Source organism: Collinsella sp. CLA-ER-H6 (assembly GCF_040092305.1).
Classification (GTDB): domain Bacteria; phylum Actinomycetota; class Coriobacteriia; order Coriobacteriales; family Coriobacteriaceae; genus Collinsella.
On the sequence record NZ_JBBNLS010000017.1, the window covers coordinates 1 to 55,647 of the forward strand.

The 55,647-nt window shown below is 64.4% G+C and carries 55 protein-coding genes and 2 pseudogenes (1 of these 57 only partly in view); 31 read left to right on the top strand and 26 right to left on the bottom strand.

Going from position 1 to position 55,647, the window contains the following annotated elements:
* Positions 1-320: 320 nt before the first annotated feature.
* A complete protein-coding gene (locus AAAX77_RS07915; protein WP_349105695.1) occupies positions 321-740 on the top strand; it encodes a YjdF family protein in 420 nt (139 codons plus the stop codon).
* A gap of 208 nt (positions 741-948) precedes the next feature.
* Here the strand turns inward: AAAX77_RS07915 and AAAX77_RS07920 are convergent, their stop codons facing one another.
* Complete coding sequence (locus tag AAAX77_RS07920) at positions 949-1,398, bottom strand: hypothetical protein (protein WP_349105697.1); 450 nt, start codon at positions 1,396-1,398, stop codon at positions 949-951.
* A 625-nt stretch (positions 1,399-2,023) separates the two neighbouring features.
* On the opposite strand from AAAX77_RS07920, the gene AAAX77_RS07925 reads away from it, so the two are divergent.
* The 5 genes from AAAX77_RS07925 to AAAX77_RS07945 all read left to right on the top strand — a co-directional run bounded on the left by AAAX77_RS07925 (position 2,024) and on the right by AAAX77_RS07945 (position 6,633).
* Positions 2,024-2,752 carry a lantibiotic protection ABC transporter ATP-binding protein gene (locus AAAX77_RS07925; RefSeq protein WP_349105698.1) on the top strand — a complete coding sequence of 243 codons (729 nt, stop codon included), beginning with the start codon at positions 2,024-2,026 and terminating at the stop codon, positions 2,750-2,752.
* Positions 2,749-3,519 (top strand): hypothetical protein, encoded by a 771-nt coding sequence (locus AAAX77_RS07930; protein WP_195448539.1) that lies wholly within the window; start codon positions 2,749-2,751, stop codon positions 3,517-3,519. The genes AAAX77_RS07925 and AAAX77_RS07930 overlap by 4 nt, the downstream gene beginning before the upstream one ends.
* 5 nt (positions 3,520-3,524) lie before the next feature.
* Complete coding sequence (locus AAAX77_RS07935) at positions 3,525-4,334, top strand: lantibiotic ABC transporter permease (protein ID WP_349105699.1); 810 nt, start codon at positions 3,525-3,527, stop codon at positions 4,332-4,334.
* A 221-nt stretch (positions 4,335-4,555) separates the two neighbouring features.
* Positions 4,556-5,218, top strand: coding sequence for a response regulator transcription factor (locus AAAX77_RS07940; RefSeq protein ID WP_346979480.1), 663 nt, complete (start codon positions 4,556-4,558; stop codon positions 5,216-5,218).
* Positions 5,219-5,244: 26 nt separating this feature from the next.
* The gene (locus tag AAAX77_RS07945) at positions 5,245-6,633 is read left to right on the top strand and encodes a HAMP domain-containing sensor histidine kinase (protein ID WP_349105701.1); all 1,389 of its coding nucleotides are present in this window, start codon (positions 5,245-5,247) and stop codon (positions 6,631-6,633) included.
* A gap of 87 nt (positions 6,634-6,720) precedes the next feature.
* Here AAAX77_RS07945 and AAAX77_RS07950 read toward each other — a convergent pair whose 3' ends face one another.
* A complete protein-coding gene (locus AAAX77_RS07950) occupies positions 6,721-6,867 on the bottom strand; it encodes a hypothetical protein (protein ID WP_349105703.1) in 147 nt (48 codons plus the stop codon).
* Between the two features lie 347 nt (positions 6,868-7,214).
* Between AAAX77_RS07950 and AAAX77_RS07955 the strand changes: the two genes are divergently transcribed.
* Positions 7,215-7,889, top strand: a complete 675-nt coding sequence (locus AAAX77_RS07955; RefSeq protein ID WP_349105704.1) for a DUF3800 domain-containing protein — start codon at positions 7,215-7,217, stop codon at positions 7,887-7,889.
* Positions 7,890-8,131: 242 nt separating this feature from the next.
* On the opposite strand, the gene AAAX77_RS07960 is transcribed toward AAAX77_RS07955, so the two are convergent.
* From AAAX77_RS07960 to AAAX77_RS08000, 9 genes and pseudogenes are all read right to left on the bottom strand, one after another.
* Entirely contained in the window at positions 8,132-8,716 is a 585-nt protein-coding gene (locus tag AAAX77_RS07960; RefSeq protein ID WP_349105706.1) for a hypothetical protein, read from the bottom strand.
* 28 nt (positions 8,717-8,744) lie between these two features.
* Positions 8,745-9,284 (bottom strand): hypothetical protein, encoded by a 540-nt coding sequence (locus AAAX77_RS07965; protein WP_349105707.1) that lies wholly within the window; start codon positions 9,282-9,284, stop codon positions 8,745-8,747.
* 93 nt (positions 9,285-9,377) lie between these two features.
* The gene (locus tag AAAX77_RS07970; RefSeq protein WP_349105708.1) at positions 9,378-10,595 is read right to left on the bottom strand and encodes an ATP-binding protein; all 1,218 of its coding nucleotides are present in this window, start codon (positions 10,593-10,595) and stop codon (positions 9,378-9,380) included.
* Between the two features lie 249 nt (positions 10,596-10,844).
* Positions 10,845-10,970 (bottom strand): annotated as a pseudogene (locus tag AAAX77_RS07975) (transcriptional regulator); the annotation flags it as partial.
* Positions 10,971-11,671: 701 nt separating this feature from the next.
* Positions 11,672-14,341, bottom strand: a complete 2,670-nt coding sequence (locus AAAX77_RS07980) for a TnsA endonuclease N-terminal domain-containing protein (RefSeq protein WP_349105710.1) — start codon at positions 14,339-14,341, stop codon at positions 11,672-11,674.
* 3 nt (positions 14,342-14,344) lie between these two features.
* Positions 14,345-15,160 (bottom strand): hypothetical protein, encoded by an 816-nt coding sequence (locus AAAX77_RS07985; RefSeq protein ID WP_349105770.1) that lies wholly within the window; start codon positions 15,158-15,160, stop codon positions 14,345-14,347.
* A 3-nt stretch (positions 15,161-15,163) separates the two neighbouring features.
* Positions 15,164-15,841, bottom strand: a pseudogene (locus AAAX77_RS07990) (site-specific DNA-methyltransferase); the annotation flags it as partial.
* Entirely contained in the window at positions 15,826-16,221 is a 396-nt protein-coding gene (locus AAAX77_RS07995) for a hypothetical protein (RefSeq protein ID WP_349105712.1), read from the bottom strand. The gene AAAX77_RS07995 and the pseudogene AAAX77_RS07990, both read right to left, overlap by 16 nt.
* A gap of 9 nt (positions 16,222-16,230) precedes the next feature.
* Positions 16,231-19,098: an ATP-dependent DNA helicase gene (locus AAAX77_RS08000; protein ID WP_349105714.1), complete on the bottom strand. Its 2,868-nt coding sequence runs from the start codon at positions 19,096-19,098 to the stop codon at positions 16,231-16,233.
* Positions 19,099-19,752: 654 nt separating this feature from the next.
* On the opposite strand from AAAX77_RS08000, the gene AAAX77_RS08005 reads away from it, so the two are divergent.
* From AAAX77_RS08005 to AAAX77_RS08090, 18 genes are all read left to right on the top strand, one after another.
* On the top strand, positions 19,753-19,971 hold the full coding sequence (locus AAAX77_RS08005; protein ID WP_349105716.1) for a helix-turn-helix domain-containing protein: 219 nt from the start codon (positions 19,753-19,755) through the stop codon (positions 19,969-19,971).
* Positions 19,972-20,049: 78 nt separating this feature from the next.
* A complete protein-coding gene (locus AAAX77_RS08010) occupies positions 20,050-20,298 on the top strand; it encodes a helix-turn-helix domain-containing protein (RefSeq protein WP_071129839.1) in 249 nt (82 codons plus the stop codon).
* Between the two features lie 5 nt (positions 20,299-20,303).
* Positions 20,304-20,819: a hypothetical protein gene (locus AAAX77_RS08015; protein ID WP_349105718.1), complete on the top strand. Its 516-nt coding sequence runs from the start codon at positions 20,304-20,306 to the stop codon at positions 20,817-20,819.
* 14 nt (positions 20,820-20,833) lie between these two features.
* On the top strand, positions 20,834-21,622 hold the full coding sequence (locus AAAX77_RS08020; RefSeq protein ID WP_349105719.1) for an ATP-binding protein: 789 nt from the start codon (positions 20,834-20,836) through the stop codon (positions 21,620-21,622).
* A gap of 201 nt (positions 21,623-21,823) precedes the next feature.
* A complete protein-coding gene (locus AAAX77_RS08025) occupies positions 21,824-22,357 on the top strand; it encodes a peptide ABC transporter substrate-binding protein (RefSeq protein ID WP_349105721.1) in 534 nt (177 codons plus the stop codon).
* Between the two features lie 57 nt (positions 22,358-22,414).
* A complete protein-coding gene (locus AAAX77_RS08030; RefSeq protein WP_349105723.1) occupies positions 22,415-22,966 on the top strand; it encodes a hypothetical protein in 552 nt (183 codons plus the stop codon).
* Entirely contained in the window at positions 22,963-24,780 is a 1,818-nt protein-coding gene (locus AAAX77_RS08035) for a VirD4-like conjugal transfer protein, CD1115 family (protein ID WP_349105725.1), read from the top strand. The genes AAAX77_RS08030 and AAAX77_RS08035 overlap by 4 nt, the downstream gene beginning before the upstream one ends.
* An 84-nt stretch (positions 24,781-24,864) precedes the next feature.
* A complete protein-coding gene (locus AAAX77_RS08040; RefSeq protein WP_006234636.1) occupies positions 24,865-25,080 on the top strand; it encodes a hypothetical protein in 216 nt (71 codons plus the stop codon).
* 12 nt (positions 25,081-25,092) lie between these two features.
* Positions 25,093-25,518 carry a PrgI family protein gene (locus AAAX77_RS08045; RefSeq protein WP_139913178.1) on the top strand — a complete coding sequence of 142 codons (426 nt, stop codon included), beginning with the start codon at positions 25,093-25,095 and terminating at the stop codon, positions 25,516-25,518.
* Complete coding sequence (locus tag AAAX77_RS08050) at positions 25,487-27,964, top strand: VirB4-like conjugal transfer ATPase, CD1110 family (protein WP_349105726.1); 2,478 nt, start codon at positions 25,487-25,489, stop codon at positions 27,962-27,964. Before AAAX77_RS08045 ends, AAAX77_RS08050 begins: the two co-directional genes overlap by 32 nt.
* Positions 27,965-27,966: 2 nt before the next feature.
* Positions 27,967-29,568 (top strand): NlpC/P60 family protein, encoded by a 1,602-nt coding sequence (locus AAAX77_RS08055; RefSeq protein ID WP_349105728.1) that lies wholly within the window; start codon positions 27,967-27,969, stop codon positions 29,566-29,568.
* Between the two features lie 30 nt (positions 29,569-29,598).
* Positions 29,599-30,297: a hypothetical protein gene (locus AAAX77_RS08060; RefSeq protein WP_349105730.1), complete on the top strand. Its 699-nt coding sequence runs from the start codon at positions 29,599-29,601 to the stop codon at positions 30,295-30,297.
* Between the two features lie 2 nt (positions 30,298-30,299).
* Entirely contained in the window at positions 30,300-31,301 is a 1,002-nt protein-coding gene (locus AAAX77_RS08065) for a conjugal transfer protein TrbL (RefSeq protein ID WP_204244307.1), read from the top strand.
* A 109-nt stretch (positions 31,302-31,410) separates the two neighbouring features.
* Positions 31,411-31,869 carry a DNA gyrase gene (locus tag AAAX77_RS08070; protein ID WP_227110334.1) on the top strand — a complete coding sequence of 153 codons (459 nt, stop codon included), beginning with the start codon at positions 31,411-31,413 and terminating at the stop codon, positions 31,867-31,869.
* 12 nt (positions 31,870-31,881) lie between these two features.
* On the top strand, positions 31,882-34,623 hold the full coding sequence (locus AAAX77_RS08075) for a VaFE repeat-containing surface-anchored protein (RefSeq protein WP_349105732.1): 2,742 nt from the start codon (positions 31,882-31,884) through the stop codon (positions 34,621-34,623).
* Positions 34,624-34,695: 72 nt separating this feature from the next.
* Entirely contained in the window at positions 34,696-35,427 is a 732-nt protein-coding gene (locus tag AAAX77_RS08080; protein ID WP_349105734.1) for a class B sortase, read from the top strand.
* A gap of 238 nt (positions 35,428-35,665) precedes the next feature.
* The gene (locus tag AAAX77_RS08085) at positions 35,666-36,307 is read left to right on the top strand and encodes a hypothetical protein (protein WP_349105736.1); all 642 of its coding nucleotides are present in this window, start codon (positions 35,666-35,668) and stop codon (positions 36,305-36,307) included.
* Positions 36,308-36,318: 11 nt separating this feature from the next.
* A complete protein-coding gene (locus AAAX77_RS08090) occupies positions 36,319-37,473 on the top strand; it encodes a hypothetical protein (protein WP_349105738.1) in 1,155 nt (384 codons plus the stop codon).
* 117 nt (positions 37,474-37,590) lie between these two features.
* On the opposite strand, the gene AAAX77_RS08095 is transcribed toward AAAX77_RS08090, so the two are convergent.
* The 6 genes from AAAX77_RS08095 to AAAX77_RS08120 form a co-directional block, all read right to left on the bottom strand.
* Positions 37,591-38,145 (bottom strand): hypothetical protein, encoded by a 555-nt coding sequence (locus AAAX77_RS08095; protein WP_349105739.1) that lies wholly within the window; start codon positions 38,143-38,145, stop codon positions 37,591-37,593.
* The gene (locus tag AAAX77_RS08100) at positions 38,142-39,413 is read right to left on the bottom strand and encodes a relaxase/mobilization nuclease domain-containing protein (protein WP_349105741.1); all 1,272 of its coding nucleotides are present in this window, start codon (positions 39,411-39,413) and stop codon (positions 38,142-38,144) included. The genes AAAX77_RS08095 and AAAX77_RS08100 overlap by 4 nt, the downstream gene beginning before the upstream one ends.
* On the bottom strand, positions 39,401-39,847 hold the full coding sequence (locus AAAX77_RS08105; RefSeq protein ID WP_349105742.1) for a CopG family transcriptional regulator: 447 nt from the start codon (positions 39,845-39,847) through the stop codon (positions 39,401-39,403). Before AAAX77_RS08105 ends, AAAX77_RS08100 begins: the two co-directional genes overlap by 13 nt.
* A gap of 210 nt (positions 39,848-40,057) precedes the next feature.
* A complete protein-coding gene (locus tag AAAX77_RS08110; protein ID WP_349105743.1) occupies positions 40,058-41,014 on the bottom strand; it encodes a ParB/RepB/Spo0J family partition protein in 957 nt (318 codons plus the stop codon).
* Complete coding sequence (locus AAAX77_RS08115; RefSeq protein ID WP_349105744.1) at positions 41,001-41,765, bottom strand: ParA family protein; 765 nt, start codon at positions 41,763-41,765, stop codon at positions 41,001-41,003. Before AAAX77_RS08115 ends, AAAX77_RS08110 begins: the two co-directional genes overlap by 14 nt.
* 206 nt (positions 41,766-41,971) lie before the next feature.
* On the bottom strand, positions 41,972-42,343 hold the full coding sequence (locus AAAX77_RS08120) for a YraN family protein (RefSeq protein ID WP_349105745.1): 372 nt from the start codon (positions 42,341-42,343) through the stop codon (positions 41,972-41,974).
* Positions 42,344-42,890: 547 nt separating this feature from the next.
* On the opposite strand from AAAX77_RS08120, the gene AAAX77_RS08125 reads away from it, so the two are divergent.
* From AAAX77_RS08125 to AAAX77_RS08135, 3 genes are all read left to right on the top strand, one after another.
* Positions 42,891-43,163 carry a hypothetical protein gene (locus tag AAAX77_RS08125; RefSeq protein WP_349105747.1) on the top strand — a complete coding sequence of 91 codons (273 nt, stop codon included), beginning with the start codon at positions 42,891-42,893 and terminating at the stop codon, positions 43,161-43,163.
* Between the two features lie 135 nt (positions 43,164-43,298).
* Complete coding sequence (locus AAAX77_RS08130; protein WP_349105749.1) at positions 43,299-44,378, top strand: hypothetical protein; 1,080 nt, start codon at positions 43,299-43,301, stop codon at positions 44,376-44,378.
* Between the two features lie 11 nt (positions 44,379-44,389).
* Positions 44,390-44,986, top strand: a complete 597-nt coding sequence (locus tag AAAX77_RS08135; RefSeq protein ID WP_349105751.1) for a class I SAM-dependent methyltransferase — start codon at positions 44,390-44,392, stop codon at positions 44,984-44,986.
* An 86-nt stretch (positions 44,987-45,072) separates the two neighbouring features.
* On the opposite strand, the gene AAAX77_RS08140 is transcribed toward AAAX77_RS08135, so the two are convergent.
* The 5 genes from AAAX77_RS08140 to AAAX77_RS08160 form a co-directional block, all read right to left on the bottom strand.
* The gene (locus AAAX77_RS08140; RefSeq protein WP_349105753.1) at positions 45,073-46,068 is read right to left on the bottom strand and encodes a nucleotidyl transferase AbiEii/AbiGii toxin family protein; all 996 of its coding nucleotides are present in this window, start codon (positions 46,066-46,068) and stop codon (positions 45,073-45,075) included.
* A complete protein-coding gene (locus tag AAAX77_RS08145; protein ID WP_349105755.1) occupies positions 46,052-46,669 on the bottom strand; it encodes a DUF6088 family protein in 618 nt (205 codons plus the stop codon). The genes AAAX77_RS08140 and AAAX77_RS08145 overlap by 17 nt, the downstream gene beginning before the upstream one ends.
* Before the next feature lie 158 nt (positions 46,670-46,827).
* Positions 46,828-47,208, bottom strand: a complete 381-nt coding sequence (locus tag AAAX77_RS08150; protein WP_349105756.1) for a hypothetical protein — start codon at positions 47,206-47,208, stop codon at positions 46,828-46,830.
* Position 47,209: 1 nt separating this feature from the next.
* Entirely contained in the window at positions 47,210-48,283 is a 1,074-nt protein-coding gene (locus AAAX77_RS08155; RefSeq protein ID WP_349105759.1) for a site-specific integrase, read from the bottom strand.
* Entirely contained in the window at positions 48,270-48,485 is a 216-nt protein-coding gene (locus AAAX77_RS08160; RefSeq protein ID WP_075844144.1) for a hypothetical protein, read from the bottom strand. The genes AAAX77_RS08155 and AAAX77_RS08160 overlap by 14 nt, the downstream gene beginning before the upstream one ends.
* A 139-nt stretch (positions 48,486-48,624) precedes the next feature.
* Here AAAX77_RS08160 and AAAX77_RS08165 point away from each other — a divergent pair, with 139 nt between their 5' ends.
* The gene (locus AAAX77_RS08165; RefSeq protein WP_349105760.1) at positions 48,625-49,038 is read left to right on the top strand and encodes a helix-turn-helix transcriptional regulator; all 414 of its coding nucleotides are present in this window, start codon (positions 48,625-48,627) and stop codon (positions 49,036-49,038) included.
* A 557-nt stretch (positions 49,039-49,595) separates the two neighbouring features.
* Here the strand turns inward: AAAX77_RS08165 and guaA are convergent.
* Positions 49,596-51,194, bottom strand: a complete 1,599-nt coding sequence (gene guaA, locus AAAX77_RS08170) for a glutamine-hydrolyzing GMP synthase (protein WP_035136929.1) — start codon at positions 51,192-51,194, stop codon at positions 49,596-49,598.
* Positions 51,195-51,461: 267 nt separating this feature from the next.
* Here guaA and AAAX77_RS08175 point away from each other — a divergent pair, with 267 nt between their 5' ends.
* A complete protein-coding gene (locus AAAX77_RS08175) occupies positions 51,462-52,475 on the top strand; it encodes an asparaginase (RefSeq protein WP_349105763.1) in 1,014 nt (337 codons plus the stop codon).
* Between the two features lie 616 nt (positions 52,476-53,091).
* Positions 53,092-53,481, top strand: coding sequence for a hypothetical protein (locus AAAX77_RS08180; protein WP_349105765.1), 390 nt, complete (start codon positions 53,092-53,094; stop codon positions 53,479-53,481).
* 9 nt (positions 53,482-53,490) lie between these two features.
* On the opposite strand, the gene AAAX77_RS08185 is transcribed toward AAAX77_RS08180, so the two are convergent.
* The 3 genes from AAAX77_RS08185 to AAAX77_RS08195 all read right to left on the bottom strand — a co-directional run.
* Positions 53,491-53,874 carry a DUF1648 domain-containing protein gene (locus tag AAAX77_RS08185; RefSeq protein WP_117640119.1) on the bottom strand — a complete coding sequence of 128 codons (384 nt, stop codon included), beginning with the start codon at positions 53,872-53,874 and terminating at the stop codon, positions 53,491-53,493.
* Positions 53,875-53,885: 11 nt separating this feature from the next.
* A complete protein-coding gene (gene ychF, locus AAAX77_RS08190) occupies positions 53,886-54,962 on the bottom strand; it encodes a redox-regulated ATPase YchF (protein WP_035136922.1) in 1,077 nt (358 codons plus the stop codon).
* Positions 54,963-55,089: 127 nt separating this feature from the next.
* On the bottom strand, positions 55,090-55,647 hold the 3' end of the coding sequence (locus AAAX77_RS08195; protein ID WP_117798057.1) for a 6-phospho-alpha-glucosidase. The gene runs 786 nt beyond the window's last position; only the last 558 of its 1,344 coding nucleotides appear in the window; its start codon lies off the right edge, out of view — the gene reads right to left on this strand; it ends in the stop codon at positions 55,090-55,092.

Sequence of the window (55,647 nt, forward strand, 5' to 3'; positions counted from 1 at the left end):
TCCGGACATGCCGTCCTCCGATCTCCCGGGGCCGGCCGGTCCGGCCCTCAGGGTATCGGGTTCCCACATTCATCCGCACATGTGCGGATGAATGTGGGAGGTGTTCGGATGAAGTTGATAATCAAGGTCAAGGAGCGAATCCCAGTAGCGCCATGTCAGCAGCGATGCCGGGCGCATTCGCACGTGCTACAATCCAACCACCAGAGATGAAAACACAGTCCCCGTCGGGTAGTCGTGGGCGTGCGCTAGTCCGCATCAGTAACCTGCCTCCTTGGTTGTCCCTTCTCTGCATGGTCATCTACATAAAGGAGGAACCAACCATGCAGATCAGCGTGTCGTCCACCCTGACCGTATATCACGACGGTCAATTCTGGGTCGGGCTGGCGGAACATGTCGAGGACGGAAGGTACGGCGTCGCCCGCATCGTCTTCGGCGCGGAGCCGTCCGATGAGGAGATCCTGCGATTCGTTACAAGCGAATGGGAGAAGCTCTCGTTCTTCGGCGACAAGGTCACTGAAACAAGCAAGCCCGCGAAGAACCCCAAACGGCGCGCCCGCGAGGCAGCGAAAGCCCTTAAACGGCCCGCGGTGAGCACCAAGGCACAACAGGCGCTCGCGGCACAGCGGGAAGCGATGAAGCGGGAGTCGGCTCAAGCAAGAAGTCAGCGTCGCGCGGATGAGGCGGAGACGCGCTTCGAGCAGCGAAAGTTGAAGCGCAAGCAGAAACATCGCGGGCATTGATCGCTATTTGCAGCAAGGCAAACCATATACAGCAGCGGCGCCAGTTCCACTTGAAGCCGACGCCGCGTAGACGCTGATGGCAACGGCTATGCACGGGCACGGGCGCGCCACCGCACTTCACAGCTTGTTTCTCAAGTATTTGGGACGCACACGCGGCGTTCAAAAATGCGGAGCGACTCCGCATGGCTCGAGACTGAGCCGAGGTGCCCTACTTCTCGCCCTCCAGCAGCCCCACGATACGGTCGATGTCGACGGCAAAGCGAGGCTTTCCCTCGCGCTCGTAGCGATCGAGGTATGCCTGGCACTCGGAGACAATGCGCTTGGTATTGCCGTCGATGATGTGCTGGAGCGTCTCGTAGTAGGCCGAGCCCTCGGTCCTGAAGCGGCGCTGGTAGGCCTTGGTTATGGGGAACATCTTGATGTAGTGGATGCCGTGGCGGCAGCCGGGGCGCGTCGTGGGGCGGGGTGGCAACGCAAAGTACTGGTCTTTGGGCACGTTAGGGGCAATGTTGGAACGCAGCGGCACGGCGAAGTCCCTGCGCTTCCCGTGGAAACGCAGCCTCACCACCACGATGCAGGGGCGATTGTGCTTAAGCATGAGTTCGCGGTCGCCCTCGACGAGGTCGAAGAAGTCCTGGGAGATGGATACGATCTTCATCGGTTACGCCCCCTTCATACGAAGCGGGGCCCGCATCGCTGCAGGCCCCTACAGGTGGGCGATATTCTACGCCTTGCGGCACCCCGTCGCCCACGGAGGTTAAACGTACACGTAAGCCGTACTCTGAAAGCCGCGGCTTCCGGCAAGTAGTTTATACCACGAAAGGTCGCTTTCAATGCGCATAGCTCGCAAAATAACACTCGCTGGGCCGTTTCGGCGTGCTCAACCTCCGCTCGATCTTACGCATGTTTTTTGGGAGGGCATGAATCGTCGCCCGTCACGGCGGCTTATACAGCCGTTTGCCTTTTTCGATTTAGCGTATTGCTCTTCAGATCATCGTTGTGTGCTCGTAGCTGCGCTCCACGAGGAGCCGCTCGGCAACGTCGAGAATATTCTCGACCGCCTCCTCCGGGTACTTATTGCGTGCCACGGGCACCTCCGTCCTTGTTATCGCGATAAACATACCATGAGTGGCGTACGGGCCGAGAAGGGCTGGCGCCAAAAGAGCCCAACGGCCGTTACAGCTTCGTTAGAAACGCGCCCCACCATGGATGGTGAACCCGAAAGGTAAGGCGCGCGGGCACGGCGACTCGGCCCGCGCGCCCAGAAGAGAAAGGACGAACCCATGGGTTACATGCTCGAGACGCGCGGGCTCACCAAGCGCTTCGGCCGCGGCGACCAGGCGCAGGATGCCGTGGCCGACGTGAGCCTTCATATCCGCGAGGGCGAGGTGTACGGGCTGCTCGGCCCCAACGGCGCCGGCAAGTCGACAACACTCAAGATGATCTGCGGGATGCTGCGGCCGACGGCCGGGGAGATCCTCTTTGCCGGGCACGCCTGGCGCCGCGAGGACCTCTACGCAATCGGCAGCCTCATCGAGGAGGCGCCGCTCTACCCCAACCTCACCGCGCGCGAGAACCTGCGCGTGCGCACCACGCTGCTGGGCCTTCCCGAGAGCCGCATAGATGAGGTGCTCGCCGCCGTGGGCCTCGCGGACACCGGGAAGAAGCGCGCCGGGCGCTTCTCGATGGGCATGCGGCAGCGCCTGGGGCTCGCGCTGGCGCTGATCGCCCGGCCACGCCTGCTCGTGCTCGACGAGCCCACCAACGGCCTCGACCCCATCGGCATCGAGGAGCTGCGCGACCAGATCCGCGGCTTCGCGGCGGCGGGCACGACGGTGATCGTCTCGAGCCACATCCTCTCCGAGGTGCAGCAGATGGCGGACACCATCGGCATCATCTACGGGGGGCGCCTCGCCTACGAGGATGCGCTTCGGCCCGGGCAGGACCTCGAGGAACTCTTCATGAGCGTCTGCCGGGAGGGGCGACGAGCGCGCGGGGAGGTGGCGGCATGACGGGCGAGAAAGGCGGCCTGCTCGCGGGCCTGCGCGCCGAGGCCCTGAAGTCGCGCCACGCGGCACCGGTTCGCCTGGCCGTGCTCATGGCGCTGCCGATGCCGCTGCTCGGCGCGATGCCCTACCGGGGCGTGCAGATCTTCAGCGCGTGGAACTACTGGTATGCGCTCTTCCTGCCCGTGGCTCTCTCGCTCGTGGTGGCTTGCGTCGCGCGGGCGGACGCGCGCACGCGGATGCGGGGGCTTCTGGGCCTGGGCTTCCCGCTCGGGCGCGCCTGGTGGGCCAAGGCGCTCTGGTGCCTCGCGCTCTGCACGCTCTCGAACCTCGTGGTCTTCGGCATCTACCTCGCGGGCTCGGCGTTCTCCTCGCAGGGCCTCACGGCCGCGGGCACGCTCACGATGCTCCTCTGCGCGCTCGCCAACACGGTGACCGCGGCGTGGATGATCCCCGCAGGGCTCTTCCTCACGGCGCGGCTCGGCATGCTCGCGGGCATCTTCTGCCCGCTCGCCGCGCAGCTCGTGGGTGGGTTCGCCTGGTCGCTGATGCCGCTGCCGCAGCTCTTTCCGCCGTCGGCGAGCATGGTCATCCCCACGAGTTTCATCCCCGTGCTGCCGAGCGGCGAGCCACTCGCCGCGGACATGGCGCTCGGCGGGGCGCTCACGGCGGACGGCATGCTCACACTGGCGGGCCTTGCGGTCTGCGCGCTCGCGTTCGCCGCGCTCACGGCGGCGGGCGCGGCCTGGTTCGCGCGCTCCGAGGAGAGGTGATGGCCATGACACGACTCTCCGACCCGACGCCGCGCATGACTCTCCCGCGGGCCCTGCTCTCCGAGGCCCTGCGCCTGGCGCGCTCCCCGCTCACGGCGGTGCACCTCGTCTGCGGCCTGGCAGCCGGTCTTGCCTGCGGCGAGTACTTCTCCGTAACCCGATGGGACCCGGCGCTGGGCGCGGACGCCTACGCCCAGTTCCTCGGCGCCCTCATGCCGCTCATGTCCGCCATCGTCTGCGGGCTCGCCGTGGACGAGGAGCGCGCTGCCGGGCGCCTCGCCAACCTCACGGCGGTCCCCTCGCGCGGGCGCGCCGTCGCGGCGAAGCTGCTCGCCCTTGCGGCGCTCGGCGCGGGCGCGCTGGCCGTGGCGCTCGGCGTGTTCGGGGCCGTGCTCTCCGCCGCCGGGCGCCTGCCGCTCGGGCCCGCTCCGCTTGCGGCCGCCTGGGCGGGCATCGTGCTGGGCAGCCTGCCCCTCTACGCGCTGGGGCTCGGCGTGGCCCTGCGCCTCGGCCGCAACGCCGCCATCGGCGCCGGCGCGGCGGGGATGCTCCTCGCGTTCTTCTCGGTGGGCGGACTTGCGCACGGCCTCATGACCGGCGAGCTCACCGGTGCCCTGGCGACGCCCCTGAGCTGGGTGCCGCTCGCCTGGCCCGCGCGCCTGGGGTCGCTCGGGGTGGAGGCCTTCATCGACGCCGCACGCGCGGCGGGCCCTCTCCTCACGACTGCGCTCGCTGGCCTCGTGCTCACCCTGGCAGCCGCCGCCATCCTTCTCGCCTGGTTCCGCCGCTTCGAGGACGGGAGGGCAGATGCGTAGGAAGCCGCTCGCCGCCGTACTCACCCTCCTCTCCGCAGCGCTCGTCCTGGGCGGGAATGCCCTGCTCGACGCCGGCTGGGGGGTCGGCGCTGCGCTCGCTCGCCGACCGCGTGCTGCCCAACCCCGAGATCGCCATGTGGGCGCCCGCGGCTGCGCGCGGGGCTCTGGACCGCTAAGCGCGGCGCAAGTACAATGCCGACGGGAGTTTCAGGAGGTCGAACATGGCGAGGATACTGGCAGTGGATGACGAGCGGGCGATCCTCGACGCGCTCGCGCGCGTCCTCGGCCGCGACGGCCATGAGGTCGTCAAGGCAACGGACCCGACGGCGGTCCCGGGGATGGACCTCTCGCGCTTCGACCTCGTGCTCTGCGACGTCATGATGCCGGGGCTCGACGGCTTCGAGCTCGTGCGGCAGATCCGCCCGGACTTCGACGGGCCCATCATCTTCCTGACCGCGCGCGTGGCCGAGGAGGACGCCGTGGCCGGCTACGGCCTGGGCGCCGACGACTACGTCCGCAAGCCCTTCGGGGCCGCGGAGCTGCGCGCCAAGGTCGCGGCCCATCTACGCCGTGAGCGCCGGCCGCGCTCGCACGCCCTCTCCTTCGGGGAGGTGCGGATCGACCTCGGGGCGCGCGGCCTCGCCGTGAGCGGCAAGGCCGTGCCGCTCACGCCCACCGAGTACGCCATCTGCGAGTACCTCGCCCGCCACCCCGGGCAGGTCATGAGCCGCGCGCAGATACGCGAGGCAGTGCTCGGCTGGGAGAGCGACGCCGACGACGCGGCCATATCCATGCAGGTCAGCCGCGCCCGGAGGAAACTCTCCGAGGCCGGCGCCGATCCGATCGCGACCGTCTGGGGGATGGGGTACAAGTGGCAGCTCTGAGGACCGGGGCGCGAGGTCGCGGGGGCATGCCGCTCTCCTTCGTCATCGCGCGCTACTTCGCCTACGCGTTCGCGGCGGTCGCCACGGCGTGGCTCGCCTCGTTCATGGCGCTCTCCGCGGCGATCAACGCGGGCTTCGTCTACGAGGCAAGCTGGGGGCCGGCCAATGCGCGCGAGGTCGCGGAGGGCCTGGCACGCGACGGCGTCTGTGGGCAGCAGGACGTGCCGACGGCGTACCGCTACCTCACCCTGAACAAGGACGGACACGTGCTGATGACAGACCTCGAGGGCACGCGGCTCGAGGACGCGACGGAAATGGCCCGTGCGGCACTCGCCGCGGATCCGGGCACAGTGGAGATCGAGGGCGGGGGCTCGGGCCTCACCTACGCCGCGTTCCCGCTCAAGGGCGGCGGGGCCTGCGCACTCGTCAGCGAGTACCTGCCGCAGTGGGTCTCGCGCGACCTCGCCGGCCTGCTTCCCAACCCGCAGAGCCTCATGCTCGTCGGCGCCGCTGCGGGAAGCGCGCTCGCGCTCGCGCTCGTGGCGCGCCGCGCGAGCCGCGTGATCTCGCGCAAGATGGCGCCGCTCGCGGAGGCGGCGGGGCGCGTCGGCGCGGGGGATCTCGACTTCGCGGTCGGCAGCACCAACGTGCGCGAGGTGAACGACGTCCTCGCCGCGATGGACGCCATGCGGGCCTCCCTCGCCGAGTCGCTCGAGGCCCGCTGGGCCGCGGAGCGGGGGCAGCGCGAGCAGGTGGCGTCGCTCGCCCACGACCTCAAGACGCCGCTCACCGTGCTGCGCGCCAACGCCGACTTCGTGGCGGAGGAGCTGGAAGACGAGAAAGACGCCGACCTCGCGGCCGCCGCGCGCGACATAGCCGGCGGTGTTGAAAGGCTCGACGGCTACGTGCGCCTGCTCATCGAGGCCTCGCGCGGGTCCGGCGGGGCGGAGAGGGCCCCCATGCGGCCGGCCGAGCTCTGCGAGCAGGTCCTCGCCGAGGCCGCCCAGATCGCCCGGGCGCGAGGCGTGACGCTCGACGCGGCAACGGGCCCTGCTGTCGCGGGCGCGCCCGAGGCCCCGCTCGACCGAACCGCCCTGGCGCGAGCCGCCGCGAACCTCGTGGCCAACGCCGCCGAGCACGCGCGCTCGCGCGTGGCGGTCTCCTGCGACGTCGAGGGCGGCCACCTCGTCATCGAGGTGTCCGACGACGGACCGGGCTTCTCTCCCGCCGCCCTCGAACGCGGCTGCGAGCGCCTCTTCACAGACGACTCCTCCCGCTCCTCGCGCGACGGAGGCCGCCACTACGGGCTCGGCCTCCACGCCGCCTCCGAGGCCGCGAGCGCCCACGGGGGCTCCGTCTCGCTCGCCAACAGCCCCTCGGGCGGCGCGGTGGCCACCATCGCGGTCCCCCTGTGAGGGCCTGACGACTCAGGCCCTCACACCGGCGTGCCTCGCAATCAAACGCTTCCCGGATAATAATGCCCGTTGCAGGGATCGCCCTGTCTAGTCGCCGCCCATGTGCATGAGCATGTCAGCGATGCGAGTCGCCATCTCGTCCGCCGCTGCACGGATGTTGGCGACCCAGGACGCAAGGCCGGCCTGATCGGATGCCTCCGCTTCAAGCACGTCGCAAATGACGGCGGCGACCACCCCGTGAGCCGCCCGCGGCCGGGCACGCGAAGGAGCCTCGAGACGAAAGGAGCTCAGGCACGCCCTCGTGGATGGTGTCACTGCGCCTCTGAATCAGGTTCATACAGACAAAGGCAAGCTTCGGGTTGTTATCGCAAACCAGCTCCAACGATAAATTCTCGTGTTCCGTAATCTTGAAGAAGCTGCGAATCTATTTCAGGGGCACTATCAACAGCGGTTTCATCCCGTTCCCCTCTTGCACTCACCGCCAGCACACGCTATAAGGTTGTTGGTGGCTCATTAAGCTACCTCCAGGTGCCGGGGGAGTCCCCCGGCTATTTTTTTATCCATTCCATTAGGAGTCCCCATTGGCCAAGGAGCTCAGCATCTTCGTCGACGAGAGCGGCGACCGCGGCGGCAAAGCTCGCTACTACCCGCTCGTACTCGTCTTTCACGACCAGGCAGGCAGCATCGCCGAGGCGGTCACGGGCTATGAGGCCAAGCTTGTCAGGGCCGATCTCCCTAACATTCCGTTTCACTCCGAGCCTCTCATGAACGGGCACAAGGACTATGAGTTTCTTGACATCGAGCAGCGCAAGGTTATGCTCGCCCGTTTCTCCTCGTTCGTCCGCAAACTTCCCATTTCCTATATCACGTTCGTCTACCACCGCAGCCAGTTCGAAGACCCGGCAAGGCTAATGGAACGTATGGGGCGCGATATCTCCTCTGCCACGATTGAACACCTGGGCTTCTTTCAATCCTTCGACGATGTGAAGGTTTACTACGACAACGGTCAGGACATTGTCAAACAGGCGCTTGACCGCTCGGTGGGCAAGGTCCTCTCAAAAGGGGTCGTCCGACGCCGCAAGACCTCGATGACCGATTACCGCCTCGAGCAAGTGGCGGATTACCTCTGCACCATCGAACTTGCCTTGGTCAAGTACGAGGCCAAGGAGAACGGTGAGACGTACAACAAGTTCTTCGGAGGTATAGGTTCTTTCAAGAGGAACTGGTTCAAGCAAGCCCGCAGCAAGCGGATATAGGTGGTTCCGCAGTCTCGCAGGGAGCGGTCGTCTCTCCTCCGGCCAGGGCCCCAAGCGACACGCTTCGAGCAGCGATAGCGAAACGCAAGCAACGGCGTCGCGGGCGCCTCGTGCGCCATAGTGTCCATGTGGTCATCTCCTATCGTCTCAGCGTGGTAGCTGAAGATTCTAGGCGCTGGCCACACCCCTTTTCCGGGGCGCCAACACCAACGTTTAGCACACAAGGAGTTTGACGAGATGGCTCAGCGAGTATTGAATCTATCCGCCCATGCAGCCACGTCGAATAACTCCAGATTGGGGTAACTGACCGTTTCGCCCGTTTCTTTAAGACAGGCCTCCGCGGCGTTGCACAGCGAGCTCGCGAGCGACGCCGCATCAACGCGGAACGTCACGCTCTTAGTCGCACGCATCCCGCTCTTGGGCGACGACCAGGAAGAGCAGAGGGCGTTGCACCCGTGGAGGACAAGCTCGAACTTGTAGTCGTAGTCGAAGCTCTCGTCTTTCTCGGGAGCATCGACCGACACATCGTAGTCGCCTGAATGCAACAGGGAGCACCGGAGCTTCCAGCACATCTTCCCATTAAAGATTTGACCTGGAATCGTTTCACCTTCGTTCGAGGGGTCTCCCGAAAACAGGAAGTCGTTTGCCGCCCAGTCATCAAACCACTTCACATACTGCCGCCCCGCCGCTCTCTTCCCGTTATGAAGGACGAGATTGGGATAAAGAAGCTGCCCCATGGCGTCGGGAATGGTAAGGGAAGACATAAGGGCTGGGATAAGGCAGTCTTTCTCAACCGCATTTCTAATCGATTCGACGAGTAGCTTCATTTCGATGCCTCAAAAAGTCTATGCGGTCTTATGCGAAGAAACGGCCGATCGGCCATGAGCCGAGCGTCGTTCGTGCTTCTTCGTCAAGTGACGCTCTGAGCGCAGAGGCCATGTCCGAGTCTCCGCGCAAGGCTGCTGCGCATGCTTTCGACAGCGCACTATCTGAATTCAGCTGGATTGCCATTAACTCAGATTTCTCCTCGCTAGTAAGATCTCGCTTTCGAGCGGCAATTTGATATCGATTTATCAGGGTTGCCTCTCGATCCGCAAAAGCTTCCAGGGCGTCTACGGTCATCTCGCAGCATTTCAGCAACTCTTCCTTACAGCACGCATCTTGATCGTAGGCTGATAGCATTTCAAGCATCTTGTCGTTGACGTAGGCAGAGCTAACTTCGGTGACTGGATACTGCTTCAACGTAGCGGCAAACACCTCGGCATCGATATTGGCAAGCCTCATATAGTCCTGCATCGTTTGGACGAACAGAGGCGCGACGACTACGGGGGCATCCCCCTCGCCCCGGAAGAACACCGAGACCGTCAGGTCATCCAGTCGAAGCCCATCGACCATTCGGTACATATCTTCAGATACTTGGTAAAACACGAGCTTAATCGGATGGTTCCCCAGATTGGACCTAACTGCCTCGCGATGAATCGCATGGCCCTAGAGGAAAAAGTCCCTCGCGCTCACGATGCGGATGCCGTCGATATCCGTGTCGTAGGAACCCTGCCTCACGACCACGATCTTCTCGTGGTTGTCTCGTATCGACTTCAGAGGGGCGATCTCTCGCTCCCTGGTCTCGCTTGCGAACATCTCGTCAGTCGCCTGCACGTAGAGCACGCGCCCGTCCTTCGTCGCAACGAAGTCGACTTCCTTGCCATAGAGCTTGCCCACATGCACGCTCCATCCTTCGTAGAGCAGCTGGAGATACACGGCGTTCTCGAACAGGCGGCCAGTATCCGTGACCCTATAGCCGGCCATCCAGGTCCTGAAGCCGGTGTCGACGATGTACTCCTTTGGGTTCGTCTTGAGGAGCGCCTTGCCGTGCAAATCGTAACGCGTGGCACGATAGAACAGGAAGGCCTCCTCAAGCGCACCCACATACGAGGAAACGGTCTTGTTCGTGGTCTTCGGCCCCGCAGAAGTTAACGCGCCGGCGATTCGACTCGACGAGCACTCGTTGCCGATGTTGTCCGCCAGGAATTCGGCCACATGGCGCAGCAGGGAAGGGTCAGTCACCGCACTTTTGCCCTTCCCGCGCTCACGGTTGACAATATCACGCACGGCGATGGCTTCGTAGACGCCGGACATGTACGCCGAGTGCTGCGCCTGGGTCGTCGAGAGGGATGCGATGGCTGGCATGCCCCCGTACTCAAGGTAACGAGTAAGCATGTCGTCGAAGAGAACGGGATCCCCCTCGGGAGTGAGAGCCACCGAAGTTCCCGATACGAACTCGATTCCGCAGAAGTCGGCGAACTCGGAGAAGGACAGGGGCAGCATCTTTACCTCTACGTAGCGCCCGGAGAGATAGGTGGCCAGCTCGCTCGAGAGAAGATACGCATTCGAGCCCGTGAGGTAGATGTCGCAATCGAAGTCGACCCTCATTGCGTTGACCGCATCCTGCCAGCCATCGATTCTCTGGGGCTCGTCTATGAAAACGTAGGTGCGACCCTTGTCCGACAGGCGCCCGCGAACGTAATCATAAAGCTGGTCCTCCGTCTTGATGCCCGTACCCTTGCTTTCCAGGTTGACGCTCACAAAGCCGCGGCCAGCGACTCCTTCAGACTCGATGGCCATCCTAATTAGATCGAGAAGGCTCGACTTGCCGCACCTGCGCACGCCCGTGATCACCTTGATGAGGTCGGTGTCACGGAAGAGCATCGCCTCCTCGAGGTATCTATCGCGGTTCCTGAGTCTGCCACCCTTCAAAAGCTGCTCCTAAAACTCGAATCTGGTTACACTTTTAGGAGTATCGTAACTCCACGCCACAAGATGAGCAAAGAGCGCACCTCGAGACGGATCGACCAAGGGGATTACGCACCTGCCGGGAGGCAGGGCAGCTTGCTCGATCGACGCGGACTACCAATTGATAAACCCCAAAAGCCGGACCGCACGGCGGCGCTCGTTTCGCTAAATCGGCTTGATGGGATGGCGAATCACGGTCTTGAGCTTCTCCGGCGCGTACTTGCGCGGGTCGGAGAGGTAAATCTCGTGACAGAGGCGGGATTCGGAGAAGTCGGGCGCATATCCCCGTTCCGCCGCAAATGCACGCATGGCGCCTATGATCGTCAGCTCGTCATCGTAAGGCCCGTATAGCAATGGGCGCGGATTCGGAAGATGCCGCGCCCATTGGCAAACACTATAGCATAGAATCGAACGTCTGTTCTACTCCCACTCTTTCACGCTCGTTTGTCGCCGCACCATTCCAGTTGGTTCTAGTTCGGTCGTCGGCTTCAACCGTCTTGCCGCCGAATCCCTCCGCGTGTCTTTACGTAGGCGTTTGGGACAAATCCTGGGACAAATCCGCGAACTATTTCGAAACCGTGAGCCCGTAGTTTCATTTTTGTCCCGGGGACAAAAACGGGAAGGTTTTGAGGCTCAAAATCGCCCGAAATGGATACAAGAACGGCCGACCTTCCTCTTTGGTGCCTCTTTAGCGAAGTGAATCGTAGCCAGCGGCTTTACCCTCTTACGTTCCCGCAGGTCAGAAGGGATATACAAGAGCGATGACCGTAAGAATCGTAGCAGGCGGCTTTGTTTCGACCTTAAGAACGGCCTTAAGCACCTTATCGTGCGACTTTATCGCCGATGTTCCCGAACCTGTGATCAACCGCATCGAAGTCGCAAGCGATGTACATCCCGGCCGCGGCGATGAGAAGTTGGTTAACGCCTGGTGCGTGAGGGCATAAGATAGCCCGCACTTTGAGTCGTGCAGTTCAAAGTGCGGGCTAGACAGCCTACTCGTCGAACAGAGTAGCGTTTGGTGTTTGTTCGATGCCTCTCGCAAGGGCAATCGACTCTTCCTGAGCTTCTTTGAGGCTCATTGCAGTCACGTCGTTCTCCATGATGAAGTTCCCGCCGATAATGCCGTACGCAATGTTCGACGCGTCGGCGATGTCGCGAGCCGCGGCGGCCTTTGCCAGCACGGTTTCATCGTCGATTTTGTTATCACCCTTGACCTCAATCAATTCAATCGTGCCATCACTCTTTTTGACATAAAAGTCGGGGTAATAACTACGAATTCGGTGCGACTCGGGGTCGACGTACTGAATCGCGAGTTCCGATTGTCCCGAGGTGAACATGCCAGTAAAGAAGACCTCCTCAGTCTTGTCCGAATAAACGAGCTGATTGAACAGCTCCTTCTCGGGTCGCGAGTCGAAGCAGTACGTATCGGCGTGAAAACTCTTCTCAGCGCAGTCATCGTATTCGGATTCCGAGCGCCTGACGACGAGCTCGGGCTTGGCGGAGAATTCGTAATAGGCAGAGTCCTTCGGCGCTTTGAGGAGGCTCACCTCAACAGGCTCCGCCTTCTTATCGACCTTAACCTCGAATAGGTGCTCGAAAATTCTAGGAACGATCACGTCGTAGATTAGCTCGTTATGCTTGTTCACATAAGAAAGCACGCCCTCGACGCCTTCAGCCGAGCCCTCGATTAGCTTTTCGATGGCAAGGCAGGTTACTGTCGGGCCAAGCTGCCTCGCCACTTCCGCAACGAGCGTCATTTCCGAGTAGGCAACCTGCTCGCCGGAGAAATCCGCCTTGACTTCCTTCAAGGAGAGGTCATGGGTTAGGCTTGCCTTCTCGTATACATGTGACTCGTATCGGCTCAGGTCAAGCTTGTCGAGCCCGAAGCAGACGCTCTCTTCGCCAGCGCGCTCCTCGAGCCGATATTCACGCCGAATCTTGGAGAGTTTGACCTTCCGTTCCGGAGGGACCATTCTCACCTGATACACATGCCGGTTGTCGCCGCTGTCCTTGAGGTCGGAAACGGTCATGTTGAAGTTCTTGTTTAGCTCGCTGTCGAGCGTCTCGAAGTTCGCCTCGGAAAGAAATACGGTGGCTCTCTGCTGCCCGACGCCGATCTGCCTCAGGCATCGCATCGTTGCCTGAAGGACAAAGATCTTAGACTTTGGTTCTCGGTCAAGTGCTACGCCGAAAAGCGACCTGCAGTTCCAACCCTCGCGGCCCTTGCCTACGAGAATGATGAACTGCTTGTCGTTTCCGCCCGCGTTCGGATTGTCCAGGTTGTTGAAGATGTGAATGTCCTCGGTTTTGGTAAGCTTAGTGTCTCCCGTGTTCACAAGAATCTTCGAGGTATCGATGCCGAGTTCGGCAAGAATCTTCTCGCAGGTAGGAAGAACCTCGTTCTCAACCTCCTCGATCTGCGTTGCGAAAATCGCCAGCTTGGGAAGAAGGCCCTCCACCTTGTTCTCGCCGTACGTGTTCCAGAACTCGGTGATTACGCTGCGCAGGAACGACTCGCTTCGCACATGCTCATACTTGCGCACACGAGCGGACTTGAGGTAGCCGCGGTTGATCGACTCGGCAAGGCCGTAAGCATAGAGGACGTCAGGGAGCACCTTGTTCTGCACATACGGCGTACCGGTGAAGTTGTAGCACGCGACGACTCCCGACCCCTTGTTGGTCAGGGCCTCGTCAAGCAGGTTGATTGTGCGGCGAAGGCCGTTCTCCGTCTTTTTGTCAGAAAGGGATCTCTCCAACGCCTTGCCGAAGAGGTGGTGCGCCTCATCAACGTATATGCCCATCTGGCCAAGTCGACATAGCTTTGCGAAACGCTGGTTAAGGATGAGGTCGCCCTCGTCCTGAGAGTCAGCATCGGCGTCGTCGCCGTAGACAACGCTCAGAAGCCCCGACGGCATCGTGAAAAGCCGCTCTGCCGCAGACGTCTCGGCATGCTTCCTCTTTGCGATGATCTTCTGGTCGTTGGAGATGACGAGGTTGAAATCCGACCCGTCGAGCGTATGAAGGGTGGTGCCCGTGTCCTCCAGGAAGTGCACCCGAAGGTTTTGGTCGATGACGGAAACGTATTCGGGAGGGACGACGAGCGACTTGTCGAAGGTCGGAATCTCCTTTAGCGACTGAAGCACCGTTTTGTCGGGCGCAAACACGAGGGCGTTGTGACAGAACCTCTCGTCCCGCGGGAACTTGTTAGCAAGCAGGAACTCGTAGAAGATGCAGGTGGCCATCAGGATGGTCTTACCCAATCCCATCGTCAGGGCAAAGATGTAGTTGGGGTAGTTCTCCGAGACGTTCCTCATCTGCTTGAAGAGCGTCGCAGTCTGCTTGTCGCTCGCGGTGTCGAAGAGCGTCTCCTGGCCACGCGAGTAGAACGATGCGTCAGCGAAGACGCCCCGTCTCTTGCGCCAATCGTCGAAGATCTCGTACATCGGCCTGTTCCCGAGAAACTCTTTCACGAAAACGTACATCTCGAACGCCTCGAACTGCGGAGGCCGCAGGAAGGCATCGGGGTTGACTGCCCGGTCGTTGTAGTCGAGGATCTTAAGGGTGATCCGCTTGTAGTTCTTGCGGATGCGTCCCTTGTTGTCCAAGTAGTAATGTCTTAGCTGCTCATAGAAGGCAAACGTCTCATCGTACTGTTTCGCCATGGCCTATCCCACCTCGACCTCAAGCGACTCGGAGAGCACGTCGGTGATCTTCACCTTGATACGGCCAGCATCGGCAGGAACGTCGTAGACGCCAACGACGAGTCCGTTCTTTTCAGGAATATCGATAACTGCCGGCTCGAGCACGGCTCCGTCGTAGTTCCAGTCGACAAACACCGACTCCACGAGCTCACGCCAATCGCTGACTGATTCCTTCTGCAGGCTCAACTTCTGGAGCAGGTTCATTGGGTAGAACGACTTAATCGTGAGCTTGCCGTCCTCAACGATGACGCTCGCCTCAGCCTCGCGCTTGAACTCGAGTTCCTTCTTGTCGCGTAGAATGTCGACGATCTCGACATCGACCACGTATTCACTCAGCTCGTTCTCAAGTGCAGCCTTAAGGTCAGGCTCGTGCCCCATGCAAACAAGCGTGATGTGGTCTACGGCTGCGGACGGATTCTCCTCCTTATGCGCGTCGTAAACGGCGTAAGGCAGGTTGGCGACAAGCCCCTCGAGGTCCGCTCGGGTTGCGATACGGTTCGTTGGGAGGATCTTCACCTTTCTGCCATCGAGCTCGCCGTCGAAGACGTTGTCGATTGTAAACGGTTGGATGTCGAGCGCCTGGATGAGCAGTTCCTTCGCCTCTACCGGGTTCCGGAAGAAGTCGTAGTTATTGACGTTGTAAACCTCAAAGCCGAGATACTTGTCCTCGTTGCCAATCTGTCGACCGAGCTCGTCGGTAACTGTCAGCAGCCTCTTGGTCGTGGTCTGAATCGACCCAAGGTTAATGTCGGCACCAATGAAGCGGCGGCCGAGCTTCATAGCCACAGCTTGAGTTGTCCCGCTTCCCATGAAGCAGTCGAGGACGAGATCCCCCTCGTCGGTAGACGCTTCAATAATTCGTTGAAGCAACGCTTCGGGCTTTTGAGTAGGGTAATCAGTTCTCTCGGCGGCCACGGGGTTTAGCGGGATGATATCTTCCCACCAGTCGGAAACTGGGTTGCCCTTATTCTCATCTAGATAGGATTTGCGGCATGGTGTACCGTTGCTTGTCAATTCCACTCTATTTTCCGCGATGAGATTATCAATCTTATCTTGCCTCGGCCAACACCTCCCGGCAGGCGGAGCAATCATCTTCCCGAAGAAAGAACGAGGCTCTCCTTGTCCCGGCCCATGAAGCGGTACGAGCATGTAGCGACGCCCGTTTTCGGATTTATTGAAACGAGCAACATATTCGTCCGAATGCTCAGTGTACTGAGTATGGAATTTGACCAGCGGAGTTTTGCGATAAACAAGAATCGTATCGTGAACTTTGCCAAAGTAGGTAGCGTCCGAGTGGGCAGCCCTGGTTCGCTTCCATACAATTTCGTTGATCATATTATTGGGCCCCATGACCTCGTCTAGAACACAGCGAAGTTGGGCGACTTTATGCCAATCGCAGTGAAGATAGAGCGCGCCATCGTCGGACAGAAGCTCGCGCAAAATTATTAAGCGTTCATACATAAATTGAAGGTATTCGTCGCTCGTCCAAATGTCACCGTATTGCTTCTCTTCAAAAGCAAGCAGTCATTTTTTACGACTTTTCCTTTGAGCTTGATCTTCTTCTTGTAGTCCGCCTTCGAGTCAAATGGCGGATCGATGTAGATAAGGTCAACTTTGCCGCGATATTCCTTGAGCAGGTGGCTCATCACCTGAAGGTTGTCGCCCCAGAAAATCTTGTTCATCCAACCGTCGGTCGGCTCGCCGTAGCTCTCCTTGAGCTGTGCGGGGAAGTACTGCGTCGAGCGGTATGGGCGCTTTCCCGTCCACCTCAGCTCGGGGTATCCCTTGATTACAGGTCGGTCGTCGAACTCAAAGAGCTCTCCGGTCTCGTTTTGTGCCATGTCTAACTCCTAGTTTTTGCAGTAGTAGCGGAAGTCGCAGTTTTCGCAGAGCCGCGCGTTTGTGGCACGGCAGGAATACTCTCTCCTCATTATCTTATGGGCAACGTCGTCGAACTCGGCCGCGACGGCGTCGATTGATCGCTTGTCGCGGCTGAAGGTGATCACGGGGTTCCCCGACTCCTCTCCGGTGTAATAGAGCTTCATCTTGCCCACGGACCTGCCGGTCTTCTCCTCGATAAGGTGCGCGTAGAGGAGGAGCTGTTTGCGATACGTCTCGAGCAGCTCGTAGTCGCGGTTGACGTCGGGCTTGCGTTCCGATTTGAAATCGACGACGTCGACGGTGCCGTCGTCGCCTTCGATGAGGTCGACGGTGCCGTGGATGATGTAATCGGGCTTGGAAAGGCCAATCTGCACCTCAGCCTCAACGATGTCGTCCCACCTGCCGGCACGCCTCTCGATGTAGCGCCTGACCTGCCGCTTCGCGGCATCGATCACGACCTTGCTCAAGTAAGCGTGCTGACTCGTGGAGAGCGTCTCGTAGTTCGACTGGAGCCAATCGTCCGCGTTCTCCAATGTGATGCGGTCGCATTCGCCCCGCAGCGCCGCACGGTGCACGTCCTCGATCGTCTGGTGCACAAGCTGGCCGAAGAGCGTCGCACCCACGCGAACGGGGGTGAAGCCGAGCTCGCGAAAGAGCTTGTACTGCACGGAGCACCCCTCGTAGAGGGAGATGTCGGACGTGAACGAATAGACGGGCTTGAGGTCGCTCTCCTTCACGTGGTGGAAGGCGAACTTGTCGAACGGGAACGTGTCGGGATTACAGGTGGGCAACTCGCCGTAGGGCTCCTCGAACGCCTTGCCGATCTTCCTGGTTCCCTCTCGGTGTGTGAGAACGAGCAGGTCTTGGGCACGCGAGAACGCGGTGTAGTAGAGCCGCCAGAAGTCGAAGTACTTGATGGAGTCGATGGGCTCATATGCCTCTCGGGCGCCGTAGCGGTCCTTGATGCCCTGGAGCACCTCGTCGCCGGCCTTCGTGGGCGTCGCGTAGAGCGAATCCACAACGACAATGGGGAACTCCATCCCCTTCGACTGATGGATGGTCAAGAAGGGCACGCAGCCGCTCGGCACGTATTCCGTCTCGTCTTCATACTCGTCAATGCCGCCTAACATAAGGAAGCGAAGATAGGTGTTGAAAAAGCGTTCGAGGGTAGCGTCGATTCTTTCGGCGGTGAAGATGTCTACGCGCTGCAGGTACTCGAACTTGCTCGTGATCCCAACGAGAATCGAGAGATTGCGCACTGACCTCTGGTCATGGACGCCCGTATCAAGGGGCGTGTCGATAATCGACTTGAAGGGCTCAAACTCAAAGAGCTGGTAGACAAGTCCTGAAAATGCGTAGTCCGTGTTCTTCGCCATAGTGGTATGCGCACGTCCCGTGGCGGCAATCCACTTGCGAAGAGCCGCGTTGTCCTCGTCCTTAAGCAGCTCGTTCGCCTTCAGGATACACGAGACGTAGTAGCGGATGCTTGTCTCGTCCGCATACTTAAAATCACCTGTCTCGAGGCGCTGCACGTATCTCGGGAAAAGCAGCAGCAGAACTCCGATTGCAAGCTTTACCTCGCCGCGCTCGAAGAAGACGTCCGAGCGCGGCGAGTAAACACTGACTCCGCGCTCTTCAAATCGCTCGGCAAGGTCGCGAGCGTTTCTGTGCTTGACCGATTTGAAGAGGAATGCGATCTGGTTGTAGTCGTCGATTGCGCCGCGCTTCTTAAGCTGCAAGACAAAGTCGCAAACGGTATCGCACCAATAGTCCTCGTCATCGCCGATCCTGACCACGGCCGGCGCACCATCGACGCCTTTCCTCGTAGCGTATATCGTCTTCTCGAAGCGATAGCCCTCCCAGTCGAATCGAAAGCGTGGGCCAGCGGTGCGCTCCATCCACTCGTTGTAGAACGCAACGATCCCCGGGTCGGAACGGTAGTTGTCGGTAAGGGCGATGCGCACGCAATCGCCATCGCCGAACTTGTCAGGAAACTCCAGGATGTTTCGGATCGTGGCGCCTCGAAAACGGTAAAGGCCCTGGTCGTCATCCCCGACAACACAGACGTTATGGCTTTTCTTGGAAAGAAGGAGGGTTAGCTGTTCCTGGATATAGTTCGTGTCCTGATACTCATCGACCATGACATACTTGATTTGGTCATGTACTTCGGAGAGCACGTTCGGATGCCAAGCGAGCAGCTGGTACGCCTCAAGCTGGATATGAGCGAAATCGAGCCAGTTCTTTTCGGTCAGCATCTCGTTGTACGCTTCGGCTACCTCGGCATAAGCGAGCGTGATGGGGTCATCGCTCTTGAGCATCTCTTCGACGTCGACGAGCTCCTCAGACATCGCGTTGGCGATGCTGCAGATTTGCTCGCACGTGTCCCACACGCGCGTTTTCTTTGGGAGCTCGGCGAAGTGCTCAAGCGATTTGAAACGACTCCAGTAGTTCTGATATACGAGATATTGCTGGTCGAAGGAATCAGCAACTCTGTAGTTCTTTCTTACGTTCGAGTATTCGATATGCTCCTTGATAAGCCTTAGGCATATCGAATGGAACGTACCAACGTACATCTCATTGACGTCGAACTCGACGCCGTTGGCGGCGAGCTCGTTGGAGATTCTCGTTATAAGCTCCTTTGCGGCCTTTTCGGTAAATGTCGCAACAAGAATGCTCGAAGGGTCGACGTGCTTTTCCTGCACAAGGTAAGAGACACGCTTAACGAGAGTGAACGTCTTCCCAGTTCCAGGACCCGCGGTAACAAGGAGCGGCCCCTCGGTTGAGGTGATGGCGTTGCGTTGTGCATCGTTCGCGCTACCGAAATCAAAGCCATCCATTCCAGACACCGCCCTTGAGCTCGAGGTTACATTTAGAATCAGCATGCGACAGATTTTAACATCATGCGCAAACGTCAGAGCCTACCTGCTGGTTTATCGCGCGTTGCTGCACGAATCTTCAGCCAATTCACCGCCGTCCTATTAGCCCTTAAGAACGAGAACGATAGCGAAATACGTTGCCGACGTCCGCTCGTCCGCCCTAGCTTGCCCAGACGCCCCTCCCGCGATGCCCATGTCCCAACGGATGGGTACCATTTATCCGGGTGCACCTGGGGCAACGGGCCGACAGGCCCGCGCAAGGTCGCTCGCAGAACACGCAACATCAAACACGACAGAAGAGGCGAACGACAGATGCCGGACCCCGGACGACAGCACCGCGGAAGACGAGCATTCCGACCACAACCGAACAACTCCAGCTACTAGGCAGGCGCCCGCATGGGCGCCTTTTACTTTTCAGGGACTTAGCTGAGAGCTAAGCCACGCGGCTCATGGCCGTTTCGTGGAGGCCCGACCAGCTCGACCCACCTCGACCCGTCTCCGTTCCCGCCATGCGCGCCAAGCGCCAGCAGGCGGTTCAATCGTCGCGCAGACGAAAAGGGACACTGTGCCGCGCGGTGTGCCCGCACGGTGCCGCACGGGAAGATTGGAGGAACCATGGCACGCACAGCCGAATGCGCCGCGTCCGAGAACAACCAGGGCCGCGACGAATGGATGACGGTGATCGAGATGCAGGAGTACATGAGGGCGAGCAGAAACAAGGCGTACGACCTCATCTGGTCGGGAGAGATCGACTCGTACAGGCTCGGAAGGAAGCTCCTGGTTTCGAGGGCGTCCGTGGACGCCTACATCGAATCGAGGAGCGGCAGGAAATGACGGCGGCGACCGCCCCGGGAGCCGCCCGCGGCCGGGCACGCGAGGGAGCCTCGAGACGAAAGGAGCTCGAGGACGACCATGACCAAGAGCACTAGCAGGAGCCAGGTGAGGCTCATCGCATCGACCAACGCGATATTCGGCGCCGACGAGGCGTGCGCGATGCTGCGCATCAGCCGCGACGCCATGTACCGGCTCGCAAAAGACCCCGACGACCCGTTCCCAATCCGCTACATCGGCGGCAAGACGCGCGACGGCATCGTGCTGCACGACGAGCTCGTCGCATGGGTCGAGCGCAACAGCGTCGTCGGCTCGCCCAGAAGGGGCTAGCGCCGATGGCGGCCGCAGGCCCGAGGGGGCGCGACGGCCCCTCCCCGCGCGAGTTCACGACGGTACGGCACTTCATGATGGCGGACCTGGGCCTCTCCGGCCTTCCCCTGCTCGTCTACGCGCGCATCTTCGGCTTCTGCGACGCCGGGTGCGGCTACTTCGAGAGCAAGGGCGGCCTGGCCCGATTCCTCAACGTGCAGGAGCGCAGCGTCCACCGCGCCATCCGCGACCTGCTCGACCGGGGCCTCATCGAGGAATGCGGCGTGCACGCCCCGGCGCGCGGGCACGCCACCAAGCGGTACCGCATCGTGCGCGAGAGGCTGCCGCCCGGAGCGCTGGCAACCCCTGACGATTCGTCAGGGTTCCCGGCGCGAAAGGGTGACGAAATGACAGGGTTCGCCGAGAACAAGGGTGACGAACCGTCAGGGTTCGCAGCCCGAACCCCTGACGAGATGACAGGGAAACCCCTGACGATATGCCACCCAATAAGCAAAAGGGACAACAAGGACTTCAGAAGATAAGGAAGGGGCGCCCGATGGACCGAGCGGGACTCATCACCCTGGAGCAGGCCCGTGCGGCCGGGCTCTCCTTCGACGAGCCGGAGCCGAGGGCGTGCCCGCACTGCGGCGCCGCCCTCGAGCCGCTCGGCGCGGCGTTGGCGGGCAGGGTCGCCTGGGTCTCCGCCGCCCCCTGCCCGTGCGAGGGCGCGGTCAGCGAGCGGGAGGCCGAGGCGCGAAGGCGCGCCAACCTCGCCGCCAAGGAGGAGGAGGCCCGCCGGGAGAAGGCGCTCTCGCGCGCGGGCATCCCCAGGCGCTACTGGGCCGCCGAGGCAGACCGCCCCGAGTTCGCCGAGTACATCGCCTCGTTCGCGGGCAACGGTGGCGCCGGGCTCTACATACACGGGGGCGTCGGTGCCGGCAAGACGCACGCCGCCTCCGCCATGGCCAGGCTGTTCGCCGAGGCGGGCTACGAGGTCGCCTTCACGACCGCCAAGGGCATGCTCGAGCGCGTGAAGGCGACGTTCGACGAGGGCGGCACCGAGGCCGCCGTCGCGCGGTACGCCAAGTGCGACGTCCTCGTGCTCGACGACCTCGGCAAGGAGGACGCGACCGAGTGGTCCGTCGGCACCGTGTTCAGCGTGCTCGATGCGCGCTACGAGGACATGCGCCCGACCATCGTCACGTCGAACTACGCGCCCGGCGCGCTGGCGGACAGGCTCGCGAGGCGCGGCGAGCGCGTCACGGCAGAGGCCATCGCGAGCAGGATCTCCCAGACCTGCAGGCCCGTCTACCTGGGCGGAAGGGACAGGCGCCGGCGCGGCTGACCTGTGCGCTTCCCGTGGAGGCGCGGACGGCTCGACCCAGCTCGACCCATCGCGGGCGGCCCCGGTCGCCGCCGCAATCGAAATCGCTATACACGTCTTGGGCGGCGCCGACGCGCCAGCACGCACGCCTGCTCCGACTCGCACCGTGCCCCCATCGCGAGGACGCCGCCCGCCAAGCAACAAACGAAAGGCGGAGGGCCCATGGACGGCTTCGAGAGGATAACCGGCCGCGAGCACGACGGGCTCGTGGAGAAGTGCCAGGAGAACGGCTGGCTCAAGGTCGGCGGCTTCGACTGGCAGGACGACCCGTTCCTCGAGGAGTACCCCTACGAGTTCTCCCGCACGGACAGCGTCGACAGGCTCCGCGAGGCGCTCGGCTCGGGCAACTGGGCCATACGCCAGGGGTTCTGCTACCGCGACCTCGCGTTCATCCAGCAGGTGAACGGCGGCGACGAGTGGTGGACGCTCAAGCGCGACGGCGACGCGTGGACCGGCTTCGAGAGCTGGAGCTTCGGCGTCATCGCCCAGGAGCCCGAGCGCTTCGAGCGCGCCATGCGCGACATGTGCGAGGCGACGCCCGAGCAGTGCCGCAGCGGCGAGTGGGCCCATCTGCACGAGAAGGCGCCCGAGCCGCTGGCGCAGCGCGCCGCGTCCGCCCGCGAGGCGAGCCGCGCGCACGCCGGGCAGGAAGCCCGCGCCCCAATGGCGCGCGAGAGGGCCGTCGGGGCCGAATAGGGACGACCGGGGCGCGAAGGCGCCCCTTTTTCATCTCGACTGGAAGGGAGGCGCGGGATGGCGAGCGACTACGGGGACGAGGCGGGCGGCAGGCTGCTCGACTGGATGCTGAGGATCGGCCAGGAGGCCGGCGCCGAGGCAATGGAGCGCAGCGCGAGGGAGCTCTCCGAGCGCCTCGCGGGAATCCGCGGGACCATCGCCGGCGGGCGCGCCGAGGCCATTGCGGCCGAGGGCGTGCCGACCTACGCGAAGCTCAGCCTCGAGGAGCTCTCGGGGCTTCCCGAGTACGCGACGATCAAGGAGGTCGTCTCCGACAAGCTGCGCGCCGCGTCGGTCGAGCACCACATCATCCCCGGCGAGGGCCGCGACTGGCTGCTCTTCAAGGTGGAGGACGCGCCCGAGGTCGACGAGGCCTTCCGCCGGCTCGAGCAAGAGACGGGCAAGGCTGCCGAGCGCGCAAGGGAGCGGCTCTCCGAGATAGCCGAGAGGCGCCAGGCGCCCGAGCGGCTGGCCGAGCGCGCCGAGCGTGCGCGCGAGGCGTCGAGGGCCCACGGCCAGGGCCTCGGCCGGGACCGCGGCCCGCGCCAGATCGAGGGGCCCGAGAGATGAGGTGGCAGGCGGCGGCCGCGCTGGCCGCGGCGGCGTTCGCCGCGGGAGATTTCGCGGCCGCGGCAATCGCGGCGTCGGGCGCGAACCCGATCCTCGACCCGGAGGCCGCCTTGGCGGCGATCCCGGCGGCGCTCCGCGCGGGGCGCGTCTTCTCCGCGGAGGCGCTTCCCCTGTGCGCGGGGACCGCCTGCGCGTGCGGCGCGCTCCTCGCCTGGGCCCGCTCACTGGGGTCCAAAGGGGCCCGGCGCGACGGCGAGGAGCACGGTAGCTCCAGGTGGGCCACGCCTAAGGACATCGCGCCCTTCGGCGACCCCAAGGACCCCGACAACAACATCATCCTCACCGACAACGCGCGCATCCGCCTCGTGAGCCGCAGGTTCGACCTCTCCACCGACACCAACGACAACGTGCTCGTGGTGGGAGGACCCGGCACCGGCAAGACGCGCTACTACGTCAAGCCGAACCTCCTGCAGGCCAACGCCAGCTTCTTCGTGACCGACCCGAAGGGCACGCTCATCCGCGAGATGGGCGGCGCGCTGGCGGAGCTCGGCTACGAGATCCGCGCGTTCGACACCATCGACTTCACGCGCTCCATGCGCTTCAACCCCATAGCCTACATACGCGACGAGGCGGGCGTCATCCGCTTCGCCCGCGGCATCGTCGCCAACACCGAGGGCGACGCCGGCCACAAGGGCGACCCCTACTGGGAGAAGGCCGAGCGCCTGGTCTACACCGCGCTCACGGCCTACCTCGTCATGCACTGCGAGCCCGCCGACCGAAACCTCGACGGGCTGCTCACGCTGCTCTCGCTCGCCGACGCCCGCGACGACCCGGGCTACATGAGCCCGCTCGACATGGTGTTCCGCGAGCTGGAGACCGGCGAGCGCTACGTGAGGCGCGGCGGCGCCTCGGCGGAGGGCGGTTCGCTGCGCGGCTTCGCCGAGGAGGACGGCGCGTGGGAGTGGGTCAAGGTCCGCGAGCCCGCGCCGCCCGACGACTTCGCGCTCGCGAGCTACCGCGAGTTCCGCGTGGCCGCCGGCGACACCATGAAGTCGATGCTCTCGAGCTGCAACGTCCGCCTGAAGCCGCTGTCCATCAGGGCCGTCCGCGACCTCACCTCCGAAGACGAGCTCGACCTCGCCCACATGGGCGACGAGGGCGCCAGGGTCGCGCTCTTCGCGTCGATGAGCGACACCGACTCGACCTTCGACTTCCTGTTCGCCCTGCTCATGGACACGGCCGTGAGCGCTCTTTGCGCCGAGGCGCTCGAGGCTCACGGCGGCTCGCTGCCCACGACGGTGCACTTCGTCTTCGACGAGTTCGCCAACATCGGGCGCATACCCGACTTCGAGCGGACCATCGCCGTCACCCGCAGCAGGAACATCGCCGTCTCGATGATCGCCCAGTCGCTCTCGCAGCTGAAGGAGACCTACGGCGACAACAACGCCGAGACCATCGTGAACGCCTGCGACACGCTGCTCTACCTGGGCGGCAAGGCGAACGAGACCAACGAGGAGATCAGCAAGATGGCCGGCAAGCAGACGGTGGCGAGCGAGACGCAGAGCGACTCGCGGGGCGCCGGCTGGACCCGGACCGTGAACCGCGGCATCTCCGAGCGCGACCTCATACAGCCCGCCGAGGTGGCGCGCATGCCGCGCGAGGACGCGCTCGTGCTCGTGAACGGGTGCATGCCGCTCATGGACCGGAAGTACCGGCTCGAGCGCCACCCGCGCTCGAGCCTGCTCGAGGAGGCCGCGCGCCGCGGCCCGTTCGACTTCGCGGAGTACCGCAGGCGGAAGGACGGCGCCTCGTGACGGGGCCGCGGAGGGCGCGGGCCTCCCCCGCCGCGGGGGAGGAGCAGCAAGGAACATCGTCAACCGAAAGCAAAGGAGAGCAGCATGCTCGCAAACGTCATCAAGCTCGTGTCGGGCTGCGTGACCTTCCTCGGCGGCTTCCTGGTCGTGTGGGGAGCGGTCTCGCTCGGCCTGGCCATCAGGGAGCAGCAGGGCGGCCCGCAGATCGCGACCGCCATATCCACCATCGCCGGCGGCGCGATCATCATCGCCGCGTCGGTCTACTTCGGGCAGCTGGACACGTCCTGGCTGCCGGCATAGGGGGCGTCGCGGATGGCGCTCCGGATACCGGTGCAGAAGGACATCGGAGAGTACGAGGAGAAGATCGTCGGGAAGATGAGCCTGCGCACGCTCGCATGCGTGTCGCTCGGCTTCGGCAGCGCGGTCGGGGCGGCGGCCTTCGTCCACCTGGGCCTGCGCGCAGACGTCGCGGACGCGGCCTTCCCGATCATGCTCTGCAGCATGCCGTTCTGGCTCGCCGGGTTCTGGCGGCCCTTCGGCATGCGCGCCGAGGAGCTGCTGCCTCTCCTGGCGGCACACGAGCTCTCCCCGCAGCTGCTCGCGTACGAGCCCTGCCTCGCCGGGAGCCTTCCCGAGGGCTCGCCGCGCCCGGGCCGCCCGGGGCGGCGCGCGAGGCGCAGGGCAAGGAAGAAAGGAGCCGAGCTCTATGAGCCGAGCAAGAATCAACAAGGAGAATAGGCCGAAGCGCCCGAGCACCCTCGGGCTGCTCCTCGGCGGCACGGGCGGGCGCAAGGACGCCTCGAAGGGCGCAGAGGCCGAGCGGCAGAGGCGCCGCCGGGAGCGCGACCGCTCGAGCGAGATGGCCGCCTACGTCGGCTACGACGCCATGTACAGGGACGGCATCGCCCAGGTGATGCCCGGGGTGTTCAGCCAGACGGTCGAGTTCTCCGACATCAGCTACCAGTCCGCGCGCAAGGAGGCGCGCGAGACGGCCTTCACCGTGATGAGCTCGCTGTTCAACTACTTCCCGGCGGACTCCCACGTGCAGCTCCAGGTCGTGAACGCGCCCATCCCCGCCGACGAGGTCGGCCGCAAGGTCTTCTTCGAGCCCGGGGAGCGCGCCACCTCCGGGCTCGCCGAAGAGTACAACCGGATCCTCAACGACAAGATGCGCGAGGGCGTCTCGAACCTCGTGCGCCACCGCTACCTGACCTACGCCGTGGGCGCCGACGACGTCGACGCCGCGGTGCCCAAGCTCGCGCGCATCCGGGGAGACGTGGAGCAGACGCTCGCGCGCATACGCTGCTCGTCGCGTGCCCTCGACGGCGCCGAGAGGCTCGAGCTCTTGCAGGGGCAGCTGCGCCCGGGGTCGCGCTTCGAGTTCTCCTGGGACAAATTGTCCCCGACGTCGGGCGCGCGCACGAAGGACTTCGTCATGCCCTCCACGCTCGACTTCAAGCCCGAGGGCAGGTCGGACTGCTTCCGCAGCGACGGGCGCTACGGCGCGGTGCTCGCGGTGCGCAGCTTCGGGTCGGTCATCGAGGAGACCTACCTCGCCTCCATCATCGACCTGCCGCTGCCGCTCAACGTGACGCTGCACGTGCAGCCCATCGCGCAGAGCGAGGCGCTTGCGCTCGTGAAGCGCCAGATCGACTGGATGGACAAGGAGATCATCGACGAGCAGATGAGCGCCGTGAAGAAGGGCTACGACTACCAGATCCTGCCGCCCGAGCTGCGCTTCTCGAAGGAGGAGGCCGAGGAGCTGCTCGACTTCCTTCGCAACAAGTCCGAGCGCCTGTTCGTCTACACGGGCCTCGTCTACACCTGGGCCGACAGCCTCGAGGAGCTCGACCGCCGCGTCCAGCAGGTGACGAGCGTCGCGCAGGGCTGCACGATCGGCCTCGAGCCGCTCCACTTCCGGCAGCGCCAGGCTCTCAACTCGGTGCTCCCGCTCGGGGACAACCACGTCACCGTGAGCCGCTACCTCACCACGGGGCAGGTGGCCATGCAGATGCCCTTCGCCAGCCAGAGCCTCGACGAGGCGGGCGGAGGCTACTACGGGCAGTCCAAGGAGAGCGGGAACCTGGTGCTGTGCGACCGCAAGCGCCTGGCGAGCCCCATGGGCTTCGTGTGCGGCAAGCCCGGATCGGGCAAGAGCTTCTCGGTGAAGCGCGAGATAACCAACACCGTTCTCGCGCACCCCGAGGACGAGGTCGTGATCTTCGACCCGGCCGGCGAGTACGGCAACCTCGTCGGCGCGCTCGGCGGCGCGAATGTCGAGCTCGCCCCGGGATGCTCGGCGGTGCTCAACCCCCTCGACACCGCCGACGTCGCGGACCGCGCCGACGCCGCCAAGCTCGCGTACAAGACCGACGCGGTGCTCGCGCTCTCGAGCGCGCTCATGGCCGAGGGCCGCGAGGGCCTGCCGGAGCGCGACCGCTCGATCATCGCCCGCTGCGTCGGCGAGGCGTACCGGGAGTGCGCGAGGGACGGCCGCCTGCCCACGCTCGGCGACTTCCACGCGGCGCTGCTCGCTCAGCCCGAGCCCGAGGCCGCCGACATCGCGCTGCGCTACGAGCGCTACGTGAAGGGCGCGTTCTCCTTCTTCAACGGCCAGAGCAACGTGGCGCTCGACAACCGCATCACCAACATCGACATGCACGGCCTCGGCCAGAACATGCGCGTGTTCGGCATGATCACGGCGCTCGAGATGGTGCGCAACCGCGTGATGGTCACGCCGCCGCGCCCCAGCTACACCTGGCTCTACATCGACGAGGTGCAGAGCCTCTTCGCGCACCCGACGGTGGTCGAGTACTTCGCCCGCCTGTGGCGCGAGGGGCGCAAGTTCGGCCTCATCTGCACCGGCATCAGCCAGAACACGAGCCACATGCTGGCCAACGCCGAGGCCCGCGACATGGTGCTCAACTCCGAGTTCTTCCTGCTGCACAAGCAGTCCACCGCCGACCTCGACGCATGGGCGGAGATGCTCCAGCTCTCCGCCACGGAGCGCGGCTACATCGGCGACGCGGTCAAGCCCGGCGAGGGCCTGCTCATCAGCGCCGGGATCCGCGTGCCCATCACCGACGACTTCCCGAAAGGCTCGCTCTACGACCTGTGGAACACCAAGCCCGCAGAGGTCGCCGAGCGCGAGATGCGCCGGGCGGCGCGAGAGGCGGAGGAATAGGAATGGCCGGCCCGAGCGAGGGCGGCGGGATGCTCGAGGTGGTCGGGGCGCGGCGCCGCGACGTGCTCACCGCGGGCGACGTCGCGGAGACCGAGCGCGACGCCCTGGGAAACGTCTCGGAGGGCGCCGGCCCGCTCGACGAGGCGGGAGGCCCCGCCGCAACGGCGAAGGGGCGCCCTTCCAGGCCCGACGCGCCGGAAGGCGGGCTCGGGGACAAATTGTCCCAACCAGCCGGCGACCGGCGCGCGGCGGCCGCGATGCGCTCGCGCGTCGATGCGGCGAAGCTGGCGATCGCCCGGGAGGCCGTCTCCCAGCTCGACGACTCGGAGGAGCTCGAGGGCGCCTCGGGCATGTACGACGCGGGGCGTGCGGCCAAGAAGGCCGCGGGAGGGCTGCGGCAGAGGAAGGCGAAGAAAGCAGCCCAAGGCAGCCGCAAGGCGGCGACCGCCCTCGGCGCCCCAAAGGGAGGCGCGCGCGGCCCCGAGGCAGCCGGCGCGACCGCCCCGGCCAAGCACCAGGCGGCCCAGGCGGCCGCGCAGGCGTCGGGCGAGGCGGCCCGCGCTGCGGGGTCGAAGGGCGCCGCCTCCGCGATCGCGGGCGCGGTCTCGGGCGCGGCGCCCGCCCTGCTCGGGGCGGTGGCCGGCATCGTGGCCTTCGTCGCCTGCGCGCTCGCCGTCGCGCAGCTGCTGAGCGCGCTGTTCGGCTTCTGGGACGACGCGGCCTCCAAGCGGGGCCTCGAGGGGCTGCCGCCCTACATCACCTACGAGATGGTCGAGGCGGCGCTCGAGTGCCAGGAGGAGTACGGGCACCCGGCGGGCTGCACCATCGCGCAGATCATCCAGGAGTCCGGCCAGGGCGACCGCATGAGCCGGCTCGCAGAGCGCGACCACAACCTCTTCGGCATGAAGTGGTGGTCGGGCTACGCGGGCTGCCCTGAGGTGGCCGGCAAGGCGAACTGGGCCACCAGCGAGGAGTACGTGCCCGGCGAGCGCACCCAGATCACGGCGAGCTTCATCCGCTTCACCGGCGACGCCGAGTGCATCCGCTTCCGCAGCAGGGTCTTCCTGCAGGCGGGGCGCTACTCGGGCAACGCCCTCATCCGCAAGGCGATCGAGAAGCGCGACTCGGACAGGATGGCCGAGGGGCTCAAGGACGCCGGCTGGGCGACCGACTCGTCCTACGTCGAGTCCCTGAAGTCGATCATGGCGCAATGGGGCCTCTACAGGTTCGACTCCATGACGGTCGAGGACCTGAAGGACCCGGCCGCGAACGGGAACGCGATCGTCGAGGCGGCGTACAGCCAGCTCGGCGTGCCCTACGTGTGGGGAGGCTCGACCCCCGGCAAGGCGCTCGACTGCAGCGGGCTCACGCAGTACTGCTACGCGCAGGCGGGCATCCGCATAAGCCACTACACGGGTTCCCAGTACGAGGAGCTCAGGCGCATACCGCTCTCGGAGGCGAAGCCCGGCGACATCCTCTACCGCTCGGGCCACGTGGCCATCTACATCGGCGACGACAGGTACATACACGAGCCGCGAACGGGCGACGTGTGCCGCATAGCGAGCGGCATCGGCAGCTTCAGCTGCGCGCTCACCGCGAGATAGGAGAAACCAATGCAGGGAAAGTCAAGGGTCATGGCCGCCGTCGCGGCAGGCGCGCTCGTCGTGGCGCTCGGCGCGGGCGCGGCGCGCTGCGCCATCGCCCCGCAGGAAGGCGCGCAGGATAGTCCCCAGGAGCAAGAGCAGCCCGCGGCTGCAGGCGCCGACGTGGCAACCGGGAAGGCCGCTTCGGGCGCCGAGGCGCTCTGGAACACCGCATGGACGGGCGCCGACGACCCGACGGCCACGCTGCGGATCGTCGAGGGCGCCATGGTGGAGAGCGCGGGCGGCACCGAGCGCGCCTGGTTCTTCTCGGCCGAGGAGCCCTCCGGGGCCGGCGGCGTGCTCAGCGTGCCCATCGAGGTCAAGGGAACCGGCGACAAGGCGGGAGGGCTCTCGCTCATCCAGGTCTCGGGCGACGGGGACGCCCGCACCCTGGCATGCGACCTTCTGACGCAGGCCTACGTGCCCCAGAAGGCGCAAGACGGAGCGTTCTCCGTGACCGGCACCGACGGCCGCCTCTCCGAGGCGCTTGGCGCAGACGTCGCCGCCATCGAGGAGGCCGTCGTCGGGAAGGCGGCGGAGGTGTCCCCGCAGGCGACGGGAGCCACCTGGGACAAGGAGGTGTGGCTCGACTACGCCGGAAACGTCGCGTCGACGACCTTCACGCTCGACGACCCCGCCTCGACGGTGGTCACCGTGGTCTCGCGCGGCGGCTCGCTGGAGGCGATGTAGCCGTGCGGGCGCTTGAATCGCGGCGCCGAAGGGCGTTCGCCATCTCCGCCGCGACGGCGTTCGCCCTCTGCGCGCTCCTGCTCGTCCCCGCGCAGCCGGCATACGCCGACATAGCCGGGGACGTCAACGATTGGCTGTGCGGCCTTCTGCGCGACTGCTGCAACTGGATGTTCAAGGCGCAGACGGGCGTGCTCGGGTCGATCGGCGCGAACGGGATCCTCTCGGCCGACTTCGCGCACATGCTCACGAGCTCGAGCGACCTGACCATGCACGACGTAGCCCGGGGCGTATGGCAGGTTGCCATCCTGCCGATCGGGTGCGGGGTGCTCGGCCTGGTCTTCACCCTGAAGCTCATCGAGATCTCCCAGCGCATGGACGGCAGCCAGAGCCTTCCCGGCGTCAAGGAGGTCGTTTTCCTCCTCGTGTTCTTCGCCGTGTTCCTGTTCCTCATACAGAACAGCTTCGACCTGATGGCGTCGATCTACGAGGTCTGCGGGCTCGCCATCGACCGAGTCGAGGCGCTCTTCGGCGCCGGAGGCGCGCTCGACCTGCCCGAGGTGTCCGTCGTCACCACCGACGACGACATCCCGTCCCTCATCGCCATGCTCGTCGTGAGCCTCATCAGCTGGGTCGTGGTGCTGGCGGCCTACGTCGTCGCCCTCGTGGTCTGCTGGGCCCGCGCGCTCCAGCTCTACATCATGGCCGCGTTCGCCCCGATCCCGCTGGCGTTCCTCGGCATGGACGCCACGCGCCAGATAGGCCTTGGCTACCTGAAGAGCTTCGGGGCGGTCTGCATCGCCGGCGTCATCATCCTCGTGCTGCTCATATCGTTCCCGCTCGTGCTCGGCGGGCTCACCGGGGCGAACCCCGGGACGGGCACCCCGGCCGACGCGGTCGCGAACGGGCTCACCTACGCGCTGCAGTACCTGGCCATGTGCGTGCTGCTCATCCTGGCCCTCGTGAAGAGCGGCTCCTGGGCGCGCGACATCGTGAGCGGCTTCTAGCGGAAAAGCGAGGAAGGGGGCGGTCGCCATGAGATAGGGGCGCCCCGCCGGGGCACGCGTCCCGGCGGAAGAAGACAAGGACCGATTGAAAACGAAAAGGAGGAAAGACATGGAAGAGAGGAAGAACGTGTACCTCTCGCTGCACAAGAGCTTCGTGCGCGAGGGCATCGAGTACACCGACCGCGCGACCGGCGAGGCCAGGACCTTCAACTCGGCGACCCTTCCCAAGGGCACCGTCGTCGACGGCATGGACGTGGGAGGCTACGAGTTCAGCCCCATGTTCGTTAACGAGAGCCGCTTCAAGGGGGCCGACTTCCGGGACATACCGCTGCTCGCGAACCGCGAGGTGTGGCTGAGGAAGACGGTGATGGGCCCGGACGGCCAGCCCGAGCTCGACGAGGGCGGCCGCGCGGTCAAGGACACCGTGAAGGTCATGCCGGCGCAGCTCAAGGAGGCCGTTGACGCAGGGCGCTCGCGCTACCTCGCGGAGCGCGCCGAGCACGCCCGCCAGGCGAGCCGCGCCGCCGAGCACGAGGCGCCCCGCGCACAGCGAAGCGTCGAGAGATAGGGAGGCGGAAAGATGAACGCAGCGAAAGACTGCACCCTGCAGGAAAAGCTCCTCCGATGCGCCATGGCGCTCATCCTGGCGGCGGGGGCGCTGCTCGCCTCCGTGGCAGCCTCGCCCGCCTACGCCGCGCCGGGCACGGTCGACGTGTCCATCGGCGGCAAGATCCCATACGGCGGCTTCGCCACCACGTGGATGAGCGCCGACGGCAACATCGCCTACTGCGCCGAGCCCTCGTCCCCGACGCCCGCGCCGGGCTCCTACTCGACGAGCCCCGTGCCGAGCGGCGACGTGACCGCGGCGATCTGGTACTCGTTCGGCTCTCCCGGCTTCGACGCGTCGATGTTCCCCGGCAGCTGGTACGACGGCGGCGGCTGGGACGACGCGAAGTACGCCGCTGCGAGCCACGTGCTCATCGCCTACGCCTACTCGGGGTCCGAGTCGGCTGCCACGCACGGCACGAGCGCCGAGTTCGCCTCCTGGGCGAAATCCGAGCTGATCGGCGGGACCTTCGCCAAGATGAAGGCGGGCGCCGGCAAGGTATCCGCCGGGTTCGAGGCGTTCTGCGTCAGGACCGGCGGCGGCTCCCAGACGCTCGTGAGCTTCAGCTGGTCCACGGGCGGAGTCAAGGTAGCCAAAACGGACTCCGAGGCGGGCGCCGAGCCCCAGGGCGACGCCTCGCTCGACGGCGCGAGCTTCTCCGTCGTGAACGAGACCGGCCGCTACGTGCTGGTCGGCGGCGAGTACTACGCGGACGGCGAGGTATGCGCCACGACCAAGGCCGCGCCCGAGGACGGGTCGCACGTCGCCGCGACCGGCGCCGACGCGCTTCCCGCGGGCAATTACCGCATCGTCGAGTCCGGCGCGCCCGAGGGCTACGGCGCCAGCGACGCCTCCGTCGCATTCACCGTGAAGGCCGGCGAGGTGGCCGACCTCACGGGCGACCCCGTGACCGACGAGGTCTTCCGCGGCGGCGTGCAGGTGACCAAGTCCGACAAGGAGCTGCAGGCGTCCGAGGCGCTCGCGGGCAGCGGCCACAAGGAGGCGCCTGGCGAGCACCCCGGCCTCGACGGGATCGAGTTCACCGTCACGAACCGCTCGGCGCACAAGGTCCTCGTTGACGGCGAGTGGCGCGAGCCGGGCGAAGCCGTGGCCACGCTGGCCACCGCATGGAACGACGAGGCCGGCGCCTACACCGCCCAGACCGCGGCCGACGCCCTGCCGTACGGGACCTACGACGTGCGGGAGACGGCGACCAACGGGAGCTACCTGCTGACCGACGGCGAGCCCCGCACCTTCGAGGTCCGCGCCGCCGGCGAGGTCGTGAGCGCCTCCGCGGACGGCGCCGTGCTCGAGTTCCGCGACCAGGTGGTGCGCAACGACCTCGAGCTCTCCAAGAAGAGCGAGGCCGACAACGCCGGCCTCATGGTCCCGTTCGCCATCGAGAACGCGGCCACCGGCGAGACGCACGTGCTGGTGACGGACCGCAACGGCGACGCGTCGACCGCGAGCAGCTGGAACAGGCACTCGAGGGACACCAACGCCAACGACGCCCTGCTCGGCCACGAGGGCGCGATTGCCGCCGCCGACATGGACCCGGAGGCCGGCATCTGGTTCTCGCTCGGCGAGGACGGCTCCTCGGCGCCGGTGGACGACTCGCTGGCGGCCCTGCCGTACGGCGCCTACACCATGACCGAGCTGCGCTGCGATGCCAACGAGGGCCTCGAGCTCATCACCAGGAGCTTCTGGATCGATCGCGACTCGACGGTCGCGAAGGCCGTGTGGATGGGCCTCGACGACCAGGAGGGCCCGCGCATCTCCACCACGGCAAAGGACGGCGCGGACGGCGACAAGGACGTCTCGGCCGACGCCGAGGCCAAGGTCGTCGACGCGGTGGCCTACGAGGGCCTGAAGGCCGGCGAGGAGTACGAGCTCTCGGCAACCCTCGTCGACAAGACGACCGGCGAGCCCGTGGCCGACGCCTCGGGCATGCCCGTGGGGGCCAAGGCAGAGTTCGCCCCCGCGCTCTCGACGGGCAGCCGGGACGTAGAGATCTCCTTCGACGCGAGCCTGCTCGGCGGCCGCGACCTGGTCGTGTTCGAGAGCCTACGCAAGGACGGAGCCGAGGTGGCGTCGCACGCGGACCTCTCCGACGAGGGCCAGACAGTCCACGTCGCCGTCGAGGTGGGCACGCAGGCGGCCGACGCCGCCGACGGCGACCAGGTCATCGAGGCCGGCAAGGCCAAGGTCATCGACACGGTGGCCTACAAGGGCCTCGTCCCCGGCGAGACCTACATCGCCGTGGGCACGCTCATGGACAAGGGCACCGGAGAGCCGTTCCTCGACAAGGACGGCAACGAGGTGACCGCGCGCACGCCCTTCGAGCCCGAGGCGCCCTCCGGCACCGTCGAGGTGACCTTCGAGTTCGACACCGAGGGCCTGGCCGAGGGAGACGAGCTCGTCGTCTTCGAGAAGGTCCTGGACTCCGCCGGCAACGTCGTCGCGGCCCACGAGGACATCGACTCCGCCGAGCAGAGCGTCGTCGTGGACAACCCCGACACGCCCGAGGTCCCCGAGGAGCCCTACGCCAAGACCGGGGCCGACGCCCCCGACGGCACCGGCTACGCCGTGGCCGCGGGCACCGCTCTGGCAGCTGCGGCGGGCGCGGGCGGAGCGCTCGCGTACCGCAAGCGCAAGACAGCCGGCGCAAGCAAGGACGAGGCGGCCGAAGAGCCTGCCGAAGAGCCGGAAGAGTAGCGGCGCCGCATCGATACCGAACCGGAGGCCCTGGGCGCCCGCCCGGGGCCTCCCCTGCGAACGGGGGAGGACATGGACAAAGGGAAAGCCGCCACGGCGCTCGCCGTCGCCGTGGCGTTGCTGGCGCTGGCGGCGCTCGCCGTCCTGCCGCAACCCGAGAGGAACCCGTACGTGGTGCACGAGGTGCCCGCTGCGGAAAAGGACGCGGCGATGGGGGCGCAAGAGACGGGAGGCGGAATCGACTGGGACGCCCTTCCAGCCTCCGTCGTCGCATGGGTGCGCGTGCCGGGCACGACCGTCGACTACCCGATCGTCCAGGGCCGGCGGGAATCGCCCGACTTCTACCTCACGCACGATGCTAACGGCGAGCGCTCCGCATGGGGCGCTCCCTACATAGACGCCGGGTGCGCGCAGGGCGCCGAGAGCCTGATCGTCATCGTCTACGGGCACCACATGTCCGACGGCACCATGTTCGCGCCGCTCGCGCAGTACTCGTCGCGCGGTTTCGCCGAGGGGCACCGCACCATCCGGATCTACACCCGCGAGAAGGAGATCGAGCTCGAGGTCTTCGCGGCCGACGTGGTCGACGCGAGCTCGGAGGGCAAGCGGACCGACTTCGCCGACGCGGCGGCTCTCGACGCCTACCTCGGGGACAAATTGTCCCGCTGCGAGGTCGTCCTGGAAGAGCCTTCGGACATCGCGCATGCCTGGGCCTTCGTGACGTGCAGCTACCAGACGAGCAACTCGCGCACCGTCGTCTACGCGAAGGAGGTGGAAGCATGGGATTCGCGCCCTTCGGAATAGGGCTCCTCATGGGGCTCCTCACGCTCACGGCCTACGCCTGCTGCGCAGCCGGCGACGACGACCGAGACTAGGACTTGCAGATCGAAACTACAACCGAATATGACCCTTCGACCCCTTGCCGCTATATCTCGGCAAGGGGTCTTGCATGTGGTGAGATAATTTACGCACTTGATAGAAACAAGACGCTGCCGGCTGCTTCTCGATAAGCTTCCGGTTGTCCATGAACAGAGGTACGCAATTGGGAAAGATTAAGCTGCAAGACGTCAAAAAGGCTATCGACATCGGAAAAGACGTTCTGCCCTTCGTTGAGCCCGCTGTGAACAAATACGGGCCCGCTCTGATCGACTGGGGGCAGCAAAGGGGGAAGCAGGCGGCAGATAGCCTGGGAGAAGCCAGGGACTCATTCCTTTCAAAGGGTCGGGCAATCAAAGACAGGAAGGAGCAGCAAAAGTCACTCGAGGCATCCCGCAAGAAGGCCGTGGCAAGCTCGCTTCCGCCGATCTCCGCAAAAGATTTCTTCGAGAACTTTGAGAACAACGTCTCCAGCGAAGCCGACCTCAGCGATGGGTACATGGCGATCGCCGGCTGCTACGCCGTCGTCACGATGAAATCGGCACGAGAGAAAGACCCTTCCGCCTACGAGGACGTCTATGTCGGTTGCGGCAAATCCATGGGCTTCAGCATATACACACAGCTTTGCGGCTTCGGCAACGTCGACGTCTACGCCGACTTCAAGTTCAAAAGACCCATGATGATCCTGCTCTTCCCGTGTGAGGAGAAAGACCTCGAGAGCCGCTATGAGACCCTCGTCAGGGATCTTCAGGCCGAGAGTTCGTACAACAAATGGGACGTCCTGGCACGCTCCGACGAGGCGAGATAGGCGCTAAGAGCATGAGCGACAAAGAACTTGCGCCGATTAGCGTCGAGGTTGTTGCGATCGACGACCTCAACAGCATCAAGGTCATCGCGAATACGAGCAAAGAGAACAACGTCGGCATCGGAGAGCGGGCGGACGCCTTTCTCGGCCTCGCCTCGGATGTCATAGACCTCGTCGAGGGAAAGCAGCTCTACAAAGTCGAGGTCCCCGAAGGCTACAGCCTTAAGGACCTCGTCGCCTCGAAGAAGGATCCGGAAGCGGTGAGGGCCCTCGTCCGAGACCCAAAGGGTCGCCTGAGCGGCGACGTCTCGCTCAAAGCCACCGGGGTCAGCCCCGCGCAGATCGCCAGCATCGGCCTTGCCGCGGCGGCGATGGTTGTCGGCCAGGCGTACATGACCGAAATCAGCGACAGCCTCCAGCGCATCGACACCAAGCTGGAATCGATCGCCTCCATGATCGCCGGAGATCAGAAGGCGAAGGTCAAAAATGCCCTGGATATCGCCAGAACCTACGCAGCCCTTCATGACGATTACCTCCAAAAGCCCGCCGAGGCGCGCCAGGCGGCAAGAAACGAGATCGAGGGCAGGTACAACGACGTCGGCCAGGTAATCGATTGGATTACCGAGCAACTCGCCGGCGTCGAAGACGGGGTCAGGGGCGCCGCCGAGCGCGAGAAGGACCTCGAACCGTTGCTTAAAGAGATCCAATCCTACGAGGCTCAGTTCGGCATGTGCCTCCAGGCCTTGTCGGCGCTCGCCATGACGCGCATGTACTACGACGGCAGTATGGACGACCGCAGCGCCCTCATCGAAGAACAGCGGATCCTCGACAAATCTCAGGGCTTCCTGAAAAAGAGGCAGGTCCTCGCCGCGCTCATGGAGATGAAGATCGGGGGCATGAAGGGGGCGCCTATCGCGCTTCCTCGCGGCACCCAGGGGAACGCCCTCAAGAGGCTGGTCTCCCAGACGCCTAGAGCCGCCGCAAAAAAGCAGCTCCTCGAGGCTAAGGTTGAGATGCGCACGAGCCTACGCTCGGGAGAGTCGAAACTGAGGTCCGAAGCCGAAGATCGAAAAGGCGAGATCGAACGTATCGCAGCGGCATCCCGGACAGCCAGGACGCTGCTCACGGACGGAACCGACTGTTGGCTCATCGACGATCAGAAAGATTAGATGCCAAGAAGAAGAGGCGGGCAATTGCCCGCCTCTTCTCACATCACCCACTTGAACACGGCGCGGAACAGCCAGACGAAAAAGCCCAGCGTGACCTTAAGCGCCGCCATGAGGAACCTACCAAGCCTCTTCATCGACGTCACCCCAATCTTCCTTGACCTTACGCACGCCCTCCTCGGCGCCCTCTTCCTTCTCTTCCGCGAGCAGCCTCGCCAGCTCGTCGGGCACACCCGGGACCTCCGCCCTCCCCAGCGCGCACTGCAGCTCCCTTATCTGCGACTTCAGCGGTTTTGAGGGAGGGCCCACGTGCTCGCGGTAGCAGGCGCCAATCGCGGTCGAGTCGCACAGGTATCCCCGCACCCGGGCGAACGCCTCGTCGCCGTCGAGCAGGACGCGGCGGGCGCGCCCGAGCTCTGCCTCCGAGGCCAGCATGAAGCGCCACCCGCGGGACCTGCGCGCCGCCGGGATGCCGTCCGCGGGCGCGTCGGTGCGCCAGTCGTCGCGTACCTGGTGCCAGTTCGCCGTGAGCCAGAGCCCCTTCTCGGGCTCCTCGCGCATCTCGAGCTCGAACTCCGTGAGCATGTTCGCGCCGGAGAACGGCGAGCCCTCCGTGAACGAGAGCGTGTCGAACAGCGTTGTCCTGCCGCCCTCGTACTCTATCCTCACCATCATCTCCGGCCCCTTTCCCTGCGCTGGTCCTGCTGGACCCGCTGCCGCTCGGCGGCGAGGATGCGCTGTTGCTCGTCCGCTCGGCGGCACTGGCGCGAATTGCCGCTGGCATCGTCGCGCCCTTCAACGTCCCCGTAGCGGGTCTTGAGGGGCATGAGCCCGTTCTCGGCCATGTAGGCGCGCGCGGCCTCGAGGCGGCGGTACCCCTCGCCACCCGCCTGGCCGCGCCGCTCGAGCGTCGCCATTCTGAGACCGAACTCCTCAATCGACTCGACGTCGAACTTCGCGCACGTCTCGAGCGCCGAGGAGAGCCTGCTCAGCTCCGAGAGGTCGTTGAGCTCGAGGGCTCGCTCGGCGGCCTCGCGGATCCGCGCGGTGCTCGCGTCCGTGGGGCGGTAGGCGTCTTCGCGCTCGAAGCGCCGGCGTAGCATCTCCTTGCCGTAGACGAAGCCCAGGCGCTCGCCGGTTACCTTCTTGGACGGCTCCTCCGCCAGACTGAACACCCAGTCGTCCCGCCGCGCCTTGGCCGAGTTGTCGGCGACGTGCACGCCCAAGGCGTCGAGGATGCCGAGGAACTCCGCCTCGTCGCGCGCCGTGGTCTTGGCGAGCGCGACGCGGGCGCGGATGTCGCCGACCCACGAGTAGCCGCCAGAGCGCATGATCTCCTTCTCGGCCCGGCCCAGGTAGACGCTCCTGCGGCTCCTGGGCCCGCCCGCGCCGGCATGCCCGCGCGCCTTCGACGGCGATTCGGGAGCTCGGTCGTTGAAGAGACCCGACAGCCCGCGCTCGCGGGCCATGTCCTGCAGGTCTCGGTTGAGGTCCTCGGGGTGCTGGGTCTGCATGCGGTAGCCGGTGCGGAGGTTGGCGTTGTTCACGACGATGTGCGCGTGCGGTATGCCGCGGGCGTTGTCGTCGTGGTAGACGATGGCGATCTCGTGGTCGCCGAAGTGCTTGAGCGCCCACGAGCACGCGAGCTCGCGCAGCGCAGCCAGGTCGATGTCGTCGCCGGGGTCCGGCGAGAGCACGAAGTGCTTGAACGTGCGCGCGGGCTTACCCCTCCAGGGTGCGTCCGTGCCGAACGCGGCGCGCGTGGCGTCCATCTCGGCGTCCCAGGCGCAGGCCTCCTTGGCATCTTCCCCCAGCGCGCCGGCGTCGCGCTCGTCGTAGCTCAGGTTGAACAGGTCTCGCGCCAGGGCGCGGCCTCCCTTCTCGAGGTAGCGGCGGATGCCGCCCGTCGAGCCGTGGCCGCTTATCGGCTTCAGGATCGGCATGGCGAGCCCTCCACGAGCGAGTCGGCGCCGATGCGACCGAGCTCCGCCGTCATCTCGCGGGCCGCGGCGTTCACGTCGGCGAGCTCGTGCTCGATCGTCGGGATTCTATCCGCGACGAGGTCGCGGTCGACGCGCCCGTGGCGGGCGTGGAAGTTGATGAGGTTCATCGCGTGCACGGCCTGGTTGTAGTGGTAGCCCCACTTCGTGAGCTCCCGAGACATCGCCCACAGGGCCTTCCGGTCGACGAGTATGCGATGCTCGTCTCCCGCGTTCGCCTCCGTCGCCAGCGGTATGCGCACGAGGTAGCGCAGGTACTCCGACTTGCTTAGGCCCGCGCGCTCGCACCGCTCGCAGAGCGCGTCGTAGTCGCCTCCCTCCATGCGGAACGTGACGCGGCGCTCCTTGCCCCCGGCGCCGCCGGTGCTCTCTTCCATTGCGGATTCCTTTCCTTGGGCCCGCCGCACGGCGGGCGCGTCTCTCTAGGGGCGCGGGGGATCCCCCGCAGGCGGCGGCCCGGCTTGGGCGCCGCCTCTGGGACCGGGCCTCGCGTAAGCGGGCTCCCCAACGGCCCGCGGCATGACGGGTCCGAGGCTGCCCGGTCCCCAAGTGCTATGGACGCCCGACGCGATGTCGGACGCCATAGGCTACTTGCTGGATTTCGGGCCTGAAGCCCTTCTGCGGCGCTTTCGGACATCGCTGCCCGCATCCGCGTACGGGGCGGTCATGAGCGCCATCTCGCGCAGTAGCGAGAGGTCGGCCGCGCTCGGGCTCTCGGGCGGGCTCTCCAGGAAGTCGGCGACGAGCCTCGCGGCCTTCGCGATGCGCCCGTCGGGGCCGGCCTGCGTTTTGCTCTCGCTCCTCACGTAGTCGGAGAGCTCCCGCTTGGTGCGCCGCCAGGGCTCCATGGCGGCGTGCATCTCCGCTTGGCGCTCCTTCGGCATGCCCGCGAGCGAGCGCACCGCCTCGGCGCTGAGGTTGCCGCGGTCGGCCTCGGCGGCCCACTCGGGCGAGAGGTCCTCGGCGATCCGGCGGGCCAGCCTCTCCTCGCGCGCGATGGTCTTGCCGGAGACCTTGCGGCCCGTCTGTCGCTCGATGATGGTGGCCTTCACGTCGTCGACGCGCATGCCGGAAAGCGACGGGTCCTCGGAGCGCAGGCGCACGGCGTCGCCCCTGAGCGCCTCGGTCGCTGCGGCGCGCTCGGTCACGGTGAGCGCGCGGGTGAAGTAGTTCGCGGCGTGGAGCAGCGTCACCGCCCGCTCGTCGTCGATGCCCTCTATCACGCGGCAGGGCATCTTCTCGTAGGCGGGGTCGTCCTTGGCGAGCAGCGCGTAGGCGGCCTTGCGCCGGTGCCCGGAGACCATCTGCCACGAGCCGTCGCCGACCTTGCGCACCAGCGGCAGGTCGGTGAGGCCGTCCTCGCGTATGGACTCGGCGAGCTCGGCTATCCCCGCTGGGTCCATGGAGTACGCGGCATTCGCCGGGTGATCGGCGATATCGGCCACCGCTATCTCGGACACCGGGTAGCGCCCGCGGGTGCGCGACGCGCCGTCGAGAAGCCCCGTGATGGTGAAGCCCGCGGCCACCTGGCTAGGCGAGCTCACGGGACACCTCGTCGGCGAGAGCCTCGTAGTCGCGCGCGGGGCGGCTCCCCGGCTCGAAGGCTGCCACCGGCTTCCATTGCCAGCTGCCCTCGCAGACCTTGCTGCTCGCGTGGATAACCGTCTCGAACTGCTCGCCCGGGAAGAACCCGTCGAGCACGGCCGCGCCCGTAGCCTCGGCGTTGGTCATGCGGCCGGGCACGCAGGTGCGCAGTATCTTCCATCTGGGCGTGGGCATGCGCAGAGCGTCCGCGATGGAGCGCGTCGCCTCCACGGTGAGCGCCGTGCCGCGCATCACGGTGGAGTCGAGCTTCACGGGGATGACGACCATGCCGCCCTCCGCTGCGGCGAGGTAGGCGTTGAAGGCGAGCCTGCGCATCACGGGGCTGCAGTCGATGAGGCAGACGTCGTAGGAGCCCGAGGCGTCGTCGAGGGCGAACTTGAGGCGCTGCTCGCGCAGGAGCATCTCGTTCTGGTCGACGAGGTCGATGGTCGAGGCCACCACGTCGAGGCCCTCCCCGGCGGCGTAGGCGACCTCCTCCACGGGGGCGCCGCCGTAGAGCAGCTCGACCGAGGTGCGCCGCTCGGAGGCGGCCCGGTCGTAGAGGGCGAAGAAGTCTGTGGCCGACGCCTGCGGGTCGAGGTCGACGAGCAGGGTCCGAAGGCCCCGGGCGGCGAAGATGGCCGCCAGGTTCACGGCGGTCGTCGTCTTGCCGACGCCGCCCTTGTAGTTGGAAATTGCTATCGTGCGCATGGGTCGCGTCCTCTCTAGCGTGGGGCGCGCCTCGCCGCATCCGGTCCGGCGCGCCCCGAGTCTCGGAGCGTCGGGACAAAACCGTACGTATTTGTCCGACAAGCGGAGTGTACCACGAAAACGTACGTATATGTACGTTTTCGTGGTACAGGGGCCGGGTTTCGGGGGAAAGCCCGGCCCCGGGAGCCCGGGGCCGGGCGCGCCGCCTAGGAGAGCGGCTCCATCTCGCCGAAGCAGTTGACGTGGTGGCGAAGGAGCGCGCGGTTCTCCTTGACGACCATCATCGCCACCTCGTCGAAGCGGACCGGGGTGTCGGCGTAGTCGTCGCCGTTGCCGGCGAGCCACCTCGCCGCCAGCGCCTCGCGCAGCCCGCGCGCCCTGTGGGCCTCGGGGAAGCCGTCCGTCCCGATCCGGACCGTGGCGTCGACGAAGACCAGGGTCCCGTCCTCGTCCACCGCCACGAGGTCGATCCCGCCGATGCCCTCGGGTCCCTGCCAGGCCTCGTCGACGATCTCGTAGCCCTTGCGCTCGAGGAAGGCCTTGACCGCGCCCATCGCCTTTTCCTTCATGTCGTTCATGTCTTGCTCCTTAGACTCTGAGGCCCGCCCCTGTGGCGTGCCTTGCGCCGCGTGAGTCGCATGCAGCGCGGGCGCGCCGGCAAGGGAGGAAGCGAAGTCGGGCATGGAAATAGAAGTCTCCCGACGGCAGTTTTTCGCGTTGTTCGCGCGCGGAGCGCATGGGGCGGAGAACCCGAAAAAGTGTCGCGGCCCTTGCGGGCCGCCTGCCGGCGTGCGACCCTCCGCGTCCAAGGAGCGCCGGGGCGGGTTTCGGGTCGGAGGGGCGGAGGCGTGCGGCATGGAATCCGGCGTGGGCGCCGAGACCCTCCGGGCATGGGATGCGGCCCGTCGGCGGTTGCTGGGCTCCGGCGGGGATAGGCGACGACGTCGCGGCGGGGACGGAGCCGGGTCCCCGAGCCGCGGCGCCGCGGCATGAGCCGGGACGGACGGCATTTCCCGCGCCGCTTGCGGCGGATATGCGCACGGGAACGCTGGCGGCGAGATGGCTCTCCGCACGGAAAGGCTACGGTGCTGCGCGACACGTCCGTTGGGAGAAGGAGGCAAGCAGATGTTGGGCTACGAAGAGAAGGTGGAGCGCCTCGAACTGCTCGACGCGGTGGCGGATGCCGGGAGGCTGGCGAGGGGCTTGGACCAGTTGCTCGAGTCCCTGGCGCATGCCGACCAGCTGGACCCGCTCGACGTCGAGGGGATCCTGGCCCTGAGGTCGATAAGCGAGAGGTGTGCAGATCGTATCGGCGACGCCATGCGCATCCTGGAGGCGCAGAACGAGATCCTCTACGCGGAGGAGCGGGCGGCAAGCCCAATCCATCGCGAGGGCTAAGCGAGCTAAAGCGCCGTTCGCGCCATCGTCGAGGCCCGCATAGAGACCGCACGAACCGAACAATCAAGCCGCAATCCCATGCAATTGGACGCACTGAGCGATAATTAGCGCACAGTGTAGAAAGGGGCAGACGGAATGAGCGCGATAGACGAGTACCTCCTGACGGGATCTCCCGAGGAGTCCAATTGGCGAAGCGTCATCCTGTTCGGGCGTAACGCGGCGTCCTACAAGTTCGCCCTCGCGCAGGCGCTCATCGACCTGGCGAAGCAGGACAGGGATTCTGTCACGCTTGACCAGCTGGCAGACCCCTACACCCGCCACCTCTGCGAGCATTTGGCCCATTCGCCGAAGCAGAGCACCAGCCGGTCGAGCAAGTTTATCGCCGCATGCTCAGGCTTCAACAACGGCGAGGTCACGCATGACGCGCTCATCTCCACGGCCGTGCAGCTCGGCTTCAACAACGTCCTCGACGCGTTCCACGTCGTCAACCAGGGCGACGTGCCCGTGAAGTTCTTCGAGAAGGACTTCTCCAGGGGGAGCAGGCGCCTCATACTCACCGACGAGGTTTTCAAGCTCGCCAACTCCGACGAGGCCGGCAACATCGTCCAGGAGACGGAGTCGCGCTGGAACCTCGTCGAAACGGCCTGGGAGCAGGGCATCTCGTCGAGCCTGCTGCGCATCTCGTATGATGATCTCGGTCAGGCGTTCGTGGCCGAGTCCGGCACGCGGCGAAAGGACGTGACCTCTGCCCGCGGATCGCTCAACGGCTACCAGAAGGGCCATTGCTTCTATTGCTACGTGCCCATCGACGCCGCCGACGGAACCGCGCGCACGGAGGGAGGCCTCATCCTGCCTGAATCCGCCAAGCCGGGCCTCTGCGACGTCGACCATTTCTTCCCGCACGCCCTGTCGTCCCAGGTGCCCGGTGTCAACTGGGACGGCGTGTGGAACCTGGTGCTGGCGTGCCCCGACTGCAACCGCGGCGAGGGCGGCAAGTTCGCGCGCATCCCGGCGCCCGAATATCTACTCCGGCTCAACCGTCGCAACGAGTACCTCATCGGCAGTCACCACCCCCTGCGCGAGACGCTCATCGCACAGACCGGGGAGACGCCGCAGCTGCGCTGGGAATACCTGAAGAAGGTTGATAGAACCGCAACGGACCTTTTACCAGGCGAACGTTGGAAGACGGAGGAGCGCGAAGCGCCCGCGTTCTAGGAAGGAAGAACATGACCGCCACGGAGGAGACCATCGGCTACTACGATGGCAACGCGAAGAAGTTCATAGCGGACACGGCGAACGTCGAGTTCGGAGCGCTGCAGCAGGCGTTTGCGGACATGCTTCCCGAGGGCGGCCGCATCCTGGATCTGGGCTGCGGCAGCGGGCGTGACTCTTTGGCGTTTCTCAAGGCGGGCTTCGCGGTCGACGCGGTCGACGGCAGCGCCGAGATGGCGAGCGCCGCAAGCGAGCTCACCGGAATGAAGGTTGAGCATGCCACATTCGCCGATTTCGAGCCCAAGCGCGTATACGACGGAATCTGGGCCTGCAGCAGCCTGCTTCACGTGCCGGCTGCGGAGCTGCCCGCAATCGTCGCCAAATATGCTGCTGCGCTCAAGCCGGGCGGTCGTTTCTATCTTAGCTTCAAGCTCGGCGACCATGACGGCATGCGCAACGGCCGCTGGTTCACCGACATGACAGAGCAGTCCTTCCGCCGCCTCATCGACGACGTCGAGGGCCTGGCCGTCGACCGCGTCGACGTCACATCCGACGTGCGTCCCGGCCGCGCAGACGAGAAGTGGCTGAACGCATGGTGTATGAGGATATAGAAGGGCGTACCGAGGCGGGGAAGCCGTCGCGTTGCCCGTTCCGCCTCTTCGATTCCGGCAGGCGCCCGGAATTGGGGCGCCCTTGATCAGCTTAGCCCGTTGATGGCCTCCTCGAGCTCCGCCATGTAGGCGACTATCTCATCGATGCTCGGGTAGCTGCCGAACAGCATCGGCCTCATCGAGGCGTAATCGGCCGCCAACTCGTCGAGCCTGCCCTTTGGAGGGGCGAGCCTGAGCGTGCCGGGCCTCGCGTCGGCCAGCTTGGCCCACGGCGTGCGGTAGAACTTCTCTTTGAACCTGACGACCTGTTCGAGGAGGCCAGGCTGCGCTACGGCGCGGCCGAGCACGAACGAGTGGCCGAGGCGGTACATGTCGTAGTAATGGCGGGAGTAGCGCCTGGGCATAGCCTTGCCCTCGGGCCTGTTGGCCTCCTGGTGCAGGATGGTGGCCTTCTCCCAGAACGTGCGCTCGGGACTCGCGGTGCGCACCGTGGTCGACAGCTCGGGCCCGAACGGAACCACGTCCGCCGCGTACGGGGCTATCGCCGCCTCCTCGGAGGGCGACCATGCCGCCATGGGCCCTATCTCCAGCTTGATGGTGTCGAGCGTGCCCGCCGACTCGTAGGAGCGCGGGTAGTCGAAGTACACGGTCTCCTCCTCGGCCCCGCACCTGACGGACGCTTCGGTGCCGAGGGACTCGGAGAGCGTGGCCCTGAGCTTCGGGGCAAAGGCGTCGGCCAGGAAGGCGTTCGTGCGCTCGATGCTGTCGGCCTTGAACCGCTCCTGCGCCGAGTTGCTGCGCGGCTCCCACGGTTCGTCCTCGCCGTAGCCCAGGAGTCGCCAATCGAGTATGAGGTCGATGTCCTCCGAGAAGCGCTCGATGAGCCCGAAAGCCTTCGACAGGCTCGTGCCGCCCTTGAACACCATGGACTCGGCGAAGCCGCTTCTGTGGAAAAGGTGGTCCAAGGTGTAGCACACCCAGAAGTCCTTCTCGACGACGGCCGGCGCAAGCGCCATCCTCTGCGCGGCGGCCTCGAAGACCAGCCTGCGCTCGCCGGTCGAGGCCCTAGCGATCCTGTCCATGCTTCGCCTCCCATATCTTCTTCGCGGCGTCGGCAACCCAGGAGGTGAGCCCCGCCGACTCTTCCAGGAACGCGCCGGCCTGCTCTTCCGTGAGGTTGCGCGCGAGCATTCCGATTTCCTCGTCGCCCACGTTCTCGCGCCCGAGCGCCTTGAGGGCCTGCACGATGGTGCAGGTGATCTGCGAGCAGTCGAGCAGGTCGCGGTTGGCGCGGTGCCGGAGCTCGATATCGTACGGCCCGTACTCGTAGCGCTTGTACGGACCGCTGCTGACGTAGACGAGCTTCGCGGGCACCTGCGTGTCGAGGCCCAGCGCATTGAGCGCCGCGTCGCCGGACGGCGCGACGATCCACTTGTTGGCGCGGGCGACGGCGCGCACGACCTCGTCGGCGCTGGCCGGCACCTCGGTGCCCATGAGCGCGCTGCGCTCCGGCGCGTAGTAGACGCCGCGGATGGCGCGGGCGATCCCTCCCTTTGCATGCAAGCGCCCGAGCGCGTTGGCAGCGTTGCGTCGGCCTGCGACGTCGGAGAAGTCGGCGGCTGTGAAGGCCCTGCCGGCGCCGAAGCTCTCTATGCGCCTAGCGATGGCCTCTGCTTCTGTCATAGCGTTCCTCCTTTTTTTGATGAAAATAGTATATACCTTTTTCATCAAATTGCCTCTGATTGCCTTGGTCGCCCGCGCATCGAGCCTGCGGTCCCTCGCCGCGCCGGCACGCGCGCGTGCGCCCGGAAGCGGTTGCGTCCCCCGATCGCGGCCTGGGATTAGCACCGAGACATCCCGAAGAGATCGTCGCTGGGCCCTTTCTCGCGCTTTGCGCGCCTTCCGGGCGGCGGCGCCTCGCCGAGCCCGTTGAAGATCTCCATGACCAGGGCGAGCTGCCTTTGGAGGTCCGCATCGAGCTCATCGGCGTCGCACACGGCGAGGAGCCGCTCCGCCAGTGCCTTCATGGAGTCGCGCAGCGCCCGCTGCGTCCGAGACGACGGCCTCACGGTTACCTCGGTCCCGGTCAGCCTCGCCATGATGTAGTCCTGCCGGCTCATGCCGCTCCAGGCGGCCATGTTGGCGATCAGCTCGTACTCCTCCGGGGTGCAGCGGAACGCCATCGTCTTGCTGCGCTTGCGGGCGCTGTTCTCGCACGGCATCCTATTCGCCCCTCAGCTCGGAGAGCGCGTCGGCGATCTGCGCGCGCTTGGCGGGGAAAAGGTGCGCGTAGCGGTATGTGATGTCGATCGCCTCGTGGCCTACGCGCTCGGCGATGTCGAGGGCGGAGAAGCCCATGTTGATGAGCAGGCTCACGTGGCTGTGGCGAAGGTCGTGGATGCGTATCCGCTTGACGCCCGACGCCTTGCAGCCGCGGTCCATCTCGTGCACGAGGAAGTGCTTCGTGAAGCCGAAGAGCCGCTCGTCGGGCGCCACGTCATCGCGCATCTCGATGAACTCCGCCATCTCGTCGCGGAGGAACGCCGGCATCTTGATCGTGCGCACCGACTTGCGCGTCTTCGGCTTCGTGACCACGTCCTCGCCGTGCAGCCGCTGGTAGGACTTGTTTATGCGCAGCTCTGACGTCTCCAACAGGAAGTCCGAGGGCGTGAGCGCCATGAGCTCGCCGCAGCGTATGCCCATCCAGTAGAGCACTTCGAACGCGTAGAAGGCGAGCGGCTTGTCGGAGATGGCCTCGGAGAAGCGGAGGTACTCGTCCTTGGTCCAGAACTGCATCTCGCCGGCCTCCTTGCTGCCCATCTTGTCCACCTTGTGGACGGGGTTCTTCTCCAGGTTGTAGTAGCGCTCGGCGTGGTTGAAGATGGCGTTGAGCTGGTTGTTGATGATCCTCAGGTAAGTGGGCTTGAAGCTGTCGCCGTCGGGCCTCGTGGACCCCGTGAGGGAGTTCTGCCACCTGACGATGTCGACGGGCCGTATGTCGCACATGCGCATGTCGCCGAAGAACGGGATGAGTTTGCTCTGGATGATCGTCTCCTTGGTGAGCCAGGTGTGCTCGCGGACCCTCGGCCTCACCTCCGCCTCGTAGACCTTGCAGAAGTCGGCGAAGGTCATGTCCATGGCGTCGTCCTTGAGGGCCTTGAAGTTCTTCTCCCACAGGAGCGCCTCGAGCTCGGTCTGGAACCCCTTCTTCGTCTTGTGCCGCTTGGCCCCGCGCGCGTCGCGGTAGTAGAACTGCACGTAGAAGAGGCCTGTCTTCTTGTCCCTATAGGCTGGCATCGTTGACCTCCGGGAAGTAGCGGGCCTCGAACAGGTCGCTGCGGACGCGCCCGCGGATCACCACGCGTCCGAGGGCCTCCTGCTCCTTGTTCATCTGCCGGATCACCTCGTAGGCGCTGCCTTTCTTGATCTTCAGGCGCTCCGCCACCTCGTCGGCGGTGAGCATGCTTGGCCTCGGCGTCTTTGCCACCGGCTGTTCCATCTTAGACCTCCTGTCTATCCGTACATCTCTGTACGCTTATATTCCCGAGAATAACCGTACGTATATGTACTGTCAATAGAATTGCGTACAAACTCGTACGCTGATAGAATGGTCGCCGGCGAAATCTACAGGAGGGCACATGGCGACAGGCGACAACATTCGGCGGTACCGCAAGGCGAAGGGGCTGACGCAGGCCCAGCTCGCCGATGCCGTGGGGCTCACCGAGGGCGCGATCAGGCACTACGAGAGCGGCATCCGCGCGGTGAAGCCCGAATTGCTGGAGGAGATCGCGAAGGTGCTCGGGGTCTCCGAGGGCGCGCTCAAGGACTACGGAGTCGAGACGTCGCGCGACCTCATGGCCCTGCTTCTGCAGCTGGAGGAGGGCTACGGCCTCGTGCCCAGCGAGGACGGCATGGGCCTGGCGGTCGACCCCAGGGCGCCGCATGCCCCCAAGCTCGCGCAGTCGATCAAGACCTGGGCGGAAAAGCGCGCTGAGCTCGAGCGCGGCGCAATCGACGGGGCCGCATACGCCGATTGGAAGGCCTCTTTCTGACATTTCCCTAGATAAATTGATGTTTACTTGCGAACAGCCTCCGGTTCTCCGGAGGCTGTTCCATTATTCCCGTATGAAATCGGCGCCCCGGAAGCCCTGTTCGGGGAATAATTGCATGCCCGAGTACGGCAGAGTACGCGGCGTTATTCGGCGGTATTCTGGGTTGTCGAAACTGCGGAAACCGATTTTCGCGTTTTATTATTCCCGTTTGTTGACCTGGGCAAATGCAATCGATGAGGGCTTGAATTGAGCCTGCAGTTTCAACTCAGTTTCGACCGTTCTAAATCGGCCCTCGGGGGACCAGAATTGTGAATTATTCCCGCAGGGCCCAATTATTCCCGTACCGCCGAGTACTCCGCCGTACCGCCCAGTAGGGATATGCGGGAATAATTGATTCGTTTTCCCAGGTAGGCATGCAAAAAGAAAGCCTCCGAACCAGAAGGTCCGGAGGCCGTTATTCCCGTTATTTCGCTGGTGGCTTTGCCCTGCGGCGATGCCGAAACGGTATCAGGCGGTATTCGGCAGCACCAAAACGCGAGTTCAGAAGCCAGTTCCCGCTATTCCCACTCGATGGTCGCGGGGGGCTTGGACGTGATGTCGTAGCACACGCGGTTGGCGCCGGGAACCTCGGCCACGATGCGGCCGGAGATGCGGGCCAGGACGTCGTAGGGCAGCTTGGCCCAGTCGGCGGTCATGGCATCGCTGGACTCGACGGCACGCAGGATAATTGGGCGCTGGTAGGTGCGCTCGTCGCCCATAACGCCGACGGACTTAATGTCGGGCAGGACGGCGAAATACTGCCAGCAGCTATGCTCGGAGTTGCGCTCGCCGGTCTGCTCAAACAGACGCTGGTTATAGGCGTCGAGCTCCTCGCGCACGATGGCGTCGGCGTTCTTGAGGATTTCGAGCTTCTCCTTGTCGACCGCACCGATGATGCGGATGGCAAGACCCGGGCCCGGGAAAGGCTGGCGGAACACGATGTGGCCCGGCAGGCCCAGCGCCAGACCAAGTGCGCGGACCTCGTCCTTAAAGAAGTGGTCGAGCGGCTCAATAAGGTCGAAGTGCACGCCCTCGGGGAACGGGATCAGGTTGTGATGGCTCTTGATGGTGGCCGTCTTGCCGCCCGTCTTGCGAGCGCCGGACTCGATGATGTCGGGGTAGATAGTGCCCTGGGCCAGGTACTTGACCGGCTTGCCATCGGTCTCGAGCTGCTGCGCCACGGCGAAGAACTCTTTCCAGAACTGCGTACCGATGATACGGCGCTTCTCCTCGGGCTCGGTCACGCCGGCCAGAAGCTCGGCATAACGGTCCTCGGCGTGGACGTGAATAAAGTCGACGTCAAACTGCTTGGTGAAGACCTCCTCCACCTGCTCGGGCTCGCCCTTGCGCAGCAGACCGTGGTTGATGAACACGCAGGTCATCTGCTTGCCCACGGCGCGGGCGCCCAGCGCAGCCACGACGGAGGAGTCGACGCCACCGGACAGAGCCAGAATCACGCGGTCGTCGCCGACCTTCTCGCGGAACTCGGCCGTCATGGTCTCGACCAGGTTGTCCATGCTCCAGTTAGGCTCCAAGCCGCAGATCTCAAACAGGAAGTTGCTCAGCAGCTGCTGACCGTACTCGGAGTGCTTGACCTCGGGGTGGAACTGCGTGGTGAAGATCTTGCGCTCGACACACTCCATGGCGGCAACCGGGCACACGTCGGTGCTGGCGGTAACGGTAAAGCCCTCGGGCACCTCGGACACGGCGTCGCGATGGCTCATCCACACGGTCTGCTCCATGGGCGTTGAGTTAAAGAGCTTGGCGCCGGCCGTGCGCGTGATGGTGGCGCGGCCGTACTCGCCCACCTCGGAGTGGCCGACCTTGCCGCCGAGCGTCACGGCCGTGATCTGATGGCCGTAGCAAAAGCCCAGGACGGGAAGGCCCAGGTCAAAGATGGCGGGATCGATGGACGGAGCGTCCTCGGCGTACACGGAGGCCGGGCCACCGGAAAGGATGAGCGCAGAGGCGTTCATTTCGCGAATCTCGTCGGCCGAGATGTCGCAGGGGACAATCTCGGAATACACGTTGAGGTCGCGGACGCGACGGGCAATGAGCTGACCGTACTGCGCACCAAAGTCGAGTACGAGGACCTTTGCGGAAGCCTTTTGATCCATGGTTCCCCCTCTTGTTGGCGGGGAGCCGGTGCCCACCCGCGCGAATAAACGAGAATAACTTTCATAGTGTACACGTTATATGGGGTTTCTCGTCCCTCGCAGCCATCAGCGCACGGCAAACGCACGACCTGGGCCCCTATTTAACAACAATTGAAGTGTTACCAAACGTTACAGATGATGTAATACGTTTGAACATTGGACGCCCTGTGCCACAATACTGCCGAACGACTCCGCCTCTGCGGCGGCAAATACGATAGGAATACCAGCATGAAGCGCATCCTTCTCATCGCCACGGGCGGCACCATCGCATCGACCGAGGACGGCAACGGCCTCTCCCCCGCCCTGACCGGTGAGGAGCTCGCCCAGAGCCTCCCCGAGATCTCGGGCCTCTGCGAGCTCGACGTCGTGCAGCCCATGAACATCGATAGCACCAATATGCGCCCCAGTGACTGGATGCAGATCCGCGATGTCATCGTCGAAGGCTATGCCGACCACGACGGCTTCGTGATTCTGCACGGCACCGACACCATGAGTTACACCGCGGCAGCGCTTTCCTACCTGATTCAGGACAGCCCCAAGCCCATCGTGCTCACCGGCTCGCAAAAGCCCATGGGCAACCCCTTTACCGATGCCAAGCTCAACCTGTACCAGAGTCTGCTCTATGCACTCGACGAGCATTCGCACGATGTTTCGATCGTGTTTGGCGGCGTAGCCATTGCCGGCACGCGTGCCCGCAAACAGCGCACTATGAGCTTTAACGCGTTCATTAGCGTCAACTATCCTCCCATCGCCTATATCCGCAACGACCGCATCGTGCGCAACGGGCTTCACGGCACTCACCAGAATGAGAGCCCGGTGCATTTCTACGACAGTATCGACCCGCGCGTATTTGTCCTTAAGCTGACGCCCGGCGTAAATCCGGGTATCCTGGACGCCCTAGCCGATAGCTACGATGCTGTAATTCTTGAGACCTTTGGCATTGGCGGTATTCCCGAGTTTGGCGAGTCCGGCGAGTCATTCCAGGAGACGATTTTCCGCTGGGTCGATTCGGGCCGTACTGTCGTTATGACCACGCAGGTCCCCGAGGAGGGCCTCGACCTGGGTGTTTATGAGGTCGGCCGAGCTTACGCCGATCATCCGGGTATTTTGCGCGGCGACGACATGACCACCGAGACGCTCGTGGCCAAGACCATGTGGGCACTCGGCCAGTCACGCGATGCCGCCGAGATTCAGCGCCTGTTCTACAGCCAAGTCAACCACGACCGTATCCCGATGGCGTAATCCCTAAGGCAGGTCCGCTTATCGCAGCCCCAAACGACAGGTAGTCCCCCTCGGGCCGTGCAAAAATCGGAGTATTCTGCAATTTCTCCGCCGGAGACATAGAATCGGCCGATTGCTAGACGAACTTTTAGGGCGAAGAGGCCGTCTAGTAAATATTTATTCCACATTTTTATTAAGCATGTGGATTAACTATTGTCAAAAAGGCAAAGCCAGCCGCCCGAGCAACCATCTACGGCTGAACAGGTGCTGAATACTCGCGATTTTGCACATCGCAACCAGGGGGACCCGTCCAAAGAGCGTCAAATACAGCGGGGGAACGCCCTATTCGATACCCTCGAGAAGCTCTGATACCGTCATGCCGAGTGCGGGTGCGATCTTAAATAGAACCTTGAGCGTGAAATTTGCCGTCCCATCTTCGATTCGGTCGAGGTAGGGTCGGCTGATTCCTGTCGCCACACAAAAATCAACCTTGGAGATACCAAGGTCCCTGCGCGTCTCTTCGACCCGCCTGCCAAGAATCTGTTTCGCACGTTCGTCCATGCAGCCGAGTTTGAAATGGAGCAAAACAAAAACGTAAACTATAGTTTACGTTTTGCCGAATACACAGGAGTTTTCTATGTCGGGTTCTTCGGTCCGCATGTACCGAGCCACGCTTTGCACAAACAGCGCGCCGCCCAAGCTCGTCGTCGTTGAAGCTGAATGCCTTTCGCCCGATGAGCGCACAGCATTTGCATTGCTATCAAGTCGCGTCGCCGCCGTTCTGGTCCCTTGCCCGGCGCAAGGTGAACTTGCCATCCAATGCCAAGCGCACAGCTGCTCGCTCAATCAGGCTGCCGTAATCGCAACCAGCCAACGCGGTCTGCCCCTTCTCCTGGAAGCCGGCATCGCACTCGCCCTTCGTGGCGCCGGATACGAAAACGAGACCGCCGCCGATATGGTCTTTAAACCACGATCGAGCGGCGGCCTCGCAGCAGCCATTGAATATATGTGCAGGCTCGTTGCCTAAAAGGACAAGCTAGAAACCAAGGCCAAAGCCCGTTCCGGTAATCGCCGAGTACATAAAGTAAACGTTGACCACGTTGAGGAACACGCCCGTGATGCAACCGTTGCGCAGGTAGCGCTCGCATACGATGCGCGCCATGGCGGCGGAATCATCATTGTTTTTAGCCTGGCGTCCTGCCGTAAAGTACGTCGCCACGCTCAGCAGCAGGTTGAGCACCGGCAGTGCCAGCAACTCGTAGCTCTTGCCCCAGCGCGTCGCCTCGCCGGCGGCATTAAACTTTGTTGCCACCTCGGGACCAATGTTGGGGATAACACACGCTGCAACCACCAGCGGAATCACCGCAAGCACGAGCAGCGCAATACCCATGTAGCCAGCTTTTTTGCCATATTTAAACATATGCGTCGTCCTTACACGTTAAAGCGGAAGTGCACGACGTCGCCATCGGCCATGACATAGTCCTTGCCCTCAATACGCAGCTTGCCGGCGGCCTTGGCGCCCTGCTCGCCGCCGAGCTCGATGTAGTCGTCGTAGCCAATGACCTCGGCCTTAATAAAGCCGCGCTCAAAGTCGGTGTGGATGACACCGGCGGCCTGCGGGGCAGTCGCGCCCTGACGAACCGTCCAGGCCTTGACCTCCATCTCGCCGGCCGTAAAGAACGACTGCAGGCCAAGCAGCTTGTAGGCGGCCTGCGCGAGCACGTCCAGACCGGGCTGCTCCAGGCCCAGGCTCTCCAGGTAGTCGGCAGCGTCCTCGGGATCGAGCTCGGAAAGCTCGGCCTCGATCTTGGCGCAGATGGGCAGCGGCTTAACACCATCGATGGGCGCCAGATCGTCGTTGAGCATATCCTCGTCCACGTTGGCCACATACAGGATGGGCTTCATAGTGAGCAGGAACAGGCCCTTGGCGGCAGCACGCTCCTCGTCGGTCATCTCCATGGATGCGGCGCGCTTGCCCTCGTTGAGCCAGGCAAGCAGGCGCTTAGCGACCTCGAACTTGGGCATGAGCTCCTTGTCGCGCTTGGCCTCCTTCTCGAGCTTGGGCAGCTGCTTCTCGAGCGTGCCCATGTCGGCCAGGATGAGCTCGGTCATGATGGTATCGGCGTCACCGGCGGGGTCGACGAACTCGCCCGTGCGGCCCACCTCACGCATGACGTTGGGATCCTTAAAGTAGCGCACGACCTCGCAGATGGCATCGGTCTCGCGGATGTTTGCCAAGAACTGGTTGCCCAGGCCCTCGCCCTCGTTGGCACCCTTCACCAGGCCCGCGATGTCGACAAACTCGACCGTCGCCGGCACAATGCGACCCGGGTTGACGATGTCGGCGAGCTTTTGCAGGCGGCTATCGGGCACATCGACGATACCCACGTTGGGGTCGATCGTGGCAAACGGGTAGTTGGCGGCAAGGCCGGTCTTTTTGGTAAGCGCGGTGAACAGCGTCGACTTGCCCACGTTGGGCAGGCCCACGATACCGATGGAAAGGGACACGACAGCTCCTTTTGGTACAGGTACTTCAAACTGCATAAGTATAGCGCCGCCGCAGCATCCGGGCGAATCCGGACGCCACGACGGCGCAAATGAAGCAGAGATGCGTGAGGGTTCGAGACAGTAGTCCTTACTTAAGCTCGGGCCAGAAATCCTTGTTGGCCTCGATGAGCTCGTCCAGGATCTGCTTAGCAACGCTCGCCGAAGGAATGGTCTTGGAGAGCGTGAGTGCCTGCCAGAGCTTCTGGTAGCTGCCCTCGACCCAAGCCTGGACAACGAGCTTCTCAACGGAAACCTGCTGCTCCATCAGGCCCTTCTGGAACTGCGGAATCGGGCCCTGGCAGATCTTCTCAAAGCCGTTGGAACCGACGATGCAAGGCACCTCGACCATGGCCGTCGGGTCGAAGTTGGGCACAGCACCATCGTTGGGGACGATCAGCAGGAAGCGCTCGAGCGTGTTCTCGGCCAGTGCGCAGGCAAGGTCGACGATGTAGTTGGCATGTACATCCGGCTCAAAGCCGCCATCCTTGGCAGTACCCTTGGCGATGATGTCGCGGCAAGCGCCAAAGACCTTCTTCTCGCGGCCGTCCATAACCTCATTGGCGCGAGTGTAGTTGGGATCAGACGTCTCGACGACATAGTCCGGGTACAGGTAATACTTGAGGTAGGTATTGGGAATCGTCTCGGG

What these genes read in the sequence shown, in the direction of transcription:
- AAAX77_RS08125 (WP_349105747.1), top strand. Translation starts at nt 42,891, where the DNA reads ATGTTGGGCTACGAAGAGAAGGTGGAGCGCCTCGAACTGCTCGACGCG.
- AAAX77_RS08040 (WP_006234636.1), top strand. Translation starts at nt 24,865, where the DNA reads ATGCTCGCAAACGTCATCAAGCTCGTGTCGGGCTGCGTGACCTTCCTC.
- AAAX77_RS07970 (WP_349105708.1), bottom strand. Translation starts at nt 10,595, where the DNA reads ATGCTCTTCCGTGACACCGACCTCATCAAGGTGATCACGGGCGTGCGC.
- guaA (WP_035136929.1), bottom strand. Translation starts at nt 51,194, where the DNA reads ATGGATCAAAAGGCTTCCGCAAAGGTCCTCGTACTCGACTTTGGTGCG.
- AAAX77_RS07995 (WP_349105712.1), bottom strand. Translation starts at nt 16,221, where the DNA reads ATGGCACAAAACGAGACCGGAGAGCTCTTTGAGTTCGACGACCGACCT.
- AAAX77_RS07925 (WP_349105698.1), top strand. Translation starts at nt 2,024, where the DNA reads ATGGGTTACATGCTCGAGACGCGCGGGCTCACCAAGCGCTTCGGCCGC.
- AAAX77_RS08155 (WP_349105759.1), bottom strand. Translation starts at nt 48,283, where the DNA reads ATGCCAGCCTATAGGGACAAGAAGACAGGCCTCTTCTACGTGCAGTTC.
- AAAX77_RS07935 (WP_349105699.1), top strand. Translation starts at nt 3,525, where the DNA reads ATGACACGACTCTCCGACCCGACGCCGCGCATGACTCTCCCGCGGGCC.
- AAAX77_RS08140 (WP_349105753.1), bottom strand. Translation starts at nt 46,068, where the DNA reads ATGGACAGGATCGCTAGGGCCTCGACCGGCGAGCGCAGGCTGGTCTTC.
- AAAX77_RS08000 (WP_349105714.1), bottom strand. Translation starts at nt 19,098, where the DNA reads ATGGATGGCTTTGATTTCGGTAGCGCGAACGATGCACAACGCAACGCC.
- AAAX77_RS08075 (WP_349105732.1), top strand. Translation starts at nt 31,882, where the DNA reads ATGAACGCAGCGAAAGACTGCACCCTGCAGGAAAAGCTCCTCCGATGC.
- AAAX77_RS08135 (WP_349105751.1), top strand. Translation starts at nt 44,390, where the DNA reads ATGACCGCCACGGAGGAGACCATCGGCTACTACGATGGCAACGCGAAG.
- AAAX77_RS08030 (WP_349105723.1), top strand. Translation starts at nt 22,415, where the DNA reads ATGGCGAGCGACTACGGGGACGAGGCGGGCGGCAGGCTGCTCGACTGG.
- AAAX77_RS08050 (WP_349105726.1), top strand. Translation starts at nt 25,487, where the DNA reads ATGAGCCGAGCAAGAATCAACAAGGAGAATAGGCCGAAGCGCCCGAGC.
- AAAX77_RS07930 (WP_195448539.1), top strand. Translation starts at nt 2,749, where the DNA reads ATGACGGGCGAGAAAGGCGGCCTGCTCGCGGGCCTGCGCGCCGAGGCC.
- AAAX77_RS07960 (WP_349105706.1), bottom strand. Translation starts at nt 8,716, where the DNA reads ATGAAGCTACTCGTCGAATCGATTAGAAATGCGGTTGAGAAAGACTGC.
- AAAX77_RS08165 (WP_349105760.1), top strand. Translation starts at nt 48,625, where the DNA reads ATGGCGACAGGCGACAACATTCGGCGGTACCGCAAGGCGAAGGGGCTG.
- AAAX77_RS08080 (WP_349105734.1), top strand. Translation starts at nt 34,696, where the DNA reads ATGGACAAAGGGAAAGCCGCCACGGCGCTCGCCGTCGCCGTGGCGTTG.
- AAAX77_RS08145 (WP_349105755.1), bottom strand. Translation starts at nt 46,669, where the DNA reads ATGACAGAAGCAGAGGCCATCGCTAGGCGCATAGAGAGCTTCGGCGCC.
- AAAX77_RS07920 (WP_349105697.1), bottom strand. Translation starts at nt 1,398, where the DNA reads ATGAAGATCGTATCCATCTCCCAGGACTTCTTCGACCTCGTCGAGGGC.
- AAAX77_RS08005 (WP_349105716.1), top strand. Translation starts at nt 19,753, where the DNA reads ATGGCACGCACAGCCGAATGCGCCGCGTCCGAGAACAACCAGGGCCGC.
- AAAX77_RS08060 (WP_349105730.1), top strand. Translation starts at nt 29,599, where the DNA reads ATGGCCGCCGTCGCGGCAGGCGCGCTCGTCGTGGCGCTCGGCGCGGGC.
- AAAX77_RS08180 (WP_349105765.1), top strand. Translation starts at nt 53,092, where the DNA reads ATGTCGGGTTCTTCGGTCCGCATGTACCGAGCCACGCTTTGCACAAAC.
- AAAX77_RS07985 (WP_349105770.1), bottom strand. Translation starts at nt 15,160, where the DNA reads ATGAAGCTCGGCCGCCGCTTCATTGGTGCCGACATTAACCTTGGGTCG.
- AAAX77_RS08035 (WP_349105725.1), top strand. Translation starts at nt 22,963, where the DNA reads ATGAGGTGGCAGGCGGCGGCCGCGCTGGCCGCGGCGGCGTTCGCCGCG.
- AAAX77_RS08130 (WP_349105749.1), top strand. Translation starts at nt 43,299, where the DNA reads ATGAGCGCGATAGACGAGTACCTCCTGACGGGATCTCCCGAGGAGTCC.
- AAAX77_RS07915 (WP_349105695.1), top strand. Translation starts at nt 321, where the DNA reads ATGCAGATCAGCGTGTCGTCCACCCTGACCGTATATCACGACGGTCAA.
- AAAX77_RS08020 (WP_349105719.1), top strand. Translation starts at nt 20,834, where the DNA reads ATGGACCGAGCGGGACTCATCACCCTGGAGCAGGCCCGTGCGGCCGGG.
- AAAX77_RS08010 (WP_071129839.1), top strand. Translation starts at nt 20,050, where the DNA reads ATGACCAAGAGCACTAGCAGGAGCCAGGTGAGGCTCATCGCATCGACC.
- AAAX77_RS07940 (WP_346979480.1), top strand. Translation starts at nt 4,556, where the DNA reads ATGGCGAGGATACTGGCAGTGGATGACGAGCGGGCGATCCTCGACGCG.
- AAAX77_RS07965 (WP_349105707.1), bottom strand. Translation starts at nt 9,284, where the DNA reads ATGGTCGATGGGCTTCGACTGGATGACCTGACGGTCTCGGTGTTCTTC.
- AAAX77_RS08150 (WP_349105756.1), bottom strand. Translation starts at nt 47,208, where the DNA reads ATGCCGTGCGAGAACAGCGCCCGCAAGCGCAGCAAGACGATGGCGTTC.
- AAAX77_RS08185 (WP_117640119.1), bottom strand. Translation starts at nt 53,874, where the DNA reads ATGTTTAAATATGGCAAAAAAGCTGGCTACATGGGTATTGCGCTGCTC.
- AAAX77_RS08175 (WP_349105763.1), top strand. Translation starts at nt 51,462, where the DNA reads ATGAAGCGCATCCTTCTCATCGCCACGGGCGGCACCATCGCATCGACC.
- AAAX77_RS08015 (WP_349105718.1), top strand. Translation starts at nt 20,304, where the DNA reads ATGGCGGCCGCAGGCCCGAGGGGGCGCGACGGCCCCTCCCCGCGCGAG.
- AAAX77_RS08090 (WP_349105738.1), top strand. Translation starts at nt 36,319, where the DNA reads ATGAGCGACAAAGAACTTGCGCCGATTAGCGTCGAGGTTGTTGCGATC.
- AAAX77_RS08105 (WP_349105742.1), bottom strand. Translation starts at nt 39,847, where the DNA reads ATGGAAGAGAGCACCGGCGGCGCCGGGGGCAAGGAGCGCCGCGTCACG.
- AAAX77_RS08025 (WP_349105721.1), top strand. Translation starts at nt 21,824, where the DNA reads ATGGACGGCTTCGAGAGGATAACCGGCCGCGAGCACGACGGGCTCGTG.
- AAAX77_RS08055 (WP_349105728.1), top strand. Translation starts at nt 27,967, where the DNA reads ATGGCCGGCCCGAGCGAGGGCGGCGGGATGCTCGAGGTGGTCGGGGCG.
- AAAX77_RS08100 (WP_349105741.1), bottom strand. Translation starts at nt 39,413, where the DNA reads ATGCCGATCCTGAAGCCGATAAGCGGCCACGGCTCGACGGGCGGCATC.
- AAAX77_RS08045 (WP_139913178.1), top strand. Translation starts at nt 25,093, where the DNA reads ATGGCGCTCCGGATACCGGTGCAGAAGGACATCGGAGAGTACGAGGAG.
- AAAX77_RS08095 (WP_349105739.1), bottom strand. Translation starts at nt 38,145, where the DNA reads ATGATGGTGAGGATAGAGTACGAGGGCGGCAGGACAACGCTGTTCGAC.
- AAAX77_RS07980 (WP_349105710.1), bottom strand. Translation starts at nt 14,341, where the DNA reads ATGGCGAAACAGTACGATGAGACGTTTGCCTTCTATGAGCAGCTAAGA.
- AAAX77_RS08120 (WP_349105745.1), bottom strand. Translation starts at nt 42,343, where the DNA reads ATGAACGACATGAAGGAAAAGGCGATGGGCGCGGTCAAGGCCTTCCTC.
- AAAX77_RS08160 (WP_075844144.1), bottom strand. Translation starts at nt 48,485, where the DNA reads ATGGAACAGCCGGTGGCAAAGACGCCGAGGCCAAGCATGCTCACCGCC.
- AAAX77_RS08115 (WP_349105744.1), bottom strand. Translation starts at nt 41,765, where the DNA reads ATGCGCACGATAGCAATTTCCAACTACAAGGGCGGCGTCGGCAAGACG.
- AAAX77_RS08070 (WP_227110334.1), top strand. Translation starts at nt 31,411, where the DNA reads ATGGAAGAGAGGAAGAACGTGTACCTCTCGCTGCACAAGAGCTTCGTG.
- AAAX77_RS07945 (WP_349105701.1), top strand. Translation starts at nt 5,245, where the DNA reads ATGCCGCTCTCCTTCGTCATCGCGCGCTACTTCGCCTACGCGTTCGCG.